The 56,261-nt window shown below is 67.2% G+C and carries 48 protein-coding genes and 1 pseudogene; 23 read left to right on the top strand and 26 right to left on the bottom strand.

What is annotated here, in order from left to right; genetic code table 11:
- Together C1704_RS16485 and htpG are read left to right on the top strand one after the other, a co-directional pair.
- Positions 1-251, top strand: a 251-nt coding sequence (locus C1704_RS16485; RefSeq protein ID WP_146076104.1) for a hypothetical protein, incomplete at its 5' end; no start/stop codon positions are given.
- Between the two features lie 234 nt (positions 252-485).
- Positions 486-2,354, top strand: coding sequence for a molecular chaperone HtpG (gene htpG, locus C1704_RS16480; RefSeq protein WP_104303833.1), 1,869 nt, complete (start codon positions 486-488; stop codon positions 2,352-2,354).
- 4 nt (positions 2,355-2,358) lie between these two features.
- On the opposite strand, the gene C1704_RS16475 is transcribed toward htpG, so the two are convergent.
- The 3 genes from C1704_RS16475 to C1704_RS16465 form a co-directional block, all read right to left on the bottom strand.
- Positions 2,359-3,360 carry a serine/threonine protein kinase gene (locus C1704_RS16475; protein WP_104303832.1) on the bottom strand — a complete coding sequence of 334 codons (1,002 nt, stop codon included), beginning with the start codon at positions 3,358-3,360 and terminating at the stop codon, positions 2,359-2,361.
- 43 nt (positions 3,361-3,403) lie between these two features.
- Entirely contained in the window at positions 3,404-4,168 is a 765-nt protein-coding gene (locus C1704_RS16470; protein ID WP_104303831.1) for a DUF2726 domain-containing protein, read from the bottom strand.
- Positions 4,169-4,302: 134 nt separating this feature from the next.
- Positions 4,303-5,049: a GNAT family N-acetyltransferase gene (locus C1704_RS16465; protein ID WP_104303830.1), complete on the bottom strand. Its 747-nt coding sequence runs from the start codon at positions 5,047-5,049 to the stop codon at positions 4,303-4,305.
- A gap of 281 nt (positions 5,050-5,330) precedes the next feature.
- Here C1704_RS16465 and rplM point away from each other — a divergent pair, with 281 nt between their 5' ends.
- The 6 genes from rplM (at position 5,331) to erpA (ending at position 9,015) form a co-directional block, all read left to right on the top strand.
- Complete coding sequence (gene rplM / locus C1704_RS16460) at positions 5,331-5,759, top strand: 50S ribosomal protein L13 (protein WP_104303829.1); 429 nt, start codon at positions 5,331-5,333, stop codon at positions 5,757-5,759.
- A 9-nt stretch (positions 5,760-5,768) separates the two neighbouring features.
- Positions 5,769-6,161 carry a 30S ribosomal protein S9 gene (gene rpsI / locus C1704_RS16455; protein WP_104303828.1) on the top strand — a complete coding sequence of 131 codons (393 nt, stop codon included), beginning with the start codon at positions 5,769-5,771 and terminating at the stop codon, positions 6,159-6,161.
- 175 nt (positions 6,162-6,336) lie between these two features.
- Positions 6,337-7,389: an N-acetyl-gamma-glutamyl-phosphate reductase gene (gene argC / locus C1704_RS16450; protein ID WP_104303827.1), complete on the top strand. Its 1,053-nt coding sequence runs from the start codon at positions 6,337-6,339 to the stop codon at positions 7,387-7,389.
- Positions 7,390-7,408: 19 nt separating this feature from the next.
- Positions 7,409-8,119, top strand: a complete 711-nt coding sequence (locus C1704_RS16445) for a DUF6776 family protein (RefSeq protein ID WP_104303826.1) — start codon at positions 7,409-7,411, stop codon at positions 8,117-8,119.
- Positions 8,120-8,156: 37 nt separating this feature from the next.
- The gene (locus C1704_RS16440; RefSeq protein ID WP_104303825.1) at positions 8,157-8,597 is read left to right on the top strand and encodes a bactofilin family protein; all 441 of its coding nucleotides are present in this window, start codon (positions 8,157-8,159) and stop codon (positions 8,595-8,597) included.
- A 52-nt stretch (positions 8,598-8,649) separates the two neighbouring features.
- Positions 8,650-9,015, top strand: a complete 366-nt coding sequence (gene erpA, locus C1704_RS16435) for an iron-sulfur cluster insertion protein ErpA (protein WP_104303824.1) — start codon at positions 8,650-8,652, stop codon at positions 9,013-9,015.
- A gap of 61 nt (positions 9,016-9,076) precedes the next feature.
- Here erpA and C1704_RS16430 read toward each other — a convergent pair whose 3' ends face one another.
- A complete protein-coding gene (locus C1704_RS16430; protein ID WP_104303823.1) occupies positions 9,077-10,189 on the bottom strand; it encodes an anhydro-N-acetylmuramic acid kinase in 1,113 nt (370 codons plus the stop codon).
- A 22-nt stretch (positions 10,190-10,211) separates the two neighbouring features.
- On the bottom strand, positions 10,212-11,585 hold the full coding sequence (locus tag C1704_RS16425) for a M23 family metallopeptidase (protein WP_104303822.1): 1,374 nt from the start codon (positions 11,583-11,585) through the stop codon (positions 10,212-10,214).
- A gap of 299 nt (positions 11,586-11,884) precedes the next feature.
- Here C1704_RS16425 and tyrS point away from each other — a divergent pair, with 299 nt between their 5' ends.
- The 3 genes from tyrS to dtd are packed head-to-tail and all read left to right on the top strand — an operon-like array spanning position 11,885 to position 14,420.
- Positions 11,885-13,063: a tyrosine--tRNA ligase gene (gene tyrS / locus C1704_RS16420; RefSeq protein ID WP_104303821.1), complete on the top strand. Its 1,179-nt coding sequence runs from the start codon at positions 11,885-11,887 to the stop codon at positions 13,061-13,063.
- Between the two features lie 20 nt (positions 13,064-13,083).
- Entirely contained in the window at positions 13,084-13,980 is an 897-nt protein-coding gene (locus C1704_RS16415) for a cation diffusion facilitator family transporter (RefSeq protein WP_104303820.1), read from the top strand.
- On the top strand, positions 13,980-14,420 hold the full coding sequence (dtd, locus tag C1704_RS16410; protein WP_104303819.1) for a D-aminoacyl-tRNA deacylase: 441 nt from the start codon (positions 13,980-13,982) through the stop codon (positions 14,418-14,420). The genes C1704_RS16415 and dtd overlap by 1 nt, the downstream gene beginning before the upstream one ends.
- Positions 14,421-14,491: 71 nt before the next feature.
- Here dtd and C1704_RS16405 read toward each other — a convergent pair whose 3' ends face one another.
- The 9 genes from C1704_RS16405 to C1704_RS16365 all read right to left on the bottom strand — a co-directional run bounded on the left by C1704_RS16405 (position 14,492) and on the right by C1704_RS16365 (position 24,336).
- Positions 14,492-15,466, bottom strand: coding sequence for a tripartite tricarboxylate transporter substrate-binding protein (locus C1704_RS16405; protein ID WP_104303818.1), 975 nt, complete (start codon positions 15,464-15,466; stop codon positions 14,492-14,494).
- 140 nt (positions 15,467-15,606) lie between these two features.
- Positions 15,607-16,878 (bottom strand): phenylacetate--CoA ligase family protein, encoded by a 1,272-nt coding sequence (locus C1704_RS16400; protein WP_104303817.1) that lies wholly within the window; start codon positions 16,876-16,878, stop codon positions 15,607-15,609.
- Positions 16,875-17,168, bottom strand: coding sequence for a hypothetical protein (locus tag C1704_RS16395; protein WP_104303816.1), 294 nt, complete (start codon positions 17,166-17,168; stop codon positions 16,875-16,877). The genes C1704_RS16400 and C1704_RS16395 overlap by 4 nt, the downstream gene beginning before the upstream one ends.
- Positions 17,169-17,172: 4 nt before the next feature.
- Positions 17,173-17,979, bottom strand: a complete 807-nt coding sequence (locus C1704_RS16390; RefSeq protein ID WP_104303815.1) for an ABC transporter ATP-binding protein — start codon at positions 17,977-17,979, stop codon at positions 17,173-17,175.
- Positions 17,980-18,075: 96 nt separating this feature from the next.
- A complete protein-coding gene (locus C1704_RS16385) occupies positions 18,076-19,410 on the bottom strand; it encodes an ABC transporter substrate-binding protein (protein ID WP_104303814.1) in 1,335 nt (444 codons plus the stop codon).
- Positions 19,411-19,505: 95 nt separating this feature from the next.
- A complete protein-coding gene (locus tag C1704_RS16380) occupies positions 19,506-20,582 on the bottom strand; it encodes a branched-chain amino acid ABC transporter permease (RefSeq protein WP_104303813.1) in 1,077 nt (358 codons plus the stop codon).
- A gap of 17 nt (positions 20,583-20,599) precedes the next feature.
- Positions 20,600-21,529, bottom strand: a complete 930-nt coding sequence (locus tag C1704_RS16375) for a branched-chain amino acid ABC transporter permease (protein ID WP_104303812.1) — start codon at positions 21,527-21,529, stop codon at positions 20,600-20,602.
- A 9-nt stretch (positions 21,530-21,538) separates the two neighbouring features.
- Positions 21,539-22,324, bottom strand: a complete 786-nt coding sequence (locus C1704_RS16370) for an ABC transporter ATP-binding protein (protein WP_104303837.1) — start codon at positions 22,322-22,324, stop codon at positions 21,539-21,541.
- 77 nt (positions 22,325-22,401) lie between these two features.
- A complete protein-coding gene (locus tag C1704_RS16365) occupies positions 22,402-24,336 on the bottom strand; it encodes an AMP-dependent synthetase/ligase (RefSeq protein WP_104303811.1) in 1,935 nt (644 codons plus the stop codon).
- Between the two features lie 142 nt (positions 24,337-24,478).
- Here C1704_RS16365 and C1704_RS16360 point away from each other — a divergent pair, with 142 nt between their 5' ends.
- Positions 24,479-25,225, top strand: coding sequence for a Crp/Fnr family transcriptional regulator (locus tag C1704_RS16360; RefSeq protein WP_104303836.1), 747 nt, complete (start codon positions 24,479-24,481; stop codon positions 25,223-25,225).
- A gap of 6 nt (positions 25,226-25,231) precedes the next feature.
- On the opposite strand, the gene C1704_RS16355 is transcribed toward C1704_RS16360, so the two are convergent.
- The 3 genes from C1704_RS16355 to C1704_RS16345 all read right to left on the bottom strand — a co-directional run bounded on the left by C1704_RS16355 (position 25,232) and on the right by C1704_RS16345 (position 30,217).
- On the bottom strand, positions 25,232-25,897 hold the full coding sequence (locus C1704_RS16355; RefSeq protein ID WP_104303810.1) for a hypothetical protein: 666 nt from the start codon (positions 25,895-25,897) through the stop codon (positions 25,232-25,234).
- A 50-nt stretch (positions 25,898-25,947) separates the two neighbouring features.
- Positions 25,948-29,241 (bottom strand): fused isobutyryl-CoA mutase/GTPase IcmF, encoded by a 3,294-nt coding sequence (icmF, locus tag C1704_RS16350; RefSeq protein WP_104303809.1) that lies wholly within the window; start codon positions 29,239-29,241, stop codon positions 25,948-25,950.
- 115 nt (positions 29,242-29,356) lie between these two features.
- A complete protein-coding gene (locus C1704_RS16345; protein ID WP_104303808.1) occupies positions 29,357-30,217 on the bottom strand; it encodes a PPK2 family polyphosphate kinase in 861 nt (286 codons plus the stop codon).
- Positions 30,218-30,272: 55 nt separating this feature from the next.
- Here C1704_RS16345 and C1704_RS16340 point away from each other — a divergent pair, with 55 nt between their 5' ends.
- A complete protein-coding gene (locus C1704_RS16340; protein ID WP_104303807.1) occupies positions 30,273-31,055 on the top strand; it encodes a type III pantothenate kinase in 783 nt (260 codons plus the stop codon).
- A gap of 14 nt (positions 31,056-31,069) precedes the next feature.
- Here the strand turns inward: C1704_RS16340 and hslU are convergent, their stop codons facing one another.
- The 5 genes from hslU to C1704_RS16315 all read right to left on the bottom strand — a co-directional run bounded on the left by hslU (position 31,070) and on the right by C1704_RS16315 (position 36,774).
- Positions 31,070-32,401, bottom strand: coding sequence for an ATP-dependent protease ATPase subunit HslU (hslU, locus tag C1704_RS16335; RefSeq protein WP_104303806.1), 1,332 nt, complete (start codon positions 32,399-32,401; stop codon positions 31,070-31,072).
- On the bottom strand, positions 32,398-32,934 hold the full coding sequence (gene hslV / locus C1704_RS16330; protein ID WP_104303805.1) for an ATP-dependent protease subunit HslV: 537 nt from the start codon (positions 32,932-32,934) through the stop codon (positions 32,398-32,400). Before hslV ends, hslU begins: the two co-directional genes overlap by 4 nt.
- Positions 32,935-33,035: 101 nt before the next feature.
- Positions 33,036-34,748 (bottom strand): hypothetical protein, encoded by a 1,713-nt coding sequence (locus C1704_RS16325; RefSeq protein WP_104303804.1) that lies wholly within the window; start codon positions 34,746-34,748, stop codon positions 33,036-33,038.
- Positions 34,749-34,770: 22 nt separating this feature from the next.
- Entirely contained in the window at positions 34,771-35,574 is an 804-nt protein-coding gene (gene dksA, locus C1704_RS16320; RefSeq protein WP_104303803.1) for an RNA polymerase-binding protein DksA, read from the bottom strand.
- Positions 35,575-35,736: 162 nt separating this feature from the next.
- The gene (locus C1704_RS16315) at positions 35,737-36,774 is read right to left on the bottom strand and encodes a CobW family GTP-binding protein (RefSeq protein WP_104303802.1); all 1,038 of its coding nucleotides are present in this window, start codon (positions 36,772-36,774) and stop codon (positions 35,737-35,739) included.
- 141 nt (positions 36,775-36,915) lie between these two features.
- Between C1704_RS16315 and C1704_RS16310 the strand changes: the two genes are divergently transcribed.
- From C1704_RS16310 to C1704_RS16280, 7 genes are all read left to right on the top strand, one after another.
- Positions 36,916-37,791: an HlyC/CorC family transporter gene (locus tag C1704_RS16310; RefSeq protein WP_104303801.1), complete on the top strand. Its 876-nt coding sequence runs from the start codon at positions 36,916-36,918 to the stop codon at positions 37,789-37,791.
- Complete coding sequence (lnt, locus tag C1704_RS16305; RefSeq protein WP_104303800.1) at positions 37,791-39,296, top strand: apolipoprotein N-acyltransferase; 1,506 nt, start codon at positions 37,791-37,793, stop codon at positions 39,294-39,296. Before C1704_RS16310 ends, lnt begins: the two co-directional genes overlap by 1 nt.
- A gap of 71 nt (positions 39,297-39,367) precedes the next feature.
- A complete protein-coding gene (glyQ, locus tag C1704_RS16300; protein WP_104303799.1) occupies positions 39,368-40,285 on the top strand; it encodes a glycine--tRNA ligase subunit alpha in 918 nt (305 codons plus the stop codon).
- 2 nt (positions 40,286-40,287) lie between these two features.
- The gene (gene glyS, locus C1704_RS16295; protein WP_104303798.1) at positions 40,288-42,435 is read left to right on the top strand and encodes a glycine--tRNA ligase subunit beta; all 2,148 of its coding nucleotides are present in this window, start codon (positions 40,288-40,290) and stop codon (positions 42,433-42,435) included.
- A gap of 10 nt (positions 42,436-42,445) precedes the next feature.
- Positions 42,446-43,084, top strand: coding sequence for a D-glycero-beta-D-manno-heptose 1,7-bisphosphate 7-phosphatase (gene gmhB / locus C1704_RS16290; protein WP_104303797.1), 639 nt, complete (start codon positions 42,446-42,448; stop codon positions 43,082-43,084).
- The gene (locus tag C1704_RS16285) at positions 43,084-43,851 is read left to right on the top strand and encodes a lysophospholipid acyltransferase family protein (protein WP_104303835.1); all 768 of its coding nucleotides are present in this window, start codon (positions 43,084-43,086) and stop codon (positions 43,849-43,851) included. Before gmhB ends, C1704_RS16285 begins: the two co-directional genes overlap by 1 nt.
- A gap of 17 nt (positions 43,852-43,868) precedes the next feature.
- Positions 43,869-44,780: a M48 family metallopeptidase gene (locus tag C1704_RS16280; protein WP_104303796.1), complete on the top strand. Its 912-nt coding sequence runs from the start codon at positions 43,869-43,871 to the stop codon at positions 44,778-44,780.
- Positions 44,781-44,783: 3 nt separating this feature from the next.
- Here the strand turns inward: C1704_RS16280 and C1704_RS16275 are convergent, their stop codons facing one another.
- On the bottom strand, positions 44,784-45,689 hold the full coding sequence (locus tag C1704_RS16275; RefSeq protein ID WP_104303795.1) for a DMT family transporter: 906 nt from the start codon (positions 45,687-45,689) through the stop codon (positions 44,784-44,786).
- An 80-nt stretch (positions 45,690-45,769) separates the two neighbouring features.
- Here C1704_RS16275 and C1704_RS16270 point away from each other — a divergent pair, with 80 nt between their 5' ends.
- Positions 45,770-46,690, top strand: a complete 921-nt coding sequence (locus C1704_RS16270) for a LysR family transcriptional regulator (RefSeq protein WP_104303794.1) — start codon at positions 45,770-45,772, stop codon at positions 46,688-46,690.
- Here the strand turns inward: C1704_RS16270 and C1704_RS16265 are convergent.
- Positions 46,642-47,751 (bottom strand): ABC transporter substrate-binding protein, encoded by a 1,110-nt coding sequence (locus C1704_RS16265; protein WP_104303793.1) that lies wholly within the window; start codon positions 47,749-47,751, stop codon positions 46,642-46,644. The genes C1704_RS16270 and C1704_RS16265 overlap by 49 nt on opposite strands.
- Before the next feature lie 46 nt (positions 47,752-47,797).
- Positions 47,798-48,919, bottom strand: coding sequence for an ABC transporter substrate-binding protein (locus tag C1704_RS16260; protein WP_104303792.1), 1,122 nt, complete (start codon positions 48,917-48,919; stop codon positions 47,798-47,800).
- 223 nt (positions 48,920-49,142) lie between these two features.
- Between C1704_RS16260 and uvrA the strand changes: the two genes are divergently transcribed.
- Both uvrA and C1704_RS16250 read left to right on the top strand, forming a co-directional pair.
- Positions 49,143-54,836 (top strand): excinuclease ABC subunit UvrA, encoded by a 5,694-nt coding sequence (gene uvrA / locus C1704_RS16255; protein WP_104303791.1) that lies wholly within the window; start codon positions 49,143-49,145, stop codon positions 54,834-54,836.
- Positions 54,837-54,932: 96 nt separating this feature from the next.
- A pseudogene (locus tag C1704_RS16250) lies at positions 54,933-55,130 on the top strand (DUF4172 domain-containing protein); the annotation flags it as partial.
- A 332-nt stretch (positions 55,131-55,462) separates the two neighbouring features.
- Here the strand turns inward: C1704_RS16250 and C1704_RS16240 are convergent.
- Complete coding sequence (locus C1704_RS16240) at positions 55,463-55,954, bottom strand: hypothetical protein (protein WP_146076102.1); 492 nt, start codon at positions 55,952-55,954, stop codon at positions 55,463-55,465.
- Positions 55,955-56,261 lie beyond the last annotated feature (307 nt).

Here is a 56,261-nt window from a genome sequence, read left to right as displayed (position 1 = left end):
ACGACAGCCGCACACCCTGGGGCCAGATGTTCTGGTTCGACGGCGGCGCCGAGCAGATCGTGGTGAGCCCGGCCGATCTGAAGCGCGAGCACCTGGGCCCGCGCCAGTTCACCGGCTGGGGCTATGACGAGGGCGACATCCAGGTCAAGGCCCACAGCCGCCGGCACTTCCAGGCCGGCGAGGTGATGCCGGATTTCCCCTCCGACTGGGGACAGGTCATCTGGCAGTGGGATGAGCGGCAGGGGGCCTGAACACGGCCACGCGGCTTACTCCTGCCCGGCCACGCGCATTTGCGCCTGTTGACTCACCTCCCTGGAGGGCCGGGCCTTGGCCCCCGCAGGTTCAGCCTGCGGGGGCGTTTTTTTTGGGTGCTTTACGGATTCCAGGGGCTTGAAATCGCCCCGACTGCCCCCAAGATGCCGCCGTTGCCGGGGCGCGGCATACTTCGCGCCCACCTTCCTCTTTCCCAACGCCGTGACGCCGCCATGGACAAGCAAACCCTGTCATTCCAAGCCGAAGTCAAGCAACTGCTCCACCTCGTCACCCATTCGCTGTACTCGAACAAGGAAATCTTCCTGCGCGAGCTGATTTCGAATGCGTCGGACGCCTGCGACAAGCTGCGCTTTGAGGCGCTGCACCACAACGAGCTTTACGAAGACCAGCCCAACCTCGAAGTGCGCGTGAGCTTCGACAAGGACGCGCGCACTCTCACCATCAGCGACAACGGCATCGGCCTGTCGGCTGAGGAAGCCATCGCCAACCTCGGCACCATCGCCAAGAGCGGCACGCGCGAGTTCATGGACCGCCTCTCGGGCGACCAGCAGAAGGACGCCCAGCTCATCGGCCAGTTCGGCGTGGGCTTCTACAGCGGCTACATCGTGGCCGACCGCATCACCGTCGAATCCCGCCGCGCCGGGCTCAAGCCCGAAGAGGGGGTGCGCTGGAGCAGCGAGGGCACGGGCGACTTCGAGGTCGAGACGATCACCCGTGCGCAACGCGGCACCGACGTCATCCTCCACCTGCGCGAGAGCGAGACCGACTTCCTCAGCCGGTGGCGCCTGAAGTCCATCATCGGCAAGTACTCCGATCACATCTCCCTGCCCATCCTGATGCGCAAGGAGGAGTGGGACAAGGACAAGGGGACCTACGTCCTCAAGGACGAATGGGAAACGGTGAACCAGGCGGCGGCCCTGTGGACGCGCGCCAAGAGCGACATCACCGAAGAACAGTATCGCTCGTTCTACCAGCAGATCAGCCACGACACCGAGGCGCCGCTGGCCTATACCCACAACCGCGTCGAGGGCCGCAGCGAGTACACCCAGCTGCTGTACATCCCGGCCAAGGCCCCCTACGACCTGTGGAACCGTGACAAGCGCGGTGGTGTGAAGCTTTACGTCAAGCGCGTCTTCATCATGGACGATGCCGAGGCGCTGATGCCCGTGTACCTGCGCTTCGTCAAGGGCGTGATCGACAGTGCCGACCTGCCGCTCAACGTCTCGCGCGAACTGCTGCAGGAAAGCCGGGACGTGAAGGCCATCCGCGAGGGCTGCACCAAGCGCGTGCTGTCCATGCTGGAAGACCTGGCCGAGAACCAGCCCGACAAATACCTCGCCTTCTGGCGGGAGTTTGGGGCGGTGCTCAAGGAAGGCCTGGGCGAGGACCATGCCAACCGCGAGCGCCTGGCCAAGCTCATCCGCTTCGCCTCCACCCACGCCGACGAAGGTGTCTCCCTGGCCGACTATGTGTCGCGCATGAAGGAAGGCCAGGAGGCCATCTACTACATCACGGCCGACACCCTGGCCGCGGCGAAGAACAGCCCTCAGCTCGAGATCTTCCGCAAGAAAGGGCTGGAGGTGCTGCTGCTCACCGACCGCGTCGACGAGTGGATGCTCAACTACCTCTTCGAGTTCGACGGCAAGCCGCTGCACAGCGTGGCCAAGGGGGCGGTCGACCTCGGCTCGCTGCAGGACGAGGAGGAGAAGAAAAAGGCCGAAGCCGCTGCCGAAGCCTTCAAGCCCATCGTCGAGCGACTGAAGGAAACCCTCAAGGACAAGGCCAAGGATGTGCGCGTCACCACCCGGCTGGTGGACTCCCCCGCCTGCCTCGTGGCCGACGAAGGCGACATGAGCGGCCACCTCGCGCGCCTGCTCAAGCAGGCCGGCCAGAGCGCGCCCAAGGCCCTGTCCATTCTCGAGATCAATACCGACCACGCACTGGTCAAACGACTGGATGGCAGTGCCCACTTCGAGGATCTGGCCCACATCCTCTTCGACCAGGCCCTGCTGGCCGAAGGTGGGCAGCTCGAAGACCCGGCGGCCTACGTGAAGCGCGTGAACGCTTTGCTGGTCGGCTGATCCTTCACACCCCCAGCAGCGGCTCCGCCATGGCCTCCAGCTGCTCGCGCAGCTGGACCACCTGGCCGCCCCACCAGGCCGAGGATCCGAACCAGGGGAAGGCGGCCGGGAAGGCCGGGTCGTTCCAGCGCCGGGCCAGCCAGGCGCTGAAATGGATCTGGCGCAGCGTGCGCAGGGCCTCCACAAGGTGCAGCTCGCGCCGGTCGAAGGCCATGAAGTCCTCGTAGCCGGCCAGCACCTCGCTGAGCTGGTGGGTCATGGCACGGCGGTCGCCCGAAAGCAGCATCCACAGATCCTGCACCGCCGGACCCATGCGCGCATCGTCCAGGTCCACGAAGTGCGGCCCGGCCTCGGTCCACAGGATGTTGCCGACGTGGCAGTCGCCATGCAGGCGCAGCTGGCGAACCGCGCCCGCCATGTCGAAACAGCGTCGCACACCGTCCAGCGCGGCGCGGGCGGCAGCGGCCCATGCCGGGGCCACATCCGGTGGTACCACCTCGTGCTCGAGCAGCCAGGCCAGCGGCTCGTCGCCGAAGCTGGCGACATCGAGCGCGGGCCGATGGGCAAACGGCTGGAGTGCACCCACCGCATGGATGCGGCCGATGAAGCGGCCCAGCCACTCCAGCGTCAGCGGGTCGTCGAGTTCCGGTGAGCGCCCGCCACGCCGCGGACTCACCGAAAACCGATAGCCCTCGAAATGCCCCAGTGTCTGGCCGGCGGCCGCGCCCTTCAGCGCCAGGGGCGCCACCACGGGAATCTCCGCCTGGGCCAGGGCCAGCGCGTAGGCATGTTCCTCGAGTATCTGCGCGTCGCTCCAGCGCTGCGGCCGATAGAACTTCGCCACCACACTGCCGCCGTCCTCCAGATGGCAGAGGAAAACGCGGTTTTCATAGGAGTTGAGCTGCAGCAGCCGGCCGTCGCCGCGCAGGCCGGCATGGTCGAGGGCGTCGAGCACCAGGTCGGGGGTGAGCCGGTCGTAGGGATGGGTGGGGGAAGCGTCGGTCATGCCCCCATGCTAGCGGGCGCTGCAAGCCCCGGGCGGCCCGGGTTCAGCGGCCGGGGCTGATGGAGGGGGTCGGCTCATCCACCACCACCCCACCGATGTCACGGTGGTCGCGGGTGGGTTCTGCGGGGGGCAGGCTGGCGAAACCGCTCTCGATCATGCCGTCGAGTCGGCTGTCCGGCGCGAAGAAGGAGTCCTGGGCGAAGGTCGAATCCTGCCACAGCGCGCTGCGCTGCTCACGACGCTGGCGCACGGTACGCGCCAGCGTGCTGCGGGCATCGTCCAGCGGGGTCGGGGCACTGATCGCGCTGCGGGCAAGGGGCATGGGCTGGGGGCCATCGTGCAGCACCAGGCGCTGCACTTCCAGCAGCGAGGGCAGGTCATCCACCATGAAGCACAAATAGCGCACGCGGCAGGCGTTGAGCACCCCGGTCTTGATGGCCGTGCCACGGCGCGAACCGCCACGGGCCCCCTCGATGTCGATGGCGGCGATCACGCGACCGTTGAGGTTGCTGATGCCAAAGGTGACGTGCAGGTTGCCGATCAGCTTGTACCAGTACCCGGCGCGGTCGGTTTCGCTGGGCTGGGTGAAGCGCGTGAGCGGCAGCTTGACCAGAATGGCATGTTCCGGAAAGGCCTCGCGCAGTTGCCGGTACATGCGGCGCTCGTCCGAACTGAAGACAGGGCGCAGCGTGAGATGCCATTCGCGTGGCAGGGCCTCGGCACGGCTGCGCCGGGTCAGCCACAAGCTGATGGCAGCGCCCAGCAGCACCGACACCACGACGAGCACGATCAAGGTCAGGGATTGCATGGCCTTTGCGGGCGTGGGCCCGCCTGAGGGCGACAGGCGCCATGCCTGTGCACGCCCTGGGGCCACCACAATGGAAGCCATGCTAGCCAGCCCCCCGAGGCTCGGCTATCGCTCAGTCGAGGGGGCCGAGCGGCTCAGCTGCTGCTTGGGCGGTGAGGTGCGATGTTGGCCTTCACTTCAGACAATGCCTGCAGCCAAGCGTCGAAACGCCGGGCATTGAGCTTGAAGCGATAGTCCATTTCGGCCGCCTGTGTTTCCAGCAGCGCCTCGAAATGGGTGGCCAGCGTGTCCGGTGGCAGTTTGAGCCAGGCTTCCGATTCGCTGCCGTCGCGCACCACGGTGGCCCCTGCCTTGCGGGCGATCTTCAGCATGGCCGTGTTTTCGCTCAGGGCGTGGATGTACAGCGTCTCCACCTGACGGTTGCGCGCCTGCATGACCGCCCGATTGAAGAGCCGGGCCCCATAGCCGCGTCCACGGGCCGACTTGGACACCGACACCCCGAACTCCACCATCGCCGGCTGGCCCTTGACCTGCTGCGGGGCCTGGTAGGCCAGATGCGCGATGGCGATGAGCTCGAGCCGGCGATTGAAGATGCCAAACACCTCGTCGCGGTCGAAATCGAGCTTCTGGACATACTGCTCGATCTGGGCATCGCTGGCCGGGTAGCCGAAGCGCAGGTAGCGGTCGCTGGGATCCAGGGCCAGCAGGTGGGCGAGAATACGGGGGCGATGGCGCTTGGCCAGGGCCCGGATGGGAACCCAGTTCGCAAGCCAGGACGGCGCGGAGGGGGTGGCCGGCGCGGGAGACGCCTCAACGCCAGGCCGGTCGTGCCGGTCGAGTCCGTACTTCGGCCGGCTCAGGAAATCGCCGGGATAGCCCATGACATGCCTCTTTGACTAGGGTAAACCCTAGTATGCCTGCAAACCTCGACGTCACCAAGGGCGGGGCTCAGAAACCTGAACGCGTTGTGGATTTGTGTTGAACGAGGGTATACTTGCGAGTTTCCCCGAGTGCAACCCCGGGGAAATGCGCCTGTGCGTAGCCCCTGGCTGAGCGCGGGCCGCGATGCCCCTTGCTGCCTAAGAGGCTGCGCATGCATAAGCAGCACCGACCGTCGCGGGGGCATTGACAGAGGGTTGTATTTCCACTGATCGGAACTTTCATGAAAACCTTCAGCGCCAAGCCCGCTGACGTGAAGCACGATTGGTTTGTGATCGACGCCACCGACAAGGTGCTCGGACGAGTGGCCAGCGAAGTCGCTCTGCGCCTGCGTGGCAAGCACAAGCCCATCTACACGCCCCACGTCGACACGGGCGACTTCATCGTCGTCGTCAATGCCGACAAGATCCGCGTCACCGGCAACAAGGCCGAAGACAAGATCTACTACCGTCATTCCGGCTTCCCCGGCGGCATCTACGCCACGAAGTTCAAGGACATGCAGGCCAAGCACCCCGGCCGCGTCCTGGAGAAGGCGGTCAAGGGCATGCTGCCCAAGGGCCCGCTGGGCTACGCGATGATCAAGAAGCTGAAGGTGTATGGCGGAGCCGAGCATCCGCACACCGCCCAGCAGCCCAAGACGCTGGAAATCTAAGGAGCGGCGATGATCGGCAATTGGAATTACGGCACCGGCCGTCGCAAGTCGTCGGTGGCCCGCGTCTTCATCAAGAAGGGCACCGGCCAGATCCTGGTCAATGGCAAGCCCGTCGACCAGTACTTCGGTCGCCAGACCTCGATCATGATCGTCAAGCAGCCGCTGGTGCTCACGAGCAATGACGGCGCCTTCGACATCAAGGTCAATGTGCACGGCGGCGGTGAATCCGGCCAGGCCGGCGCGGTGCGTCACGGCATCACCCGCGCCCTGATCGACTACGATGCAGCCCTCAAGCCCTCGCTGAGCCAGGCTGGCTTCGTGACCCGCGACGCCCGCGAGGTCGAGCGCAAGAAGGTCGGTCTGCACGGCGCACGCCGTCGCAAGCAGTTCAGCAAGCGCTGAGACTCCCCCCACCCCCTACGGCCTGCGGCCGCCCCCTCAAGGGGGCGCCACTGGCAGACCGGCAAAGCCGGATCTGCGGCGGTCGCTGGCAAGGCGGTTGCAACAAAGGCTACCTTCGGGTGGCCTTTGTGCTTTCCGCTTCTACAATGACTGATTCTTTGCTGGAGAGTGGTACATGATCAAGGTCGGCATCGTCGGGGGAACGGGTTACACGGGCGTCGAGCTGCTGCGCCTGCTGTCGCAGCACCCGCAGGTGAAGATCACGGCCATCACCTCGCGCAAGGAAGCCGGGATGCCGGTGTCCGACATGTACCCCTCGCTGCGCGGCCGGGTGGACCTGGCCTTCACCACGCCCGACGAGGCCCGGCTGAATGAATGCGACGTGGTCTTTTTCGCCACGCCCCATGGTGTGGCCATGGCGCAGGCCCGCGAACTGCTGGCGGATGGCGTGAAGATCATCGACCTGGCCGCCGATTTCCGCCTGAAGGACACGGCCGAGTTCGAGCGCTGGTACGGCATGCCGCACAGCTGCCCGGACCTGCTGGCCGAGGCCGTGTATGGCCTGCCCGAACTGCACCGCGAGGCCATCCGCAAGGCGCGCATCGTGGGCAACCCCGGCTGCTACCCCACCAGTGTCCAGCTGGGCTTCGCGCCGCTGCTCAAAACGCCCGGCCTCGTGGACGCGGCCCACCTGATTGCCAACTGTGCCTCCGGCGTCTCGGGTGCCGGCCGCAAGGCCGAGGTGCATACCCTGCTGGCCGAGGCGTCCGACAACTTCAAGGCCTACGGCGTCAAGGGCCACCGTCACGGCCCCGAGATCAATCAGCAGCTGCGGGTGATCGCCGGGGTGGCACCGGGCTCGGCCGCGGTGCACTGCGTCTTCGTGCCCCACCTGATCCCGGCCATCCGCGGCATCCACTCCACGCTCTACGCCCGCCTCACGCCGTCAGGCCAGCAGGCCGACCTGCAGGCGCTCTTCGAGGCCCACTACCGTGACGAACCCTTCGTGGACGTGATGCCGGCCGGCTCCGCGCCCGAGACCCGCTCGGTGCGGGCGTCGAACTTCGTGCGCATTGCCGTGCACAAGCCGGCCCCCGACCTGGCCATGGTGCTGGTGGTGGAAGACAACCTCACCAAGGGCGCCTCGGGCCAGGCCGTACAGTGCATGAACCTGATGTGCGGCCTCGACGAAACCACGGGCCTGCTGCAGGTGCCGGTGCTGCCCTGAGCGCGGCCGGAGGTCCGCAGTGCGCTGGAAGCTGATCAAGCGTCGCCTGTCGGTCAGCGCCCCGCGCATGACCGTGCGCAGCCACCTGCCCTGGCCGCTGCGCTGGGCCGCCCTGGCGGTGATGCTGGGCTTCTCCGGGGCCATCGCGCTGTGGGCCTTCGAGTTCGGCAAGGACATCGCCGGGCTGGACCGGGTCGAGCGCGGCGAGCTGTCGCGTCTGCGCGCCGAAGTCCAGCAGCTCAGGCAAGAGCGCGACAAGGCTCAGTCGATCGCCAACACGGCCGAGAGCCTGCTGAAGATGGAGCGCGTGGCACAGGAGCGCCTGGCCGAGCAGATCAAGCAACTGGAAGCCGACAATCTGGCCCTGCAGGACGATCTGGGCTTCTTCGAGCGGCTCATGCCCACCACCGGCGAAGGGCCGCTGGCCCTGCGCGGCTTGCAGGCCGAGGTGGCGGCCCCGGGGCAGATGCGTTACCAATTGCTCATCATGCAGAACGGCCGGGCTCAGCCGGAATTCCGCGGACGCTATGAAATCCGGCTTGCAGGCAGCCTCGACGGCAAGGCCTGGAGCCAGGGGCGGGCCGATGGCGGGCGCAGCGTGGTTATCAAACATTACAAACGTGTGCAGGGTGTCATCGACTTTCCCCCCAGTGCCGTGGTACAACAACTCGATGTCCGCGTGATCGATGCCAACGGCACCGTGCGGGCGCAGCAGACGCTCAGGCTCTGAGAAGCTCTGGGCACCGGCCGCCACGTTGGAGAGCACCATGTTCGGAAAGAAGAAGCAGCCCCCCATTCGCACCCTCATCGGCGAGGGCACGCGCATCGAAGGGCGCATCGCCTTCACGGAAGGTTTGCGCATCGACGGCGAGGTGCATGGCGATGTGATCGCCCAGGGTGAGGCGGTCAGTGTGCTGGTGATCAGCGACAAGGCCCGCGTTTGCGGCAAGGTCAAGGCGGGCCACGTGATCATCAATGGCACTGTCGAAGGCCCGGTGGTGGCCGAGGAACTGCTTGAACTCCAACCCAAGGCCCGTATCGTCGGCAATGTGCGCTACGAGTCGCTGGAGATGCACCAGGGCGCCACGATCGACGGAGAATTGCACCCGCTGCGCAGCGAGGCGGCTCCCGACAGCGTCGCGGCCGCGTCCGAGGAAAGCCCCGGTGGCGGTGCGGCGTCTCTGAAGCTGGCCTCCAACAACGGCTGATCCGGCGGATAATGTCAGAAATCTGGGCCGAGGAGGCCCCACAGGAGTCCCTATGAGCGCCGTTCTTGAGTCCACCGCCACCGAAATGCCCGCACCGCTGATCTTCACCGACAGTGCGGCCGACAAGGTCAAGCAGCTGGTGGATGAAGAAGGCAATCCTGATCTGAAGCTGCGCGTGTTTGTGCAAGGCGGCGGCTGCTCGGGTTTCCAGTATGGCTTCACCTTCGATGAGGTGGTGAACGACGACGACACCCAGATGCAGAAGAACGGCGTCACCCTGCTCATCGACGCGATGAGCCTGCAGTACCTGGTGGGTGCCGAGATCGACTACAAGGAAGACCTGCAGGGCGCCCAGTTCGTGATCAAGAACCCGAACGCCACCACCACCTGCGGTTGCGGATCGAGCTTCTCGGTCTGACGCGGCTGGCTCCCGATGTCCTGCGGCGCGCCTTGTGGCGCGCCGTTTGCTTTTGGGGGGCTCAGGCGTGATGCAGGGCGCCCAGGACGCGAGCGCCGGCGGCGCCGGTGACGGCGGGGAGGTTGCCGGCCCGCTGCTGCACCCGCGCCCAGGCCAGCCAGGCGAACGCGGCCGCCTCCACCTGCAGCGGTGGCAGGCCGCGTTGCTCCGAACTCAGCACGTCCATGCCAGGCAGCCGGGCGCGCAGCCTCATCAGCAGGTCATCGTTGAAGGCCCCGCCGCCGCAGACGATCAGCTCCTGCGTGGCTGGCGCATGGCGCAGAAGGTGCTGGGCCGCACAGGCCGCCGTGAATTCGCACAGCGTACTCTGGACGTCCACCGGCGCCAGCTGCGCCAAGCCGTCCAGGCGGGCTTGCAGCCAGCCGGGGTGGAAGAGATCGCGCCCGGTGCTCTTGGGCGGGGGCAGGTCCAGCCAGGGCTCGGACAGGAGCGCGGCCAGCAGGTCCGGCAGCACCCGGCCCTGGGCCGACCAGCGTCCCTGGGCATCGTAGGCCTGGCCCAGGTGTCGTTGGGCCCAGTGGTCCAGCAGCACGTTGGCCGGGCCACAATCGAAGCCACGCACCGATCCCTCGGCAGGCAGAAGGCTGAGGTTGGCGATGCCCCCCAGGTTGAGCACGGCCACGTGGCGGTCCGGTCGCCCGAACCGGGCGTGGTGGAAGGCGGGCACCAGCGGGGCCCCCTGCCCCCCAGCGGCCACGTCGCGGCTGCGCAGGTCGGCCACCACATCCAGGCCGGTGAGTTCGGCCAGCAAGGCCGCGTTGAGCAGCTGGAGGGTGTAGCCCTGACCGTCGAACTCGCCGGGACGGTGGCGCACCGTCTGACCATGGGCACCGATGGCTCGCACGGGACCGGCATCGCCGGGAAGCGTGGACCTGAGAGCGTCCACCACGTCAGCATAGACCCGAGCGATCGCATTGCCTGCGAGCGCGGCCCGATGCAGCTCATTGTCGCCCGGCGTGTTCAGCGCCAGCAGTTCCCGACGCAGGGCGTCGTCGAAAGGGCGACCGGCATGGGCCAGCACGCGCGTGCCGCCGTCCTCGTCGAAGGCAGCGGCCACGCCGTCCACACCGTCCAGCGAGGTGCCGGACATCAGGCCGATGTAGAGCTCTCCCATGCGCCCCGCACCGGGCCCCGGCTCACTCGGCCTGGGCGAACTGGCGTTGAGAGGCCAGCGCGAGCTGGTTCTTGAAGGCCAGTGACTGAGCCTGGAACTGCACGCGCGAGGAGGGTGAGATCGAGAAGGCTTCGGAAGAGCGCGCCACGCGCAGCGGGTCGACGTGCTGGCCGTTCTCGCGGATCTCGAAATGCAGGTGCGGGCCAGTGGCCCAGCCGGTGGCCCCCACGGCCCCGATGTGCTGACCTTGCTCGACGCGCTGGCCCTGGCGCACGTTCATGCGGCTGAGGTGGGCATAGACGGTGACCCGGCCGCCCGTGTGGCGGATGAAGATCACGTTGCCGTAGCCGTTTTGCCAGCCCGCGAAATCCACCACGCCGTCGGCCACAGTACGCACCGGCGTGCCGGTGGGGGCGGCATAGTCCACCCCGAGGTGGCGGCGCCAGGTCTTCAGGATGGGGTGGAAGCGCATCGCGAAGCCCGAGGACACGCGCGAGAACTCCATCGGGGAGGACAGGAAGGCGCGACGCAGGCTCTCGCCCTTGCCGTCGAAATAGGCCGACTTGCGCAGCACCGGGTCATGGAACCAGTAGGCCTCGTGCACGCGTCCGGCATTGGTGAACTGGGCCGCCAGCACGCGCCCGGCTGCCTGGTTCCAGGTGATGGGCTCGCCGTCGGCTTCCAGGCTCTCGAAGACCACGGCGAAGAAGTCGCCGCGGCGCAGGTCGCGCCGGAAGTCGATCTCGTTGGAGAAGATCTCCGCCATCTGGATGGTGACGGTGTCCGGGATCTGGGAGACGGCCGTGGCGGCCCACAGCGAGCTTTCGATGGTGCCGCTGCGCAGGGCCACCTGGGAGTTCAGCTCGGCCTGCTCGACTTTGGCCTTCAGGCCCACCGCGTCGCGCTCCACCGTGAGACGGGTGAAGTGGGTGGAGAACTGTTCGGCCTTCTCGGCCGGGTAGCGGGCGATGAGGCGATGCAGTTCACCCGAGGGGCCGGTCTGGACCTGCACCATCTTGCCGGCACGCCCTTGCAGCAGCCGGCGGGCCACCGGGTCGTTGCGCAGGAAGCTGGCTGCTTCGGCATCGGTGACGTTCAGTCGGGTGAGCAGCGTGTCGACGGTGTCGGTGCTGCGCGTGAGGTCGTTGCGGGTCAGTTGCAGTTCGAACTCACCCAGGGCATCGATCTGGGTCTGCCAGTCGGGCGGCTCGACCTGCTCGGCGATCAGGCGCTTGGGCAGGTCGGCGGCATCCGGGGCGAGCGGCGCCACACCGAAGGCCGTGATGGCCGTGCCGAAGAGGACGGCCAGAACGGCCGCAGCGATGCCACGATGATGGCGGTGCGCCCACAGGGCGGCGCGGCGCGCGGGGCGCTCCCAAGACTCCAACGACTTCACGGATCTTCTGTACAGCTCTGGGACGACACGCCGAGCCGGTGGTGAACCGGCCGGGGCCCCGCCCGTACGTTGAACTTCACCCCTGGGTTCCCCGTGGCCGACGATGCCGGTCCACTAGAATCCAAGGCGCTTGCCAGGGGCTACTGATATGTGCGGCGCAGTATAACAACCGCCCCTTGCGCCAAACCTCTGAAATAACCCGTATGTCCACCTCTTCGGCTCAGTCTTCCGCGTCGGGCGGCCCGCAACTGTCAACAACTTCGCCGAAATATCCGGTGACTGACAATGTGCGCGCAGCCATGAACATTTCGTTACGTGGTTGCGAGGAATTGTTGCCGCAGGAAGACTGGCTGAACAAGCTGGCCAAATCCGAAGCAACTGGCGTGCCACTGCGCATCAAGCTGGGCCTGGACCCCACGGCGCCGGACATCCACATCGGTCACACGGTGGTGCTGAACAAGATGCGCCAGCTCCAGGATCTGGGTCACACGGTGATCTTCCTCATCGGCGACTTCACGTCGATGATCGGGGATCCGTCCGGGCGCAACTCCACCCGTCCTCCGCTGACGGCTGAGCAGATCAAGGCCAATGCTGAGACCTACTACCGTCAGGCGAGCCTGGTGCTGGACCCCGAGAAGACCGAGATCCGCTACAACTCGGAGTGGAGCGATGCGCTGGGGGCGCGCGGCATGATCACGCTGGCGGCCAAGTACACGGTGGCGCGCATGATGGAGCGCAATGACTTCCACGACCGCTTCAAGGCTGGCACGCCGATCTCGGTGCATGAGTTCCTCTACCCGCTGATGCAGGGCTACGATTCCGTGGCTCTCAGGAGCGATCTGGAGCTGGGCGGGACCGACCAGAAGTTCAATCTGCTGATGGGGCGGCACCTGCAGCAGGAGTACGGGCAGGAGCCGCAGTGCATCCTGACCATGCCGCTGCTGGAAGGGCTGGACGGCGTCGAGAAGATGTCCAAGTCCAAGGGCAACTACATCGGCATCACCGAGCCGGCCAACGAGATGTTCGGCAAGCTCATGTCCATCAGCGACACGCTGATGTGGAAATACTTCACCCTGCTGAGCTGGCGCAGTGAGGCGGAGATCGCCACCCTCCGGGCCGAGGTCGCGGCCGGGCGCAATCCGCGCGACGCCAAGGTGATGCTGGCCAAGGAGATCACCGCCCGTTTTCACAGCGCCGCCGCCGCCGATGCGGCCGAGCAGGATTTCGTCAACCGTTCCAAGGGCGGCATCCCGGACGACATCCCTGAGTTGAGCCTGGGGGGCGCGCCGCTGGCCATCGGCACGCTGCTCAAGCAAGCCGGCCTGGCGCCTTCCACGAGCGAGGCCCTGCGACTGATCGAGCAGGGGGGCGTGCGCATCGACGGCGCGGTGGTGTCGGACAAGGGCCTGAAGGTGAACGCGGGCTGCTTCGTCGTGCAGGTGGGCAAGCGCAAGTTCGCGCGGGTGACGCTGGCCTGAGCCCGAACCGGGCCCGTGCGATGAAGGTTGCCCACTACCTGCAGCTGTCCATCGCCGCGGCGGTGGCCACGATCGGCCTGAAGACGGCGGCCTGGTGGGTGACCGGCTCCGTGGGCCTGCTGTCGGACGCGATGGAGTCCTTCGTCAACTTGGCCGCCGCGGTGTTCGCCCTGGCCATGGTCACCGTGGCTCACGCGCCGGCCGATGAGGAGCACCCCTTCGGGCACGGCAAGGCGGAATATTTCTCCAGTGGGTTTGAGGGCCTGCTCATCCTGGGCGCGGCCGCGGCCATCATCTGGGCGGCAGTGCAGCGCCTGCTCGATCCCCAGCCTCTCGAAGCTCTGGGCTGGGGGGTGGCCTTGTCGATGGTGAGTTCCGTGATCAACGGGGGCGTGGCCTGGCTGCTGCTGCGAGCCGCACGCCAGCATGAGTCCATCGCCCTGGAGGCCGATGGCCGCCATCTGATGACCGATGTGTGGACCTCGATAGGCGTGGCCGTTGGTGTGCTGCTGGTGCCGGCGACCGGCTGGCTCTGGCTGGACCCGGTGCTGGCCATCGCGGTGGCACTGAACATCACCCGCGAGGCCTGGAGCCTGCTGCAGCGCTCGATCGATGGCCTGATGGACCGGGCGCTGGGCGAGGCCGATCACACCGCGATCGACGCGGTGCTCGCCGGCCTGGCGAGTGACGAAGTCCGCTTCGACCACCTGCGCACACGCCGGGCGGCGCGGTACAAGTTCTGCGAGTTCCATATGCACGTGCCGGGTCACTGGAGTCTCGCGCAGGCGGCGGCCCGGCGCGTCAGCATCGAGCGTGCACTGATGGAGGCTGTGCCGGGGCTGAAGGTGACGATCGAGTTGCTGCCCCAGTCGGTGGAGCCCGTGGGCCACGACGGGCTGACGCACGGAGCGCCCTGATGCTGGCCCTGGTTCAGCGGGTGCGCGAAGCACGGGTGGAAGTGTCGGGCGAGGTGGTTGGCCAGATCGGCCCCGGCCTGTTGGTGCTGGTGTGCGCGCAGCCCCAGGATGAACGCACCCAGGCGCAGCGCCTGGTGGACAAGCTCCTGAAGCTGCGCATCTTCAGCGACGAGGCGGGCAAGATGAACCGCAGCGTCGTGGACGTGGGCGGTGGCCTGCTGATCGTCTCCCAGTTCACGCTGGCGGCTGATACGTCGGGCGGGAATCGGCCCAGCTTCACCGGGGCGGCGCCCGCCGATCAGGGGCGACGGCTGTACGAGCAGGTGGTGGCGACCGCCCGGGCGCGGCATGCGCCGGTGGCCGCCGGGGTGTTCGGTGCCGACATGCAGGTGCACCTGGTCAATGACGGGCCGGTGACGATCCCGATCCACCTGCCTTGAACTTTGCCGCGTCGCAATGAAAACGGCCCGCGGATGCGGGCCGTCGAGGAGCGATGCAGACGCCGTGAGGATCAGTCGGCGTACTGACCGGCCGCCTTGATGACGGGGCCCCACTTGTTGATCTCGGACTCGACCCACTTCTTGTGCTCGGCCGGGTTCACGCGGTTGTCCGTGGTCACCACGGCGCCCAGGGCTTCCTGGCGCTTGATGAACTCGGGATCCTTCAGGGCTTCCTTCAGGGCCGCGTTCAGCTTGTCGAGCACGGGCTTGGGTGTGCCCTTGGGCGCGTACAGACCATGCCAGATCGACACGTCGAAGCCCTTGAGGCCCGATTCATCCAGCGTGGGCAGGTTGCGCAGCTCGGGCGTGTTCAGGCGCTTCGGGCTGGTGACCGCATAGGCCTTGACCTTGCCGCCGGCGATCTGGGGTGTGGTGTTGGTGGTCTGGTCGCACATCAGATCCACCTGGCCGCCGATCAGGTCGGTCATGGCCGGGCCCGTACCCTTGTACGGCACGGTGGTCATGTCGGCCTTGAGCTGGGACATGAACAGCAGGCCGCACAGGTGCGAGGCGGCGCCCAGGCCAGCGTTGGCCAGGTTGACCTTGCCTTTGTTGTCATTGATCCACTTGACCAGCTCGGCGTAGTTGTTGGGCGGCAGGTTGGGGCGGCCGATCAGGGTCATCGGCACCTCGTTGATCAGGCCAAGGTACTCGAAGTCTTCCAGCGGCTTGAACTTGAGGTTGCGGTACAGGGCCGGGGATGTGGCGATGCCGATGTGCCACAGCAGCAGGGTGTGACCGTCCGGCTTGGCCTGCGCCACATAGGTGCCGCCCAGCGTACCGCCTGCGCCGGCGCGGTTGTCCACGATGATGTTGCCGCCCAGATGCTTGCGCATGGCTTCAGCGAGGTCACGAGCCACTTTGTCGGTCGGGCCGCCGGCAGCGAAGGGCACCACGAAGGTGACGGGGGTGTTGCCGGGGAAGTCCTGGGCGGCAACACTGCCCATGGCGAACGCCGCGGTGGCGGCCAGCAAGAGGCGTTTCATGGCTTGATCTCCTAGGTTGGCGAAAAAAGCGGGAATCGTACAGCGACGCCATCCTAGGCCGGCAGCACGGCCGTGCCATGCCGGAAACTACGTAAGCCGGACTACGGGATTGCCCTGGAACAACCCTGCGCCGCGCGGGGTCAGTCGTAGCGACGGGCGTCTTCGATCACCTTGCCGTCGTTGGGCAGGCTGCCGGGGGCCACGAGCTCGACCTCGCCGCGCAGTTTGGTGATCTCCCGGATCGAGTCGGCCACGCGTTCGGCCAGACCCTGGGCCGGTTGTCCGCATTCGGCACTCAGGCGCATGCGGTCCTGGGCCATCTCGCCTTCCACCACCAGCCGCACCCGCCCCAGTTCCGGATGGCGTCGCGCGATCTCGGCGACCTGGCTCGGATGGACGAACATGCCGCGCACCTTGGTGGTCTGGTCGGCCCGGCCCATCCAGCCCCTGATGCGGGTGTTGGTGCGGCCGGTGGGGCAGCGCCCGGGCATCACGGCCGAGAGGTCGCCTGTGCCGAAGCGGATGAGTGGATAGTCGGGGTTGAGGGTGGTGACCACCACCTCACCGACCTCTCCTTCGGGCACGGGGTCGCCGGTGCCGGGGCGCACGATCTCGACGATCACGCTTTCATCGAGCACGAGGCCTTCGCGGGCCGGGGTTTCGTAGGCGATCAGGCCGAGGTCGGCCGTGGCGTAGCATTGGTAGCCTTCGATGCCGCGGCCGCGCAGGTGGTCGCGCAGTGACGGCGGGAAGGCTTCGCCCGAGACCAGCGCCTTGCGCAGGCTGGGCAGGCTCACCCCGGTCTCCTGCGCCTTGTCGAGGAGGATCTTCAGGAAGCTGGGCGTGCCGATGTAGCCCTGGGGGCGCAACTCGGCCATGGCCTGCAATTGCAGCTCGGTGTTGCCCACGCCGCCGGCGAACACGGTGCAGCCCACGGCGTGGGCGCCGGTTTCCATCATGGAGCCGGCCGGGGTGAGGTGGTAGCTGAAGCTGCAGTGGGCCAGGTCGCCAGGGCGAAAGCCCGCGGCGAAGAGGGCGCGGCCCATGCGCCAGTAGTCTGCGGCCTGTCCTTCGGGTTCGTAGATGGGGCCGGGAGACTGGAACACGCGACGGGCCCCGGCACGAGCCGCGGCACCTCGCCAGCCGATCGCGGAGAAGCCGCCGAACACGTCTTTGTCGCGCTGGGCCTTCTGCCGCTCCAGCAACTCGTGCTTGCGGACCACCGGCAGCCGGGCCAGTGCCGCCCGGCTCGTGATCGCCTGCGCCTCGATGCCTTCCAGGAGCTGCGCAAACGCCGGGGCGTGGGCCTGGGCGTGGGCGATCTGGCGGGGCAGGGCGGCCATCAGGGCCGATTCGCGCTCGGACGGGTCGCGGGTCTCCAGCGCGTCAAAGAACTCGGGCGTGGCGCTCATTCCTCACTCCATCGGGCCAGGCGGCGCTTCACGTCGTCGGTGAAGCTGCGCACCTCGGCGGCGTTCCTCAGTTGGCGCGTGTCCCACTCGGGGCTGCGCGCGGGTTGCTTGGCGACGCGCACCAGCAGGTGGTCACCCTGGGCCAACAGCTGGATCACGGCCTGGCCCTGCAGTTCGAAGCCCTCGCCGCGCTCGACCAGCGGCCTCATCTCGCGCAGGCTGCGCTTGAGTTGCACCAGCGCTGCGTCGGGCTTGAAGGGCGGCGGCGCAAAGAAGTCGTCGGCGCTCATGGGCTCAGGCCAGCCAGCGCTTGCGGCGCTTGTAGCTCTTCACGTCGCGGAAGCTCTTGCGATCGCCGCCGCCCATGCCGAGGTAGAACTCCTTGACGTCCTCGTTCTCGGCCAGGGCCTTGGCTTCGCCGTCCATCACGATACGGCCGTTCTCGAGGATGTAGCCATAGTCGGCATAGCGCAGCGCCATGTTGGTGTTCTGCTCGGCCAGCAGGAAGGTCGTGCCTTCCTTGGTATTGAGGTCCTTCACGATCTCGAACACCTCTTCGACGATCTGCGGCGCCAGGCCCATGGACGGCTCGTCGAGCAGCACCATCTTCGGGTTGGCCATCAGCGCACGACCGATCGCGCACATCTGCTGCTCGCCGCCCGAGGTGTAGGCGGCCTGCGAGGTACGGCGGGTCTTGAGCCGGGGGAAGTAGTTGTAGACCTTCTCCAGCGTGGCATTGATCGCCGCCTTGCCGTCCTTGCGGGTGTAGGCGCCGGTCATCAGGTTCTCCTCGATGGTGAGGTGGCCGAAGCAGTGCCGGCCTTCCATCACCTGGATCACGCCGCGTTCGACCATGTCGGCGGTGGAGAGCTTCTCGATGCGCTCGTCACGCAGTGTGATCGACCCCTTGGTGACTTCGCCGCGCTCGCCGGCGAGCAGGTTGCTCACGGCGCGCAGCGTGGTGGTCTTGCCGGCGCCGTTGCCACCCAGAAGGGCCACGATACGCCCTTCGGGCACCTGCAGCGAGACGCCCTTGAGCACGAGGATCACGTGGTTGTAGATGACCTCGATGCCGTTCACATTGAGTAGCGGTGTCGACATTGCACTGTCCTTGTCAAGCATGCACCGCGGAACCGGCTTGGCCGGTCCGCTGGCGGTGCCCCCTTGAGGGGGCACGCAAAGCGCGTAGGGGGTGGGTCAGCTCTGACAATCCGAAGGCGCGCGGCGCTGGATCTTCTTCTCGGCTGCGTACTTGTCCGCCGAGGCGCGGACCATGGGCCTGATGATCTGGTCATCGGCCTGCAGCCAGTCGGAGGCCCAGACGAACTTGCTGCCGTCCCAGGTGTGCACCCGGGCCCAGGCCGAGCCCATGTGGTCGGCACAGCTGGTGGAGATGGGCCGCAGCACGCCCTTGAAGCCCAGACTGTCCAGCTTGGCCTGCGTGAGGTTGAGGTTCTCATACCCCCAGCGGGCTTGCTCCCCGGTCACCGGCTTGCCCTTGCCGAACTTTTCCTGGGCGGCACGGGCGCCTTCGACTGCCAGCATTGCGCCCACCACGCCGCGCATGTAGAGCACGGTGCCGACTTCTTCGCGCGGGCCGGTGCCCTGGCCCTTGCCGTGCACCTTCTCGAGGATCTCCTTCACGACCGGCGCATCGAACTCGGCGCCGTGCTGCATCATCACGGCGTTGTAACCCTTGGCGGCGGCGCCCACGTCGCGCACATCGGGTTCGGCGCCCGACCACCAGGTGCCGAACATGCGCTCACGCGGATAGCCGGTGGCCACGGCTTCCTTGAGGGCCGTCGAGGTCATCACGCCCCAGGTCTGCATGATCACGAAGTCGGGGCGCTGCTGGCGGATCTGCAGCCAGGTGGCTTTCTGCTCCACGCCGGGTGCCGGCACCGGCAGGAGCTGGACCTCGAAGCCGTGCATCTTGGAGCGCTCCTGGACGATGGGCAGCAGCTCCTTGCCGAAGGGACTGTCGTGGTAGACCACGGCAATCTTCTTGCCCTTGAGCTTGTCCCAGCCGCCTTCTTTCTTGGCGATGTGCTGCAGCACCACGTCGCCAGCCACCCAGTAGTGGCCGATCAGCGGGAAGTTCCACTTGAAGACGCCGCCGTCGGCCGAGTCGCTGCGGCCGTAGCCGGAGGTGATCATCGGGATCTTGTCGTTGGGGATCTTCTCGGTGAGCGCGAAGGTGATGCCCGTGGACAGCGGCTGGAACACGGTGGCGCCGCCATGCCGGCCCTTCAGGCGTTCATAGCATTCCACGCCCCGGTCGGTGGCGTAGGCGGTTTCGCACTCTTCCACCAGCGTCATCACGCCGTTGATGCCTCCACGGGCGTTGACCAGCTTCATGTAGTCGGCGTAGCCGTTGGCGAAGGGCGTGGCGTTCGGCGCAACCGGGCCGGTGCGACCCGTCAGGCTGGGAAAGAACTGCACCTTGTCCTGCGCGAACGCCACCGAGGTGCCCAGGGAGCCCGCACCGGCCAGAGCCAGTGCGACAGCCAAGGTCAGGGAACGGGTCTTCATTGTCTGCCTCCAGAGATGGAACTGCTTCTAAGTGCACTCGTCAGTGCGCGGGTTTCCGAGCGGCCCGTCGGCCATCCGAATCAGGGAATCGGGGGTCAGTGAGGGAAGGGCCACAGGCGCAGCTTCTCCTTGCCAATGGACCACAGCCGGGCGAGGCCGTGGGGTTCAACGATCAGGAAGAACACGATCAGGCTGCCGAAGATCATCAGCTCGGTGTGCGCCACGGCGGCGGTGCTGATGCTCAGCCCCACCAGGCTGCCGAGGGCCGGCAGGGCCTGGTTCAGGAAGATGGGCAGCACCACGATGAAGGCAGCGCCGAAGAAGCTGCCCATGATGGAGCCCAGCCCACCGATGATCACCATGAAGAGCAACTGGAAGGAGCGGTCGATGCCGAAAGCCGCCGGTTCCCACGAACCCAGATGCACGAAGCCCCACAGCGCACCGGCCACGCCCACGATGAAGGAGCTGACGGCAAAGGCGGTGAGCTTGGCATAGATGGGACGGATGCCGATCACGCTGGCCGCCACGTCCATGTCCCGGATGGCCATCCATTCCCGCCCGATGGCGCTGCGCACCAGGTTCTTGGCCAGCAGGGCGAAGACCACCACGAACATGAGGCAGAAGAGGTACTTTTCCACCGGTGTGTCGATGCGCCAGCCGAAGGCCTGCAGCGAGCCCACCGACACCGAACCCGAAGGCGAGTGGTTGGTGAACCAGCTGATGCGCAGGAAGGCCCAGTCGGCGAAGAACTGGGCAGCCAGTGTGGCCACGGCCAGGTACAGGCCCTTGATGCGCAGGGAAGGAATGCCGAAGAGCACGCCCACGGCGGTGGCGCACACGCCACCCATGAGCAGCGAGGCGACGAGCGGCATGCCCTCGACCCGGACCTGGAAGTTGTAGGCGGCATAGGCGCCCACGGCCATGAAGGCGCCCGTACCCAGCGACACCTGCCCGCAGTAGCCCACGAGGATGTTCAGACCCAGCGCGGCGAGCGACAGGATCAGGAAGGGGATGAGGATGGCCCGGAACATGTATTCCGAGGCAAAGGCCGGCACGACGATGGCGGCCACGGCGATGAGCAGCGCGATCGCGAGGCGGTCCTGGCTGATCGGGAAGATCTGCTGGTCGGCCTGGTAGCTGGTCTTGAACTGGCCGTTTTCACGGTAGAGCATCTTGTTCTCCTTCTCGCTCAGACGCGATCGATGATCTTCTCGCCGAACAGACCTTGCGGCCGGAACAGCAGGAAGACGAGGGCCAGGACGTAGGCGAACCAGATCTCGATGCCGCCGCCCAGCATGGGGCCGAGGTAGATCTCCGAGAGTTTTTCACCCACGCCGATGATCAGGCCACCGATGATGGCGCCAGGCACCGAGGTGAGGCCTCCCAGGATCACGACCGGCAAGGCCTTGAGCGCCACGAGCGACAGCGAGAACTGCACGCCCAGCTTGCTGCCCCAGATGATCCCGGCCACCAGCGCCACGAAGCCGGCCACACTCCACACGATGACCCAGATGCGGCTCAGGGGGATGCCGATGGACTGGGCGGCCTGGTGGTCATCGGCCACGGCACGCAGCGCTCGCCCGGTGCCGGTCTTCTGGAAGAAGAGTGTGAGCACGACCACCAGCGCAGCAGCGATGCCGGCGGCGTAGAGGTCTTCCTTGCCGATCAGCACACCGCCCTCGAAGGTGCTCTCGAAGAGGAAGAGCGGGTCCTTGGGAAGCCCTACGTCGATCTTGTAGATCTCCGAGCCGAAGAGGGTCTGGCCCGCACCGTCGAGGAAGTAGGTGATGCCCAGGGTGGCCATCAGCAGCGTGATGCCTTCCTGGTTGACGAGCTTGCCCAGCACCAGTTTCTCGATCAGCCAGGCCACGATCACCATCAGGGCCATGGCCAGCAAGAACGCGCCGACGTTGGCCACCAGGCGGCTTTCGATCCCGGTCCATCCCGGGATCCACTCCGAGAAGCGCGCCATGGCCAGTGCGGCAAAGAGCACCATCGCGCCCTGCGCGAAGTTGAAGACGCCCGAAGCCTTGAAGATGAGCACGAAGCCCAGGGCGATGAGCGAATACAGCATGCCAGCCATCAGGCCGCCAAACAGGGTTTCCAGGAAAAAGCCCATCGTCGATCCTCAGTGACTGGTGCCCAGGTAGGCCTTGATGACCTCGGGATTGCTGCGCACCTCGTCGGGGGTGCCGTCGCCGATCTTCTTGCCGTAGTCGAGCACGACGACCCGGTCGGAGATGTCCATCACCACACCCATGTCGTGCTCGATCAGCACGATGGTGGTGCCGAACTCGTCGTTCACGTCGAGGATGAAGCGGCACATGTCCTGCTTCTCCTCCACGTTCATGCCGGCCATGGGCTCGTCGAGCAGCAGCACCTGGGGTTCCATCGCCAGCGCGCGGCCGAGGTCGACGCGCTTTTGCAGGCCATAGGGCAGGCGGCCCACCGGCGTCTTGCGATAGGCCTGGATCTCGAGGAAGTCGATGATGCGCTCGACGAACTCGCGGTGGGCGATCTCCTCGCGCTCGGCGGGGCCCCAGCGCAATGCCTGCCAGAAGAGGTTGCTCTTCATGCGCAGGTTGCGCCCGGTCATGATGTTGTCGAGCACACTCATGCCCTTGAACAGGGCCAGGTTCTGGAAGGTGCGCGCGACACCCATCTCGGCCACCTGGCGCGAGTTCATGTGCTTGAAGGTCTTGCCGCGGAAAGTGATCGAGCCTTGCTGCGGCTGGTAGACACCGTTGATGCAGTTGAGCATCGAGCTCTTGCCGGCGCCGTTGGGGCCGATGATGGCGCGGATCTCGTGCTCACGGACGTTGAAGCTGATGTCGGTGAGCGCCTTGACGCCGCCGAAGGCGAGCGAGATGTTCTGGACGTCCAGGATGATGTCGCCGATCTTGCGGCTGGACACGGGCGGTGCAGCATCGTTGGCTGCCTGGACATCGCCCGGGACGGGCAGGGGCGCACGCAGTGCGGTGGCGTTGGTCATCAGGCGGCCCTCTTCACGGTGGGGAAGGTCTGGGTGTCGGCGATGCGCAGGTCGGCCGAGACCACGCCGGTGCGGCCGTCCTCGAACTTGACCTGGGTCTCGATGTACTGCGAGGTCTTGCCGCCGTAGAGCGCATCGACGAGAACGCTGTACTTGTCGCCGATGTAGCCACGGCGCACCTTGCGCGTGCGGGTGAGCTCGCCGTCGTCGGCGTCGAGTTCCTTGTGCAGGATCAGGAAGCGGCTGATCTGGCTGCCCGCGAGCTTTTCGTCCTGGGCGAGGTCTGCGTTGACCTTTTCCACGCACTCGCGGATGAGCTCATAGACCTCGGCCTTCTGCGCCAGGTCGGTGTACCCGGCATAGGGCAGGTTGCGCTTCTCGGCCCAGTTGCCCACGGCTTCGAAGTCGATGTTGATGAAGGCGCAGACCTTGTCGCGCCGGTCTCCGAAGGCCACGGCTTCCTTGATGTGGGGGAAGAACTTGAGCTTGTTCTCGATGTACTTGGGCGCGAACATCGAGCCGTCGGCCATGCGGCCCACGTCCTTGGCCCGGTCGATGATCTTCAGGTGCCCGGTGGCGTCCAGGAAGCCGGCGTCGCCACTGCGATACCAGCCGTCAGCGGTCTTGACCTCGGCCGTGGCCTGGGGGTTCTTGTAGTACTCCTTGAGCAGGCCGGGCGAGCGGATCAGCAGTTCGCCGTTGTCGTCGAGCTTGATCTCCACGCCGTCGATGGGCACGCCCACCGTGTCGGGCTTCACCTCATGGTCAGGCTGAAGGCAGACGAACACGGCGGTCTCGGTGGAGCCATAGAGCTGCTTGAGGTTGATGCCGATGGAACGGTAGAAGGTGAAGAGATCCGGTCCGATGGCCTCGCCGGCCGTGTAGGCCACCCGGATGCGACTCATGCCCAGGTTGTTGCGCAGCGGACCGTAGATGAGGATGTTGCCCAGGGCATACTGCAGGCGATCGCCCAGCGAGATCGCCTTGCCGTCCATGCGGGCCGGGCCCACGCGGCGAGCCACGTCCATGAACCGGCGAAAGAGCCAGCGCTTGAAGCGGCCGGCATCTTCCATGCGGATCATCACACTGGTGAGCAGGCCTTCGAAGATGCGCGGCGGCGCGAAGTAGTAGGTCGGGCCGATTTCCTTGAGATCGATCATCACGGTGGAGGCCGATTCGGGGCAATTCACCACGTAACCGCACACCAGCCACTGGGCGTAGCTGAAGCAGTTCTGGCCGATCCAGGCCGGCGGCAGGTAGGCCAGCACTTCTTCGTCGGACGTGAGCTTGTCGAAGGTCGCGCCGGCCTGGGCACGGTCGATCAGCGCGTGGTGGGTGTGCACCACGCCCTTGGGGTTGCCGGTGGTGCCCGAGGTGAAGAACATCGCGGCCACATCCTCGGGCCCGGCCTTGTCCACCTCCGACTGAAAGAATCCTGGATGCGCGGCATCGAACCCGCGGCCGGCGTCGATCAGCTCGTCCAGAGAAGCCAGGCCGCGCTCGCGGTAGTTGCGCAGGCCGCGCGGGTCGTCGTACCAGATATGCGTGAGTTGTGGGCACTGCTCGCGCACTTCGAGCATCTTGTCCACCTGCTCCTGGTCCTCGACGACGGCGAACGCAATCTCTGCGTTGTTGATCGGGTACACAAACTCGGCCGCGACCGCGTCCTGGTACAGCGGCACGGGGATGGCCCCCAGCGACTGGGCGGCCAGCATCGTGGCGTACAGGCGCGGCCGGTTTTCACCCACCACCACCACATGCTGGCCGCGTTGCAGGCCGGCCTGAGAGAGGCCGCAGGCGAGGTGGCGAACCAGCGTGGCCAGGTCGGCCCAGCTCAGGGTCTGCCAGATGCCATATTCCTTCTCGCGCAGGGCGGGGGCACCGGGGCGGCGGGCCGCATGCTCGAGCAAGAGCTTCGGAAAGGTGGTCTGCACCGTGGTCTCCTGGTGGAGCCGGCAGACGTGTGCCGACTCATTGCATGCCAGGGATGCTAGGCGGGGGTTTGACGCCATGTTGTCGTTGTAACGACAATCCTAGGGTCGCCCCCCTGGGGAATAACCCGTGCCTGCCGCCGTGATCAACGACGCTCCGGAGAACCACCTGCCGCCGGCCGGCGCCCTGCTGCGCCGGGCCCGTGCGGCCAGCGAGGCCGAGCTGGCTGATGTGCCCTGGCTGGCCCATCTCGACGACCGCGACCGTCAGCTGGCAGCCTCGCGCATCCAGGTGGTGCAGACCGAGCCGGGCGATCTCGTGTGCCGCATCGGCAAGGCCCCCACCTACTGGTTCGGCGTGATCGACGGCCTGCTCAAGATGAGCAACGACTCGTCGGCTGGCACGCCCATCACCTTCGCCGGCTTGCCGCCGGGCGCCTGGTTCGGCGAAGGCACGCTGCTCAAGCGAGAACCCTACCGCTACAACGTGCAGGCCTTGCGCCGCAGCACGGTGGCGGGGCTGGACATCGAGACCTTCCATTGGCTGCTGGACAACAGCATTGCCTTCAACCGGTTCGTGATGCGCCAGCTCAACGAGCGCCTGGGCCAGTTCATCGCCGCGCGCGAGATCGACCGCATGAACGACCCGGATGCCCGGGTGGCACGCAGCCTGGCGGCGCTCTTCCATCCGGTGCTCTACCCCGGCGTGGGCCACCTGCTGCGCATCACGCAGCAGGAGCTGGGTGCGCTGGTGGGCCTGTCGCGCCAGCGGGTGAACGAGGCCCTGCATGTGCTGCAGGACCTTGGGCTCATCCGCATCGAATACGGTGGCCTGCGTGTGCTCGATCTGCAGGGCCTGCAGCGCCAGGTGGTCCGCGGGCTGCAGGAGTAAGCGCACTCAGCGCATCACGCCGATGTGCCGCAGGAAGAAATCGCGCACGGTCTTGCGGTGGAACTTGCGCCATTGCCAGGCCCCGGCCGCGATCAGCCCGATCGCTCCCAGCTCGAGCAGGTGGTTCAGGTTGACGCCTGCCAGACCCCAGCCGAGCAGGATGTCGATGTGGTGGAAGGTGGCGGCGCGGATCACGATGAAGGTCATCAGGACGGCCACACCCACCGCGCTCAGCCGATAGCCCCTCCAGCTCTGACGCAGCTGTTGCCACAACAGGACCGAGACCCCGGCGGCGGCACCCGCCAGCAGCAGGATGAAGGCGACCTGCACGACACGCCGGTTGTCGTACCAGCCTTGCGACAGCGCCAGATCGCGCCCGAACTGCGTGAACCAGGTCTGCAGGTCGAGCTGCTTGTTCAGCGCGAGCAGGGCCATCAAGGCCGCCAGTGCTGCCCAGTAGTGCCAGGCCAGCCGCGTGCGACGCGCTGCCTGCAGGTTCACCAGGGCCAGGCCGCCCGCCCCGAGGTAGGCCAGCACCGTGAGCCAGCCCATCACGGTGGGGTCGCCGATGCCGGGCGTCCAGCGGCCCGTGGCCGGGTCCACCACGGCCAGCGCCGGGCCGCTGACCAGAGCCAGCAGCCAGCACAGGGATCGCAGGGCAGGCAGAACCATGCCCGCATTCTGGCCGGACCGCCCACGCCGGCAACCCCGCAGCAGGGGGGTCACATGTTGCGTCGGTACTGCCCGCCCACCTCGAAGAGGGCATGGGTGATCTGGCCGAGCGAGCAGCAGCGCACGGCGTCCATCAGCACCTCGAAGACGTTGCGGTTGGCGATCACCGCCTGCTGCAGGCGCTGCAGCATGGCCGGCGCCTCGTGGGCATGACGGGCGTGGAAATCGGCCAGACGTGCGAGCTGCGACTGCTTTTCTGACTCGGTGGAGCGCGCCAGCTCCAGCGACTCGGGGATGGGGTCGCCATGCGGGTTGCGGAAGGTGTTCACGCCGATGATGGGCAGCTCGCCGGTGTGCTTGAGCATCTCGTAGTGCATGCTCTCTTCCTGGATCTTGCCGCGCTGGTAGCCGGTTTCCATCGCACCCAGCACACCGCCGCGCTCGGCGATCTTCTCGAACTCGGCCAGCACGGCCTCTTCCACCAGCTCGGTGAGTTCGTCGATGATGAAGGCGCCCTGGTTGGGGTTCTCGTTCTTCGCCAGGCCCCACTCGCGGTTGATGATGAGCTGGATGGCCATCGCACGGCGCACCGATTCCTCGGTGGGCGTGGTGATCGCCTCGTCGTAGGCGTTGGTGTGCAGGCTGTTGCAGTTGTCGTAGATGGCGATCAGCGCCTGCAGCGTGGTGCGGATGTCGTTGAAGGCGATCTCCTGCGCATGCAGGGATCGGCCGCTGGTCTGAATGTGGTACTTGAGCTTCTGGCTGCGCTCGTTGGCACCGTACTTCTCCTTCATCGCCACGGCCCAGATGCGCCGCGCCACGCGGCCGAGCACGGTGTACTCCGGGTCCATGCCGTTGCTGAAGAAGAAGCTGAGGTTGGGGGCGAAGTCGTCGATGTGCATGCCACGCGCCAGATAGGCTTCCACGAAGGTGAAGCCGTTGGACAGCGTGAAGGCCAGCTGGCTGATCGGATTGGCCCCGGCTTCGGCAATGTGATAGCCGCTGATCGACACCGAATAGAAGTTGCGCACCTTGTGGTGCACGAAGTACTCGGCGATGTCGCCCATCACCTTCAGGCTGAACTCGGTCGAGAAGATGCAGGTGTTCTGGCCCTGGTCTTCCTTCAGGATGTCGGCCTGCACGGTGCCGCGCACGTTCTCGAGCACCCATTCGCGGATCTTCTGGGCCTCGTCATCGGTGGGCTCGCGGCCGTTGTCGGCGCGGAACTTGTCGAGCTGCTGGTCGATGGCGGTGTTCATGAACATCGCCAGGATGGTGGGTGCCGGACCGTTGATGGTCATCGACACCGAGGTGCTCGGGTTGCACAGGTCGAAGCCGTCATACAGCACCTTCATGTCATCCAACGTGGCGATGGACACGCCCGAGTTGCCCACCTTGCCGTAAATGTCCGGGCGCGGGTCGGGGTCGGCGCCGTAGAGCGTCACCGAGTCGAAGGCGGTGGACAGGCGCTTGGCCGGCATGCCTTCGGACAGCAGCTTGAAGCGCCGGTTGGTGCGCGCCGGATCGCCTTCTCCGGCGAACATGCGCGTGGGGTCCTCGCCCTCACGTTTGAAGGCGAAGGTGCCGGCGGTGTAGGGGAAGCTGCCGGGCACGTTCTCCAGCATCAGCCACTTCAGGCGTTCGCCGTCGTCCTCGTAGGTGGGCAGGGCGACCTTGCGGATCTTGTTGCCGCTCAGGGTGGTGTGCACGAGGGTCGTGCGGATCTCTTTGTCGCGGATCTTCACGACATACTCGTCGCCCGCGTAGGCCTGCTGCATCTGCGGCCACTGGGCCAGCAGCTTCTTCGCCGTCGGTTCGAGCTGCGCTTCTCGACGCTCGGCCTGTTCGGTGAGTGCTTCGACGGCCTTGTTCTTCTCAGGGATGGCTTCCTTGAGCATGCGGGCCGAGGCGCGCAGTTGCTGGATCTCGCGGGCCAGGGCCGATTGCTTGCGTGCCCGCGCCTTGTAGCCGCGCACCGTGTCGGCGATCTCGGCCAGGTAGCGGGTGCGTGCGGGCGGCACGATGGGATTCTGGTGGGTGCTGTGGCGCGTGGTCACGGCCGGCAGGCGCCCGGCCTTCACGGGCAGGCCCAGCTCGGCCAGGCGGGGGCACAGCGCCTGGTACAGGGCGGTCACGCCATCGTCATTGAAGCGACTGGCCATGGTGCCGAACACGGGCATGTCCTCGGGGCGTTTTCCGAAGGCTTCCTTGTTGCGCTGCACCTGCTTGGCCACGTCGCGCAGGGCGTCGAGAGCGCCCTTGCGGTCGAACTTGTTGATCGCCACGAATTCGGCGAAATCGAGCATGTCGATCTTCTCGAGCTGGCTGGCCGCGCCGAATTCGGGTGTCATCACGTACATCGGCACATCCACGTGCGGCACGATGGCCGCATCGCCCTGGCCGATGCCCGAGGTCTCGACGATCACGAGGTCGAAGCCGGCCACCTTGCAGGCCGCGACCACGTCGGGCAGGGCCTGGCTGATCTCGCTGCCGGCCTCGCGCGTGGCCAGCGAGCGCATGTACACACGCGCGCCTTGCTGCCAGGGGGCGATCGCATTCATGCGGATGCGGTCGCCCAGCAGGGCGCCGCCGCTCTTGCGGCGTGAGGGGTCGATGCTGATGACGGCGATGCGCAGCGCGTCGTCCTGGTCGAGGCGGAAACGGCGGATGAGCTCGTCGGTCAGACTGGATTTGCCTGCCCCGCCCGTGCCGGTGATGCCCAGGACCGGAATGCGTGCCTGGGCGGCCTCGGCATGCAAGGCGTCGCGCAGGGCCGCAGGGGTGGCGCCTGCCTCGAGCGCCGTGATGAGTTGGGCCAATGCGCGCCAGGCGGTCTCGGTGCCGCCCTGCAGGGCGGCCAGGTCGCGCGGCGCGTGCACCGAGAGGTCCTGGTCGGCGCGCATCAGCATCTCGCCGATCATGCCCTGCAGGCCCATGCGCTGGCCGTCCTCGGGGCTGTAGATGCGCGCCACGCCGTAGTCCTGCAGTTCGCGGATCTCGGCCGGCACGATCACGCCGCCACCGCCGCCGAACACCTGGATGTGTCCCCCGCCGCGCTGGCGCAGCAGGTCCACCATGTACTTGAAGTATTCGACGTGCCCGCCTTGGTAGGAGCTGATCGCGATGCCATGGGCGTCCTCCTGCAAAGCGGCGGTCACCACCTCGTCCACCGAGCGGTTGTGACCCAGGTGGATCACCTCGGCGCCCATGCTCATCAGGATGCGCCGCATGATGTTGATCGAGGCGTCATGCCCGTCAAAGAGCGAGGCGGCGGTGACGAAACGCACCTTGTGGGTCGGACGGTACGCGGCCAGGGCCTGGTATTCGGCGGAAAGGTCGGTCATCTCGGTACTGCCTGTGGGTTCAGGGTTGGATTGACGTTTACGTCAACGTCAATCATGCCATCAAAGCTCCGCGAACCCGCCCGGTCGCGAGCAGACCTATGGTTAACCCTAGGACTCACTCGATGCGGATGCTCTTCGGGTCGAAGTCCGGCAGGGGGTAACGCAGGTCCAGGCTTTGCAGCACGTCGCGGATCAGGGTGGCCACCATGAGGTTGCGATGGGTCTTGGAATCGGCCGGAATCACGGTCCAGGGCGCCCAGGGGGTGGCGGTGGCGGCCAGCGCGGCCTGGTAGGCCTGCTGGTAGGCATCCCATCGGGCGCGGGCCTGGAGGTCGCGCGGGTCGAACTTCCAGTGCTTCTCCACGTCGTCCAGCCGGGCCTGCAGCCGCTCCTTCTGCTCGTCCTTCGAGATGTGCAGCATGCACTTCACGATCACCGTGCCGGTCTCGGTGAGCATCCGTTCGAAGTCGCAGAGATGGCGGTAGCGGCGCTGGGCTTCGTCGTTGTCGATCCAGCCCTCGACGACGGGCACGAGCACGTCTTCGTAGTGGCTGCGGTTGAAGATCACGATCTCGCCGGCGCGCGGCACGCGCTGATGCACGCGCCAGAGGTAGTCATAGGCCAGCTCGGTGCTGTTGGGGGCCTTGAAGGGCACCGTGTGCACGCCCAGCGGGCTCATGCGGCTGAAGACGCTGCGCACGGTGCCGTCCTTGCCGCTGGTGTCCATGCCTTGCAGCACCACCAGCAGCTTGTAGCGCCCGTCGGCGTAGAAGTGTTCCTGCAGCAGGTCGAGTTCCTGCGCAAGTTGCTCGACGCGCTCCTTGTCCCCGTTCTTGGCGCCGTTGCCGAAGGGCTTGTCGCTCGGCGGGAGCCGGTCCAGGTGGACCGGTGCCAGCTTGCCGCGACCATCGGCCTCTCGGAAATGCCAGCCGTCGAAGCGCGTGTCCTTCAAGGCGGGAAAACGGGGCGGGGCCATGGTGTCTCCTGTGTGTGCGCCCATCCGGCGCCTATCGCACCCATAATGCCACCCCATGAGTTTCCTGGCCATCGACATCGGCAACACGCGCCTGAAGTGGGCTGTCTACGACGCCATGCACCCGGGCGCACGCCTGCTGGCGCATGGCGCGGTGTTCATCGAGAACATCGACACCCTGGCCGAGGAGGAGTGGAAGGACCTCCTGCCGCCGCAGGCCATGATCGGCTGCTGCGTGGCCAGCGACGCGGTGCGCCGCCGGGTGGAGGAGCAGATCGAGGAGCTGTGGGACTTCGCGCCCGTGTGGGTCGTGGCCAGCAACCAGGAAGACGATGTCACCAATGGCTATGACCACCCCTCCCGCCTGGGGGCGGATCGATGGGTGGCCATGATCGGTGCGCGCTGGCATCTGCTGCAAAGAGGCGAGCCCCGTCCCGCCCTGGTGGTGATGGTGGGCACGGCCGTGACGGTCGATGCCCTGGATGCAAGCGGCCACTTTCTGGGGGGCTTCATTCTGCCCGGTCACGGCATCATGCTGCGGGCCCTGGAGGGGGGGACGGCTGGTTTGCGTGTGCCCACGGGCGAGGTCTGCGAGTTCCCCACCAACACGAGCGATGCGCTGACCTCGGGCGGGACCTTCGCGATTGCCGGTGCCATCGACCGCATGCACCGCAACATCGAGGCTCGCTGCGGCGAGCCGCCCAGTTGCTGGCTCACCGGTGGCGCCGGCTGGAAGATGGCGCCCCACCTGGACCCGTCGTTCGAGCTGGTGGAGACGCTGATCTTCGATGGCCTCCTGCACATCGCAGAGCGCCGCGCCGAGGCCAAACGCACTCGCTGAGCCGGGCTGCGGTCTCAGAGGATGTAGCGCGAGAGGTCTTCGTTCTTCGACAACTCGGCGAGCTTGCCGTCCACATAGGCCGCGTCGATCGTGACGGTCTGGCCTTCAAGCTTCGTCGCCTCGAAGGACACTTCGTCCAGCAGCTTCTCCAGCACCGTGGACAGGCGACGCGCGCCGATGTTCTCGGTGCGGTCGTTCACCTCGAAGGCGATCTGCGCGATGCGCCGGATGCCTTCGGGCGTGAAGCTCAGTGTCACGCCTTCGGTGGCCAGCAGGGCCTGGTACTGGCGGGTGAGGTTGGCGTGTGTCTGGGTCAGAATGGCCTCGAAGTCTTCCACCGACAGCGGCCCGAGTTCCACGCGGATCGGGAAGCGGCCCTGCAGTTCGGGGATGAGATCGCTGGGTTTGCTCAGGTGGAAGGCGCCCGAGGCGATGAAGAGGATGTGGTCGGTCTTGACCATGCCGTACTTGGTGTTGACGGTGGTGCCCTCCACCAGCGGCAGCAGGTCGCGCTGCACGCCCTGACGCGACACGTCGGCGCCACCCACGTCCGAGCGCGAGGCCACCTTGTCGATTTCGTCGATGAAGACGATGCCGTTCTGCTCGGCATTGGCCAGCGCGCGGGTCTTGATCTCGTCCTCGTTGAGCAGCTTGGCGGCCTCTTCGTCCACGAGCAGCTTCAGGGCTTCGGCGATCTTGAGCTTGCGCGTCTTGCGCTTGCCTGCGCCAAACTGCGAAAACATGCCGCGCAGCTGCTCGGTCATCTCCTCCATCCCGGGCGGGCCCATGATTTCGAGCGCGGGCTTGGGGTCGGCCACGTCGATCTCGATTTCCTTGTCGTCCATCAACCCCTCGCGCAGGCGCTTGCGCATGGTCTGCCGGGCGGTGTTGTCGGGGTTCGATGCGGGGGTCAGTCCGAAGTCGCTGCGCGGCGGCGGCACCAGCACGTCGAGCACCCGCTCCTCGGCGGCATCCTCGGCGCGCGAACGCAGCTTGCGCATCTCGGCCTCGCGGGTCTGCTTCACCGACATGTCCACCAGGTCACGGATGATGGAGTCCACGTCCTTGCCCACGTAGCCCACCTCGGTGAACTTGGTGGCCTCCACCTTGATGAAGGGAGCGTCGGCCAGGCGTGCGAGGCGGCGGGCGATCTCGGTCTTGCCCACGCCGGTGGGGCCGATCATCAGGATGTTCTTGGGTGTGATCTCGGGACGCAGCTTCTCGTCCACCTGCTGTCGGCGCCAGCGGTTGCGCAGGGCGATGGCCACCGAGCGCTTGGCCTGGTGCTGGCCGATGATGTGGCGGTCGAGTTCGGAGACGATCTCCTGGGGCGTCATGGCGCTCATGCCAGCACCTCGATGGTGTGGTGGTGGTTGGTGTAGATGCACAGGTCGCCGGCGATCTCGAGCGACTTCTTCACGATGTCGGGGGCGGCCAGCTCGGTGTGGTCCAGCAGGGCCCGTGCGGCCGCCTGGGCGTAGGCGCCACCCGAGCCGATGGCGATGATGCCGTGCTCAGGTTCCAGCACGTCGCCATTGCCGGTGATGATGAGCGAGGCGTCGCGGTCGGCCACGGCCAGCATGGCCTCCAGGCGGCGCAGCACGCGGTCGGTGCGCCAGTCCTTGGTGAGTTCGATGGCGGCGCGCACGAGGTGGCCCTGGTGCTTTTCCAGCTTGGCCTCGAAGCGCTCGAAGAGGGTGAAGGCGTCGGCCGTGGCGCCGGCAAAGCCGGCCAGGACCTGGTCGCGATAGAGCTTGCGCACCTTGCGGGCCGAGGCCTTGACAACGATGTGGCCGAGCGTGACCTGACCGTCGCCGCCGAGGGCGACCTGGTTGCCGCGGCGCACGCTCACGATGGTGGTGCCGTGAAAGGGTTCCATGACAGTCTCAACTGGGGGCGCGATGCCGGCATTCAAGCACGCGCAGCGCCCGGGATGAAAAAAGGCCCCACGCGGGGCCGGTGCGGGACCGGTGGCGCCGTTCAGATGTTGCGTACCTTCACGCGGGCGTGCTCGGTGATGCCCATCGCGCCAAAGAACAGCGCCACGAGGCGGTGGGTTTCATCGAACACGATCTGTCGGTTCTCGGCCCGGCGGTTGAGCACCCAGTTCAGCAGGTCGCCGGCGGCGATGAAGTCCACGCGGATCAGCCGGGTGCACGACACATTGACGATGGTGGCCTTGCCCAGGCGGGCGTCGAGTCCCTTGAGCGTTTCGGAAATGTCACCCACCAGCTGGCCTGACAGCTCCAGCGACGCCACTTCGACCATGGCGTCGTCGCCCAGCTGGGATTCGACGAAGCTCGTGGACACGTCGCTCACCACCGACAGCGGCGCGGACGAAGCCGACGGTGCGCCTCCGCCGCTGCCGAACTTCACGATGCAGCGTGCGGCCTCCCATGACGGCGGAGAGACCTCGTAGGTCACGCAATAGTCGATGGCCACCTCGTCGAACTGATCGGGTCGGTTGGCCAGGCGCAGCACGTCCAGGCGCAGCAGCCACAAGGCCGGATCGGCATCGCGCACCCCGGTGGGCGCGGCATCTGACAGGATCTGCAGCAGGCGTTCGCCAGCCAGCCAGCGCATCTCCAGGGGGTCGCGTGCCCAGTGACGGAAGAGTTCGCTCAGGTGGGAAGCGGCTTCGACATCCACGCTGCGCACCGGGCCCCAGTCGAGCACCCAGGGCAGGGGCATTTGCAGGCTCTGTGAGCGCAGTTGGGCCACGGCTTCCACATCCAGCACCTCGGGGCAGACCCAGCCGATCTGGCCGTCCAGGCGGGCCGCACCGGTCATGGGCGCTTCCTCTGCGGCTGCGTCGGCCACCATGCGGGGCAGCGAGAACCACTGGGGCGCCGACCAGCCGAACTGCTGGGCGTAGTCGAGCGCCAGACTTTCGAACTTGGGCTGCTGGCCGGTGGCGCGGTAGAGGTCGAACAGCACCATCCAGGTGTCGGCGTGCTGCGAGCGACTCGCGCCCATCTGCACCATGGCGCCAAGCGCCTGTTCACAGGCATCGAAGTCGGCGTTGGCGAAGGCGATCACCGCCTCGTCCAGCTCCGGGTCGTGCACGACCTCGGCCACCTCCACCGAGAAGCCTTCTCCCAGCGCTGCCGGCCGCCCTTGGGGCGGCGCTGGCGCAGGGGGGGCGGCTTTCTGGGCCGGCGCTTCAGCGGGATCGGTCACCACGGCCGGCGGGCCGGCCGGGAAATCCAGCCCACCAGGACCACTCGGGCCGGCCGGCGGTTCGGCGCCCAGCGAACGCGTGGACGGGCCCCCCAGTCCGGCAGGCTGGGTCGGGGCGTTGTAGAACGAGGGCGACCGGCGCGCGCCGATGGACTCGCCCACCATCTGCTGCTCGATCTCGTCGATCTTGGCCTTGACCTCCACCACGTCCGAGCGCACGAAGGCCCCGCGCAGGTCCACTTCGTCCAGATTGGAGCTGGCGTCGAGCAAGCCCACGTTGGCGTCGGTCAGGCCTTCGCGGCGGACCTTGCGCAGCATGTCGAACTCGCGCTTGCGGACGAAATCGTTGCGCCGCTTGCGCTCGATCATCGCCTTCAGCTCGGACTTGGCGTATTCGCTCTCGCGCGACTCCGGGGCGGAGTTGCTCAGGTCGGCCCAATCGGTGGTCGGGTTCGATACGAACCGGACGACCTTGCGCAGGAAACCGGGGGTGTTGTCTTTGGGTTCCGACATGACCTGAAGGAGACTGAGCTGTTCAGTCTCCGAACATCTTCTGCTTCAGCTCGCGCCGTTGCTGAGCTTCCAGAGACAGTGTAGCGGTCGGGCGGGCGATCAGGCGCCCCAGGCCGATGGGTTCGCCGGTTTCGTCACAGAAACCGTAATCGCCGGCGTCGATGCGGGCGAGGGCCTGGGCGATCTTCTTCAGCAGCTTGCGTTCGCGGTCGCGGGTGCGCAGCTCCAGGGCATGCTCTTCCTCGATGGTGGCGCGGTCGGCCGGATCGGGCACGATGGAGGTGTCTTCGCGCAGGTGCTCGGTGGTCTCGCCGGCATTGCTCAGCAGATCTTCCTTGAGCGCGAGGAGTTTGTGGCGGAAGAACTCGAGCTGCTTGTCGCTCATGTACTCCGACTCGGGCATGGCCAGCACCTCGGCATCGGTGAGATCCTTACCAGCCTTGGACTTCCAGGCGTTGGCAAGCTTGGGATCGGCCGCAGGAGCGCTGCGAGGTTGGTCGAGAACGGCAGGGGACTTGTTCATGGTCGCTGGAGGAGACGTGCGCGCCGCCAGGGCGTCGGCGAACGAGGCCTTGGCAGGGCTGGGTCGGGGGGCCGCCGCGGCTGGTGTCGGCGCCGGGGCGGGCGCTGGCACCGCAGGGCGGGCCTTGGAGCTGGTTTTCGCAGGGGCAGCAGGGGGGGCTACGGTGCGGGCGGGTGTCTTGGTGGCCGGGGCTTTCTTGGCTGCGGGCTTGGGGGCCGGGGCCGCCTTGGCGCGAGCCGGGGCGGCGGTCTTCTTCGCCGCCGTCTTGGCTGGGGTGGCTCGCTGTGCCGAAGTCTTGCTCACGTTCCGTCTCCTCGCAGTGGCAGTTATATACCTGCTCTTCTCGAATTCGGGGAAGAAGAGCCTTGGGACCGGGCCAGATGGGCCGTCCACCCCCAAGGGCGCCGCGGATTGTAGCGATCTCGCGTCATCGTGCGTGGGAGTTTTCCCGCCCCAGGGCTGGCTTCAGGCCAGACACTGTTCCAGGCCCTGGCGGAAGATGTCCTGGGGCAGGTCCAGGCCGATGAAGACCATCTTGCTTGTGCGATCTTCGCCCTCAGCCCATTTGGGGCCCAGGTCGCTGCCCATGAGCTGGTGCACGCCCTGGAAGATCACCTTGCGGTCGGTGCCCTGCATGTTCAGCACGCCCTTGTAGCGCAGCATGCGCGGGCCGTAGATCTGCACGATCGCGCCCAGGAAGTCTTCCAGCTTGGCCGGGTGGAAGGGGCGGTCCGAACGGAAGACGAAGGACTTCACGTCGTCGTCATGATGGTGGTGATGCGGGTGGTTGCAGTGCTCACCATGTTCATGATCATGGTCGTGGTGATGATGGTGGTCGTGATCGTCCTCCTTCAGGAAGTCGGGGTCGATCTCGAGCTTGGCATTCAGGTTGAAGCCGCGCAGGTCGAAGACCTCGGCGATGGGCACCTCGCCGAAGTGCACCCGGCGCTGCGGGGCACGCGGGTTCATGTGCTTGATGCGATGGGCCAATGCATCCACCGCGGCGGGCTCGACCAGATCGGTCTTGCTGATGAAGATCTGGTCGGCAAAGCCCACCTGACGACGCGCCTCCTGGCGGGTGTCGAGCTGCTGGTCGGCATGCTTGGCGTCCACCAGCGTCAGGATGGAGTCGAGCAGGAAGCTCTCGGCGATCTCGTCGTCCATGAAGAAGGTCTGGGCCACGGGGCCCGGGTCGGCCAGGCCAGTGGTCTCGATCACGACGCGGTCGAACTGCAGCTCCCCCTTGCGGCGCTTCGCGGCCAGGTCCGTGAGGGTAGAGCGCAGATCCTCGCGGATGGTGCAGCAGATGCAGCCGTTGCTCATCTGGATGATCTGCTCCTTCGTATCGGCCACCAGGATGTCGTTGTCGATGTTCTCCTCGCCGAACTCGTTCTCGATGACGGCGATCTTCTGGCCGTGGGCCTCGCTGAGCACGCGCTTGAGCAGCGTGGTCTTACCGCTGCCCAGGAAGCCGGTGAGGATGGTGGCGGGGATGAGGCTCATGATGGAATCCGTCGCAAAGGGGGCGTGCCGGGAAATGGGGTGGCCTGCCGGTATTTCAAGGCTTGGGCCGAGTGTATCGATCTTGTCAAGCAGGTTTGGGCCTGGGGTATCCTTGAGCGATCTGAACTCCTCGCGCAAGCGATGTCCGACCCTCACCCTCGACGCCCGGCCCGCCCTTTGGGCGACAAGCGCAATTTCTTCGAACGTCTGGTGGAGTTCCTCTCCCCAGGGCCCGATTCCAAGGACGAGCTGTTCGAAACCCTGGCGGATGCCGAAGACCGGGAACTGATCGAGCCGGAATCTCGGCTCATGCTCGAAGGCGTGCTGCGCATGGCCGACATGACGGCCGGCGACGTGATGGTGGCGGCCCCGCGCATGGACCTGCTGGACATCAATGCCGCCTACGAAGACCTGCTGCGCATCGTGATCGACACGGCGCACTCGCGCTTCCCGGTGTTTGAGGGCGAGCGCGAGAACATCATCGGCATCCTGCTCGCCAAGGACCTGCTCAAGCTGCAGCGCGCCCCCGGGCTCAAGCTGCGCACCCTGCTGCGCCCGGCGGTCTTCGTGCCCGAGTCCAAGCGGCTCAATGAACTGCTGCGCGACTTCCGGTCCAATCGAAACCATCTCGCCCTGGTGGTCGATGAGTTCGGCAAGACCGCCGGCCTCATCACCATCGAGGACGTGCTGGAGGAAATCGTCGGCGAGATCGAGGACGAGTTCGACGAAGAGGATGCCCACAACGGCATCTACACCCTGGCCGACGGCAGTCAGCGCGTCGCGGGCGATGCCGACATCGATACCGTCAACGAGGCCTTTGGCACCCTGCTGCCTGAGGATGAGTTCGACACCATCGGCGGCCTGGTGGCCCACGAACTCGGCCATGTGCCCCGGCGTGGCGAAGTGGTGGATATTGGCGGCCTGCGCTTTTCGGTGATGCTCACGCGCTCCGGTGCGGTACGCTGGTTCAAGGTGACGCGCAGCCCCGAGCCGCCCGCGGCCGTGTCCGAGGCCTGATGCCGGCTGCGCTGGACGCGCTCATGGCGCTGTTGGCGGGCTGGGCGCATGCCCAGGCCTTTGCGCCGCGTGAAGGCTGGGCGCTCCAGCTGATGGCCACGGCCGTGCTCGCCTGGCGGGTGATGCGTGCCCCCACGGCGTGGCGGGCGGCGGGACTGGGCTGGCTCTTCGGCTTTGCCTGGCTGGCGGGTTCGGTGTGGTGGCTCTTCATCAGCATGCACCGCTATGGCGGCATGCCGGCCTGGCTCTCGGCGCTGGCTGTTGCGGCACTGTCGGCGGCGCTGGCGCTCTACCTCGCCCTGGCCATGGCGGCCTTCGTGCGCCTGCGCAGCGGCCAGCCGGTGCTGGATGCGATGCTCTGGGCGGCCTGCTGGCTGCTCGCCGAGCTGGCCCGTGGGCTGCTGCTCACCGGCTTTCCCTGGGTGGCGGCGGGCTACGCCCACAGTGATGGGCCGCTGGCAACGCTGGCGCCGTGGGTGGGCGTCTATGGCATGGGCTTCGTGGCCGCCTGGCTGGCCGCCGCGGTGGTGGCGGGGGGCCTGTGGGGGCGGTCTTCGCCTCGCATGCTGGTGGCTGCCTGGGCGCCCCCCCTGGCGCTGGTGCTGGCCGCCGCGGCCGTGCCGTCGGACTTCACGCGGGCCACGGGCCGCTTCAACGTCACCTTGCTGCAGCCCAATGTCGCCCAGGACGAGAAATTCTCGGCCGAGCATCTGCCGGCCACGCTGGAGTGGTTGGAGCGCGAGCTGGTCTCGGCCCGCACCGACCTCGTGATCGCGCCCGAGACCGCCATCCCCCTGCTGCCCGCCCAGCAGCCCGAGGGCTACTGGGAGGCGCTGTCGTCACATTTTTCGCAAGGGTCGACAGCCGCCCTGATCGGCGTGCCCCTGGGCGACTTCACCGAGGGCTACACCAACTCGGTGGCCGGCCTGGCGCCCGGGCAGCCGATGTATCGCTACGACAAGATCCACCTGGTGCCCTTCGGTGAGTTCATTCCCTTCGGCTTCCGCTGGTTCGTGGACCTGATGAACATGCCGCTGGGCGACTTCACCCGCGGTCGCGAGACCCGACCTTTCGAGTTCGACGGGCAGCGCATCCGACCCACCATCTGCTACGAAGACCTGTTTGGCGAGGAACTGGCGGCCAACTTCGTGGGCGAGCGCCAGGCCACGGTGATCGCCAACGTCAGCAACATCGGCTGGTTCGGCCAGACCGAGGCGGTGGACCAGCATCTCCAGATCTCGCGGCTGCGGTCGCTGGAATTCCAGCGACCGCTGGTGCGCGCCACCAACACCGGGGCGACGGCAGTGATCGATCACCGCGGCCAGATCACCGCGGCGCTGGCGCCGCACACCCAGGGCGTGCTGGTGGGCGAGGTGGAGGGGCGCGAGGGGAGCACCCCCTATGCCCGCTGGGTGGCGGCCCTGGCCCTGTGGCCTTTGCTGGCACTGGCCCTGGGCATCATGGGTGCCGCGGCGTGGCGCCGCAGCCGCGGGGCGGGCGCCTAGAATCCAGAGTTTCGCCGCGGGCAGTGCCCTGATGGGCGCCGCTTCCCGACTGCTTCTTCACGATACACACCATGCTGACCTTCCAGCAAATCATCCTGCGCCTGCAGGACTACTGGGCCCGCCAGGGTTGCGCGCTGCTGCAGCCCTACGACATGGAAGTGGGTGCCGGCACCAGCCACACCGCCACCTTCCTGCGCGCCATCGGCCCGGAGCCCTGGAAAGCCGCCTATGTGCAGCCCAGCCGCCGCCCCAAGGACGGCCGCTACGGCGAAAACCCCAACCGCCTGCAGCACTACTACCAATACCAGGTGGTGCTGAAGCCGGCACCCGAGAACATCCTCGAGCTCTACCTGGGCTCGCTCGAAGCCCTGGGCTTCGACCTCAAGAAGAACGACATCCGCTTCGTCGAGGACGATTGGGAGAACCCCACGCTGGGCGCCTGGGGCCTGGGCTGGGAGGTCTGGCTCAACGGCATGGAGGTGACGCAGTTCACCTACTTCCAGCAGGTGGGCGGCATCGACTGCAAGCCCCTGACCGGCGAGATCACCTACGGCCTGGAGCGCCTGGCCATGTACCTGCAAGGCGTGGACAACGTCTACAACCTGACCTGGACCGACGGCCTGAGCTATGGCGACGTGTACCTGCAGAACGAGCAGGAGCAGTCGGCCTACAACTTCGAGCACAGCGATGTGGACTTCCTGCTCACGGCCTTTGGTGCACATGAGAAGCAGGCCCAGCACCTGATGGCCCAGCAGCTGGCGCTGCCGGCCTACGAGCAGGTGCTCAAGGCCGCCCATACCTTCAACCTGCTGGATGCGCGTGGGGCGATCAGCGTGACCGAACGCGCCGCCTATATCGGCCGCATCCGCAACCTGGCGCGTGCGGTGGCGCAGAGCTACCTCGACAGCCGCGCCCGCCTGGGCTTCCCGATGGCTCCGCGTGAATGGGCGAACGACGTGCTGGCCCAGCTCGAAAAGAAGGCCGCCTGATCATGACGATGAAGAAGAACCTGCTGGTCGAGCTCTTCGTGGAAGAGCTGCCCCCGAAGGCGCTGAAGAAACTGGGCGAGGCCTTCGCCACCGCACTGACGGACAGCCTGAAGGCCCAGGGCCTGGTGGATGCGGCCGTGGTGCCCACGCCCTTCGCCTCGCCGCGCCGGCTGGCGGTGCGGGTGGAGGCGGTGGCCGAGCGCGCGGCTGATCGCGCGGTGCAACAGAAACTGATGCCCGTGGCCGTGGGTCTCACGCCGGACGGCCAACCCACGCCCGCCCTGCTGAAGAAGCTGGGCGCGCTGGGCCTGGACGCCAGCGTGGTGGGCCAGCTCAAGCGGGTGAACGACGGGAAGGCCGAGGTGCTCTTCCATGACAGCCTGGCGCCGGGCGCAACGCTGGCCGAAGGCCTGCAGAAGGCCCTGGACGATGCGATCACCAAACTGCCCATCCCCAAGGTGATGACCTACCAGCTGGCCGACGGCTGGAGCAGCGTGCACTTCGTGCGCCCCGCCCACAGCCTCGTGGCCCTGTGGGGCAGCGACGTGGTGCCGGTGCGGGCCCTGGGCCTCATCGCGGGCCGTCAGACGCGCGGCCACCGCTTCGAGGCCACGCGCGACCCGATCGAGGTTCACGAGGCCGACAGCTACCCCGAGCAGCTGCGTCATGACGGCGCCGTGATCGCCAGCTTCGAGGCTCGCCGCGCCGAGATCGTGCGCCAGCTGGGCGAGGCCGCCGCGAAGGTCGGCGGGGGCGTGAAGCCGGTGGACGATGAGGCCCTGCTCGACGAGGTGACGGCGCTGGTCGAGCGCCCCAACGTGCTGGTGGGCCAGTTCGAGACCGAGTTCCTCGAGGTGCCGCAGGAATGCCTCATCCTCACGATGAAGGCCAACCAGAAGTACTTCCCGCTGCTGGACGCCCACGGCAAGCTGACCAACCGCTTCCTGGTGGTGAGCAACATCAGCCCCGAGGACCCGAGCGCCGTGATCGGTGGCAACGAGCGCGTGGTGCGCCCCCGCCTGGCCGATGCCAAGTTCTTCTTCGACCAGGACCGCAAGAAGACGCTGGAATCGCGCGTGCCCGGCCTGGACAAGGTCGTCTACCACGGCAAGCTGGGCAGCCAGGGCGAGCGCACCCAGCGGGTGCAGGCGATCGCGCGGGCCATCGTGCATCAGCTGGGCGAGCACCAGCCCGCCTCGGTGCAGTCGCATGACGAACTGCAGATGCTGGCCCACAAGGTCGACCAGGCCGCGCGCCTGGCCAAGACGGACCTGCTCACCGACATGGTGGGCGAGTTCCCCGAGCTGCAAGGCATCATGGGCGGCTATTACGCCCGCCACGAAGGCTTGCGCGATGGCGTGGCCATTGCCATCGAAGACCACTACAAGCCCCGCTTTGCCGGCGACGCCCTGCCGCGCAACCACACCGGCACCGTGCTGGCCCTGGCCGACAAGCTGGAGACGCTGGTGGGCCTGTTCGGCATCGGCCAGTTGCCCACGGGCGACAAGGATCCGTTCGCGCTGCGCCGGCACGCGCTCGGGGTGATCCGCCTGCTGGTGGAAAAGAACCTTCCGCTGGACCTGCCCGAGCTGATCTCGGCCGCCGTGCCGGTCTTTGGCGAACGCATCGCCGACCCGCGTTCCGCGCTGCTCGATTTCTTCTTCGATCGACTGGCCGTGTCCTTGCGTGAGCAGGGCTACAGCGCCCAGGAAGTGGAGGCCGTGCTGGCGCTGCGCCCCGAGCGTCTGGGCGAGGTGCCGAGGCGCCTGGCGGCGGTGCGCACCTTCGCCGGGCTCCCTGAGGCGCCGGCACTGGCAGCGGCCAACAAACGTGTGAGCAACATCCTGAAGAAGGTGGAGGGTGGGGTGGCCGCGCATGTGGAGGCTCCCATGCTGAAAGAACCGGCGGAGGCGGCACTCTACGAGGCGCTGCGGCGCGTGCAGCCATCCGCCGATGCTGCCTTCGAGCAGGGTGACTACACAGCCTCACTGCAAGCCCTGGCCGCCCTGAAGACGCCGGTCGATGCGTTCTTCGACGGGGTGATGGTCAATGTCGAGGATGCTGCGCTGCGTGCCAACCGGCTCGGGCTGCTGGCCACGCTGCATGCGGCGATGAACCGCGTGGCCGACCTGTCACGCCTGGCCGCCTGAGGAGACCGCCGTGCCCAACCCGCGCCCCGTGGAACGACAGCTCAAGCTCGTGGTGCTCGGTCGCGATGGGGTGTTGAATCGCTACCGTACCGAGCATGTGGCCCAGCCCGAGGAATGGGAGCCCTTGCCCGGCGCGCTGGACGCCGTGGCTCGCCTCAACCATGCTGGCTGGCATGTGGTGGTGGCGACCAACCAACCCGGACTGGGCACGGGGCTGCTGGACATGTCCGGCCTGAATGCGGTGCACCTGCGCATGAACGAACTGCTGGCGCGGCAAGGGGGCCGGGTGGACGCGGTGTTCATCTGCCCCCACACGCCCGAGGATGCCTGCGACTGCCGCAAGCCCGCACCCGGTCTGCTGCTCAAGATCAGTGAGCGCTTCAATGTGCCGCCGGCCGAAATGGTGGTCGCCGGCGATACCCTGCGCGACCTGCAGGCGGCCCAGGCGGCCGGCTGCCAACCTCATCTTTTGCGAACCGGTCGCTGCGAAGGCATGAGCGATGAGGACTTTGCCGCCCTGGCTGCGCAGGTGCCGGGCACGCAGGTACACGACAGTCTCGAATCCCTGGCGCAGTGGTTGATCCTGCACGACCGCGAGACACGGGGCGAGACCACCGGCACAAGTTCCGGCTTTGGAGGTTTGAGTTGATCAAGGTCTTGCGTTCCACCCTGTTCGTGCTGTGGATGATCGTCACGGTCATTCCCTGGGCGCTGGGGGTGCTGGTGATGTCCATCTTCGTGCGCGGCAACCCGCTGTACTGGGCCTGCGTGGGATGGTTGAACCTGGTGATGTGGGGCGCTCGTGTCATCTGTGGTGTGCGTGCGCGCGTGCAGGGCATGGAGAACCTGGGCGACCAGGCCGTGATCCTTGCGTCCAAGCATCAGTCCACCTGGGAGACCTTCGCCTTTCCGTGCCTGATGAGCCATCCGCTGTGCTACGTCTTCAAGCGCGAGCTCCTCTACATCCCTTTCTTCGGCTGGGCGATGGCCCGGCTCGACATGATCCACATCGACCGCAGCAAGCGGGCCGAGGCCTGGAACAAGGTGGCCGAGCAAGGGCGGCGGCTCATGGCGCAGGGTAACTGGGTGATCATGTTCCCCGAAGGCACCCGCACCCCCCGGGGTGACCAGGGGGTGTACAAGTCGGGCGCCACCCGCCTGGCCGTCACCACGGGCGTGCCAGTGGTGCCGATCGCCGTCACCTCGGCGCGTTGCTGGCCGCGCAAGTCCTTCGTGCTGACGCCGGGGGTGATCGACGTGTCCATCGGCAAACCCATCCCCTCGACGGGCCGCGAGCCCGACGAACTCATGCGTGAGGTCGAGGCCTGGATCGAGGCCGAGATGCGCCGGCTCGACCCCGAGGCCTACCCGCAGCAACCATCACCGGCCGCGAACGAAGCGCCGCAGCGGACCTGAGCCTATACTGCCGGCCCATGGCACGTCTGGCTCCCGGCCTCATCGACACCCGGCAGTTGTCGCTGTTCTTCGGCGCGGAGCCGCCGCCTCCGCAGGATCCCGTTGCGGTGATCGTCTCGACTCCCGCATCGGACCCCGCGGCGGCAGACGTGCCGCGCAGCCTTCCCCCGGTGGCCTTCGCCCATCCGCGGGCCACCCACGACCTGCATCTCGACGGCCACCGTGTGGCCTATGCCTTGCGCCGCGCCAAGCGTCGCTCCATCGGCTTTGTGGTGGGCCCCGAAGGCCTGACCGTGAGCGCACCGCGCTGGGTGGGCCTGGGCGAGATCGAGGCCGCGCTGCGCGAAAAAGCGCGTTGGATCCTGCGCAAGCTGGCCGAGCAGAACGAGCGCAACCACCGGCTGCAGCAGGCCCGGGTGGAATGGCGCGATGGCGCCAGCGTGCCCTTCCTGGGCGAGACCGTGATCGTGGTGCTCGACCCGCGCGCCACCGGCGCGGTGCTCGATACCGATGCCGAGGCCTTGCCCGGCGTGCCCCGCCTGGCCCTGCACGTGGGGCTTCCCCAGCACGCGGGCCCCGAGCAGATCCGCGACGCAGTGCAGAGCTGGCTGCAGCGCCAGGCCCGGCGCATCTTCGAAGAGCGTTGCCGGCATTTTGCCGACCGATTGGGCGTGCGTTACACGCGCCTGAGCCTCTCGTCGGCGCAGACGCGCTGGGGCAGCGCCTCGGCCGACGGCTCCATTCGCCTGAACTGGCGCCTCATCCACTTCGCTCTGCCCACCATCGACTACGTGGTGGCACACGAACTCGCGCACCTGCGCGAGATGAACCACAGCCCGCGCTTCTGGGACGTGGTGCGCTCGGTCCTGCCCGACTACGAGCACGCCCGCGGCACCCTCAAGGACACGGTGCTGCCGGTGCTGGACTGAGGTTCAGGGCCGTGAGGCCAGCATCACGCCCGTCACGGCCACGGCGCCGCCCACCAGCATGCTGGTCAGCAGCGGCTCGCCCAGCAACAGCACGCCGAAGCAGGCGCCGAACACCGGCACCAGGTTGTTGAAGACGACGGTGCGCGCCGGGCCCAGGCGCTGCACACCCTGCGAATACCAGACAAAGGCGAGCGCCGTGCCCAGCAGGCCGAGGTAGAGCGCCGAGACGATCACCTGCGGCGAGAACGCGGCCGCCTCGACCCGTGGCAGCTCGAACACGGCCACGATCATCAGCAGCGCCGTACCCCACAGCGAGGCGTAGGTGGTGGCGGCCAGGGCCGTCAGGCCCTTGAGCGCCACACGGCCGATGAGGGTGTAGGCCGCCCAGGCGCACACGCCGCCGAACATCAGCATCTCGCCCAGGCCGATGGACTGGCCCAGCGCGGCGGTCAGGTCGCCGCGCGTGATCACCACCCACACCCCGGCCAGGGCCAGGGCCACGCCCAGCCAGCGCTTGAGGCTGAGCCGTTCGTGCAGCAGCCAGGCGGCCCCGCAGATGGTCACCACCGGGTTGAGCGCGATGATCAGCGAGGTGCGGCTGGCCGGCAGCTGCGCCAGCGCGCCCAGGAAAAAGAGGTTGTAGGCAAAGATGCCGGTGGCGCCCAGGCCGAAGGTCACCAGCATCTGCCGGCGGTCCAGCCGCGGCAGGCCGCCTTCCAGCCAGCGGGCGGCCAGCAGCAGGGCCACGCAGGCCACCAGGTAGCGCAGCACCGACCCGAAGGCCGGCGGCAGGGCCAGCGCGATCACCCGCCCGGCGATGAAGGTGCCGCCCCAGATGGCCGGCACGGCCACGAGGCGGGCGTAGAGCGACCAGGGCGGCGACGAGGCGGCGAGGCTTGGGACTGACATGAGAGGATGGCAGGGAATGTGAGATGAGTCTATGCTTTTGCTATTTCATAGTGAAATGAGCAAATGCTCATGACATCGCCATGACCTTCACCCAGCTCGAAGTGTTCGCCACGCTGGCACAGGCCGGCAGTTTCTCGCGGGCTGCCAGCCTGCTGGGCATCACGCAGTCGGCCGTGAGCCATGCGCTGCGGGCGCTGGAGCGCGAGCTCGGCGTGGCGCTGTTCTCGCGCGAGCGCGCCGTGCCCGAACTCACGCCGGCCGGCGCCCGGCTGCTGGCGCGGGCGCACGAAATCCGCACGCTGCACGAAGCCCTGATCCAGGACGCCAAGGACGCCCGCGGCCTGCGCGAGGGGGTGCTGCGGGTGGGTTCGTTCGGCTCCACGTCCAGCCTGCGCATCCTGCCCGAGCTGCTGGCACGGTTTGCGAAGCAGCATCCGGGCATCGAGGTGTGCATCGACGAGGAGGACGACGACACGGTCGTGCGCTGGCTGATGGAGCGCCGGGTCGAGATCGGCTTCGTGGTGCTGCCCGATGCACGATTCGAGACCGTGCCCCTCGTCGAGGACGAGTTCATGGTGCTGCTGCCGGCGACGCACCCGCTGGCAGCGAAGACACACATCGTGGCAGCCGACCTGAACGACGAGCCCTTCGTGCTGACCGAGGCCGGTTGCGGCGAACTGATCCAGCGGCTGCTGGAAGCGGGCAAGTCCCGCCCGCGCATCCTGTACCGCTTCCCGCAGCTGCTGTCGATCCTGGGCTTCGTGGGGCGAGGTCTTGCGGTGTCGATCGCCGCCCGTCTGGCTCTGCCCGACGAATACCCCGGGGTGGTCTACCGCCCCTTGCGCCCCCGCGCCCCACGCCGCGTGGGCCTGGCCGTGCGCGACATGGCCAAGCTGTCGCCCGCCGCCCGCGCCTTTGTCGAGATGGCCAGGCGCGGAGGGGGTGGACCTGGTCAGCGTCGGAACTTGCCGTCCGGCCCGATGATGGACAGGTCGGCGTAATCGAGGCCGGTGTGGTCGGTGGGCGAGTAGTTGATTTCCATCCCGCCGATATCGAAGTTGCGGATGCTGTTCAAGGCGCTGATGATCTGGCCGCGCGAGGGATTGGGCCCGGCGCGGCGCAGGCCTTCCACCAGCACCTTCGCGGCCGCGAAGCCTTCCATCATCGCGGGCGACACTTCGGTGCCGCCCTTGGCGCGAATCAGGTCCACCGCTTCCTTCACGATGGGGGCCGAGAGCGAACGTTCGTAGGGGAAGACCTGGCTCACGATCACGCCGCGCGCGTGCTCCCCGAGCGACTTGATGAAGCCCGCCGAGGCGTTGTTCGAGAGGGTCACCACCTGGGCGCGCGAGCCGGCAGCCCGCAGCGCTTTGACGCCATCGACCACGGCGGAGCCGGAGCCGATGATCATCACGGCCTGGGCATCGGCCTTCACGATCTTGGGCACGATGGGGGCGAAATCGGGCTTGGCGCGATCGAACTTCTCCAGCACCACCGGCTGCTTGCCCACGCCATCGAAGCCCTTCTGGGCACCGGCCATGGAATCGGCGCCGAAGGAGTCGTCCACCTGCATCACGGCGATGCGCTCCAGGCCGATCAGGCTCAAGTGGCGGATGGCCCGTTCGGCCTCGCGCTGGTAGGTGGCCCGCACGTTGAAGATGTAGGGGTTGACCGGCTCGTGCAGCACCATGGCGCCCGTGGACGGCGCGACCATCGCGATGCGGTGCTCGGCCAGCAGCGGCATGATCGCCTGCGAGTGCGGTGTGCCACGGTTCAGGAAGAGCGCTGCCACCTTCTTCTCCACGATCAGCTCGCGGGCGTTCTCGGCGGCCAGCTTGGGGTCGAACTTGTCGTCCAGCGAGATCAGTTCGATCTTCTGGCCGTTCACCCCGCCGCGGGCATTCACCGCATCGATGTAGAGCAGGGCGCCGTCGGTGGTCTCCTTGACGCCGGCAGCCACGGGGCCGGAGAAACCGGCGGTCTGTCCGATCAGGATCTGGGCCTGGACGCCGAAGGCAGGAATGGCCACGGCCAGTGCCGCGGCCCAAGCTTTGAGTTGCATGGGTCTTCTCTCCTCGTGACGGGTGGGTGTTCTTGTGAAACGGGGTTCAGCGGCGGAACTTGCCGTCCGGCCCGATGATGGACAGGTCGGCGTAATCCAGGCCGGAGCGGTTGTTGGGGCCGTAGGTGATCTCCAGGCCGCCGATGTCGTACTTGCGCAGACTTTCCAGCGCCTGCACCAGGCGCGCGGGCGTGGGGTTGGGGCCCGCGCGGCGCAGGCCCTCCACCAGCACCTTGGCGCCGGCAAAGCCTTCCAGCATGGCCGGGGTCACCTCCGGGAGCCCCTTGGCGCGGGCCAGATCGGCGGCTTCCTTCACGATGGGGGCCGACAGCGAACGCTCATACGGGAAGACCTGCGTCACGATCACGCCGCGGGCGTGTTCGCCCAGCAGCTTGATGAAGCCGCCCGAGGCGTTGTTCGACAGGGTCACGACCTGCGCGCGCGAACCAGCCTCGCGGATGGCCTTGGTGCCGGCGGCCACGGTGCCGGCCGAGGCGATGAAGATCACGGCCTGGGGCTGGTGCTTGGCCACCACGGCGGCCAGGCCTGCCAGATCGGGCTTGGCCCTGTCGAGCTTTTCAAGGAACAGGGGCTGGAGCTTTTCCTTTTCCAGTCCGCGCAGAGCACCCAGCACCGAGTCAGCCCCGAAACTGTCGTCGGTCTGCAAGATGCCGATGCGGGTGATACCGATCGTGGCCAGGTGCTGGATCGCCTTCTCCGCCTCGCGCTGGTAGGTGGCGCGCACGTTGAAGATCAGCGGGTGAACCGGGTCGTGCAACACCATGGCGCCGGTGCTCGGGGCGATCAGCGGCACCTTGAATTCTTCGACCAGCGGAATGAGCGCCTGCGAATGCGGCGTACCGCGGTTCATGAAGAGGGCGATCACGCGGTCTTCGGTGAGGAGTTTGCGACCCACCTCGACGGTGACCTTGGGGTCGAACCTGTCGTCCACTGAGATCAGCTCGATCTTCTGGCCGTTCACGCCCCCGCGTGCGTTCACCGCATCGAAGTAGAGCTTGGCCCCGTCGGTGTTCTCCTTCACGCCGGGGGCCACCGGGCCCGTGAAGCCCGAGGGCTGCCCGATGCGGATCTGGGCCCAGGCGGATGACACGCACAGCGCGGCCATGAGGGCACCTCCCACCAGGCGGGCCAGGAAGGACTGCGACATACAACCGACTCCAGAGAACTGCTGACGAAGCGCGCAGTTTCACATGACCCCCCCTCTGCGCATTGTGGAAAACCACAGCGATTCCGTGCGTGTTACATACCGTTGCGTGCTTTGTGCGAACCGCGGGAGGAATGGGGGGAAGTCCCTTGTCAGCAGGCTTGTCGGAGGGCCTGCCTAGAATGCTCCGCCACCCTTGCCAGACCCCGACCGAAAGACTCCCCACATGACTTCCGGTGTCATCCGCATCCGCGGCGCCCGCCAGCACAACCTCAAGAACCTGGACCTGGATCTGCGCACCGGCGAGCTGACGGTGGTGACCGGCCCCTCGGGCTCGGGCAAGTCCAGCCTGGTCTTCGACACCCTCTACGCCGAAGGCCAGCGCCGCTACGTCGAGACCTTCAGCGCCTACGCCCGCCAGTTCCTCGACCGCATGGACCGCCCGGCGGTTGACCATGTGGAAGGCGTGCCCCCGGCCATCGCCATCGACCAGACCAACCCCGTGCGCACCTCGCGCTCGACGGTGGGCACGATGACCGAGCTGAACGACCACCTCAAGCTCCTTTTCGCCCGCGCTGCGCAGCTTTACGACCGTCAGACCGCCCGGCCCGTGCGCGAGGACAACCCCGAGACGATCCACGCCGACCTGAAGGCGCGCACGCAGGGCAGCGACCCGCGCCTGGTGGTGACCTTCCCGGTGGAGCTGCCGGCGAACACCACACCCGAAGAGATCGAGCAGTGGCTCTCGGCCAGCGGCTACACGCGCGTGCAGGCCGAGCGCGAGGTGGCCACGCCCAGCGGGCCGAGGAAGGTGCTCGACGTGGTGGCCGACCGCTTCCGCCTGGGCGGCGCCGAGAAATCCCGTGTGATCGAGGCCCTGGAAGTGGGGCTCAAGCGCGGTGGCGGGCGGGTCAATGTGTATGCGCTCAAGGACGAGGGCGAGCCCGACGTGTGGCGGTTCTCCTCGGGCCTGCACAGCCCCGACAGTGACCTGCGCTACAACGCACCCTCGCCGGCCATGTTCTCGTTCAACTCGGCCTATGGCGCCTGCGAGGCCTGCCGCGGTTTCGGGCGGGTGATCGGGGTGGACTGGGGCCTGGTCATTCCCGACCACCGCAAGACCCTGCGCTCGGGCGCCATCAAGCCCTTGCAGACGCCCGCCTGGAAGGAGATCCAGGACGACCTGCTCAAGTACGCCGGCGAGGCCGGCATCCCGCGCGACACCGCCTGGAGCCAGCTCAGCGAGGCCCAGCGCGCCTGGGTGCTGGACGGCTCGCCGCACTGGAACGGCAACTGGAACAAGCAGTGGTACGGCATCAAGCGCTTCTTCGAATACCTCGAGAGCAAGGCCTACAAGATGCACATCCGCGTGCTCTTGTCGAAGTACCGCAGCTACACCCCCTGCGACACCTGCGGCGGTGCGCGCCTGAAGCTCGAATCGCTGCTGTGGCGCCTGGGCGGCCAGGCCGAGGCCGACGAGGCCCTGGGCGGGCGCTACGCGCGCTTCCGCCCGGTGGGCGTGGCCTGGTCACAGGACCAGCTCGACGCCTTGCCCGGCCTGTGCCTGCACGACCTGATGCTGCTGCCCATCGACCGACTGCGTGTGTTCTTCGACCGCCTCGCGCCGCCAGCGGAAGCCAGGGCTGACAAGGACCCGCTGCACCTGCTGTACGACGAGATTCGCACGCGGCTGAAATACCTCTGCGACGTCGGCCTGGGCTACCTCACGCTCGACCGCCAGAGCCGCACGCTCAGCGGCGGCGAGGTGCAGCGCATCAACCTCACCACCGCGCTGGGCACCTCGCTCGTGAACACGCTCTTCGTGCTCGACGAACCCAGCATCGGCCTGCACCCGCGCGACATGAGCCGCATCAACGAGGCCATGCTGCGCCTGCGCGATGCCGGCAACACCCTGGTGGTGGTGGAGCACGACCCGGCCGTGATGCTGGCCGCCGACCGCGTGCTCGACATGGGCCCCGGCCCCGGCGAGCGCGGCGGGGCGGTCGTCTTCGACGGCACGCCCGAGGCCCTGCGCCAGGCCGACACGCTCACCGGCGCCTACCTGGGCGCGCGCAAGCGCATCGGCATCGGCATGCGCCGCCTCGTCACCGACGGCACGCCCCGCCTGGTGCTGGAAGGCGCGCGCGAGCACAACCTGCGCGGCGTGACTGTCGAGTTCCCCCTGCAGCGCCTGGTGTGCGTCACCGGCGTGAGCGGCTCGGGCAAGTCCACGCTGATGCAGGACGTGCTCTACCCCGCGCTGGCCCGCCACTTTGGCAAGGCCACCGAAACCCCCGGCGCGCACGACCGCCTGCTGGGCGCCGACTGGCTCACCGATGCGATGTTCGTGGACCAGTCGCCCATCGGCAAGACGGCCCGCTCCAACCCCGCCAGCTACGTGGGCGCTTTCGACGAGATCCGCGCGCTGTTTGCGCAGGCGCCGCTGGCCGCGCAGCGCGGCTACGGCGCCGGCATGTTCAGCTTCAACGCCGGCGACGGCCGCTGCCCCACCTGCGGCGGCTCGGGCTTCGAGCATGTCGAGATGCAGTTCCTGAGCGACGTCTACCTGCGCTGCCCCGACTGCGACGGCCGCCGCTACCGCACCGAGATCCTGGAAGTGCACCTCGACCGGCAAGCCGCCGACGGCAGCTGGCGCGCCCTGAGCGTGGCCGACGTGCTGGAGCTCACCGTGAGCGAAGCCGCCGAACTCTTCCGCAGCGACCGCGAGGTGCTGCGTGTGCTGCAGCCCCTGGTGGACGTGGGCCTGGAATACGTCAAGCTCGGCCAGCCCGTGCCCACGCTCTCGGGCGGCGAGGCGCAGCGCCTCAAGCTCGCCGGCTTCCTGGCCGAGGCGGCCAAGAACGCCACGCCCAGCAAGCAGGCGGTGGCGCGCAAGGGCACGCTCTTCCTCTTCGACGAGCCCACCACCGGGTTGCACTTCGACGACATCGCCAAGCTGATGCGCGCCTTCCGCAAGCTGCTGGACGCCGGCCATTCGCTCTTCGTGATCGAGCACAACCTCGACGTGATCCGCTCGGCCGACTGGATCGTCGACCTGGGCCCCGAAGGTGGCGAGGCCGGCGGCGAGGTCGTGTGCACCGGCACGCCCGACGACGTGAAGGCCCACGCCCAGTCGCACACCGGCCGCGCGCTGCGCGAGTACGAAGCCGCGCTGGGCCTGGGGGAGGCCCTGGCGGAAGAGGGCGCCCCGCTGCAGACCCTGGTGCGCGCGCGCCGCGCCGCCGCGCAGGCCGACGGCCTGGACGCCATCCGCATCGTCAACGCCCGCGAGCACAACCTCAAGGCCCTGAACGTCGACATCCCGCGCGGGAAGTTCAGCGTGGTCACCGGTGTGTCGGGCTCGGGCAAATCCACGCTCGCCTTCGACATCCTCTTCAACGAAGGCCAGCGCCGCTACCTCGAATCGCTCAACGCCTATGCGCGCTCCATCGTGCAGCCGGCGGGCCGGCCCGAGGTGGATGCCGTGTATGGCATCCCGCCCACCGTGGCCATCGAGCAGCGCCTGAGCCGTGGCGGGCGCAAGAGCACGGTGGCCACCACCACCGAGGTCTATCACTTCCTGCGCCTGCTGTACGTGAAGCTGGGCGTGCAGCACTGCGTGCACGACGGCGCCGAGGTGCGCCCGCAAACGCCCGAATCCATTGCCGCCCAGCTCCTGCGCGACCACAAGGGCCAGCACGTGGGCCTGCTGGCGCCGCTGGTGGTGAACCGCAAGGGCCTCTACACCGACCTGGCCAAATGGGCCAAGGCGCGCGGCCACACCCATCTGCGCGTGGACGGCGAATTCGTGCCCGTGGCCCCCTGGCCCAAGCTCGACCGATTCAAGGAACACACCATCGAACTGCCGGTGGGTGACCTCGTGATCCGCGCCGACAACGAAGCCGAGCTGCGCGAGCTGCTGGGCCGCACGCTCGAGCTGGGCAAGGGCGTGATGCACCTGCTGGCCCCGCTGGATGGCCTGAAGGGCGCGATGGCCACGGGCGCGCCCACGGGCCGCATCGGCCAGGTGAAGGTGTTCTCCACCAAGCGCGCCTGCCCGGTGTGCGGCACCAGCTACCCCGAGCTCGACCCGCGCATGTTCTCGTACAACTCCAAGCACGGCTGGTGCACCGACTGCGTGGGCACCGGCGTGCAGCTCACGCGCGAGCAGCGCCATGCGCTGGACGACACGCGGCGTGATGACGACAAGGGCCGCGAGCAGACCTTCGCCGAGCCCGAGGTGGAAGACGTGTCCGACCAGCCCTGCGGCACCTGCGGCGGCGCGCGCCTGAACCCGGTGTCGCTGGCCATCCGCTTCCGCGGCGAGTCGATCGCGCAGATTGCCGCCCGCCCCGTGGGCGAGGCGCGCCGCTGGGTCGAAGCCCTGGCGATGGAAGGCCGCGAGGCCGCCATCGCGCGCGACCTGGTGAGCGAAATCCGCAGCCGGCTCGAATTCCTGGAAGACGTGGGCCTGGGCTACCTCACCCTCGACCGCGCCGCGCCCACGCTGAGCGGCGGCGAGGCTCAGCGCATCCGCCTGGCCGCGCAGCTGGGCTCCAACCTGCAAGGCGTGTGCTACGTGCTCGACGAGCCCACCATCGGCCTGCACCCGCGCGACAACCACATCCTGCTCGACGCCCTGCACAAGCTGGGCGACCAGGGCAACACCCTGGTGGTGGTGGAACACGACGAAGACACCATCCGCCGCGCCGACCACATCATCGACATCGGCCCGGGCGCCGGCAAGCGCGGCGGCCGCCTCATCGCCCAGGGCACCGCCGGCGAACTGGCCGCGCATGCCGACTCCCTCACCGGCCGCTTCCTCTCGCGCCCGCTGGTGCACCCGCTGCAGCCGCGCCGCCCGGTGGAGCGCGGCGCACCCCGGCTGTCCTTGCGCGGCGCCTCGCTGCACAACCTGCGCGGCATCAATGTGGAGGTGCCGCTGCACCGCCTGGTGGCCGTCACGGGCGTGTCGGGCTCGGGCAAGTCCACGCTCGCGCGCGACGTGCTGCTGGCCAACGTGCAGGCCGTGGTGAACAGCCGCGGCAAGGGCCTGCCCGCCTGGAGCGGCTGCACCGGGCTGGAGGGCTGGGAACACGTGGACCGTGTGCTGGAAGTGGACCAGACGCCCATCGGCAAGACGCCGCGCTCCTGCCCGGCCACCTACGTGGGCTTCTGGGACGTGATCCGCAAGCTCTTTGCCGAAACCCTGGAAGCCAAGGCCCGCGGCTATGCGCCCGCGCGGTTCTCCTTCAACACCGGCGACGGCCGCTGCCATGCCTGCGAAGGGCAGGGCATGCGCACCATCGAGATGAGCTTCCTGCCCGATGTGAAGGTGCCCTGCGACGTGTGCCACGGCGCGCGCTTCAACCCCGAAACCCTGGCCGTCACCTGGCGCGGCAAAAGCATCGGTGACGTGCTGGCCATGGAGGTGGACGAGGCGGTGGACTTCTTCGCCTCCATGCCCAACATCGCCCACCCGCTGCAGCTGCTGAAGGACGTGGGCCTGGGCTACCTCACGCTGGGCCAGCCCTCACCCACCCTGAGTGGCGGGGAAGCCCAGCGCATCAAGCTCGTCACCGAACTGAGCAAGGTGCGCGACGACGTCACCCGCCGCGGCCAGAAGCCGCCGCACACCCTCTACGTGCTGGACGAACCCACCGTGGGCCTGCACATGGCCGACGTGGAAAAGCTCATCCGCGTGCTGCACCGCCTGGTGGACGGCGGCCACAGCGTGGTGGTGATCGAGCACGACCTCGACGTCATCGCCGAAGCCGACTGGATCCTCGACCTGGGCCCCGAAGGCGGCGTGGGCGGCGGCCAGGTGGTGGTGGCCGGCACGCCGGAAGCGGTGGTGGCGGCGGGCAGCCACACAGGGCGGGCGCTGGCGCCGGTGTTGGCGCGGGGTGGCAAGGGCTAGGGGCGCTGGCCGTACGTGCGGAGCATGCGAGGTTCAATCGCCGCAGATTCTGCGGTGATCGGCCCCCGCATGGCAGCATGGGGCTTGCGCGCCCCTCAACAGCAGGTGAAGCTGCTCCACCGCCTGCTCGACGGCTTCGACGGCAAGCTCACCAGCAGCAAGTACGCCGGCATCGCCACGTGCTCGCCCGACACCGCGCTGCGCGACATCAACGAACTGCTGGCGCGCGGCGTGCTGCGCAAGTCAGAGGGGGGACGGAGTACGAGTTATGAGTTGGGTGAGCCGCCGGCTTAGTAGGGAGCTTGGCCTGCTACCGGCAGCGCTGTGTTCCTCTCAGGAACAACCCTCCAGACGCGATGACCGCCTCCGCGCTCCGCCAAGCGCGAACATCGGAGCGGCGAGGCGCTTTGAAGTCGATGCCCATGTAGTGCGCCACTCCTCCACATTCTGGACATTTGTGGTGGTGATCTCGGTTCGACTTCGCAGCCTCAGCGTGTTGAGCAACCTGCTGCTCCGCGGGCATGAAGCGGTTGGTCGCCCCGACAAACTGGGGGCGCTTGAAGCATTTTCTGCACGCGAAGCACGCGTACTGGAGGGAAGTGCCGAGGGCTTTCAATGGGCGAGCCTCATGGATCAAGGCGCGCCGCACGCTCGCCCGGGCCACCCTCAGCGAGGTTCCCAAGAGTGGACGCTCCAACATCGGCCGCCTTGCGATACAGAAACACAGCGAGCACGGCAGCGGCGGCGTTCATGCTGAGAAGTGCGGCGGTGCGTGCCTCGCCTATGGGTACCAGCTTCAACAGCAGGGGAAATGCACCGATGCCCGAAAGAAAGAGTAGAGCCGGGGTGACAACCAAGAGTGGGAGTGTCAGCCATTGCCGGCGTAGCGCAGCGATCAGTGCAACTGCAGGCACGACGATGAACGCAATCGAGTACAGATCGCCGACCACCTGCCAAGGATGCAGGCACCACTCATCGATGGGGTCATCGCGGAGGCATTGGAGGCGGTGGTACGGAAACAGATAGCGCCCAGGCAGCAAGAGTGCTGACAGTAGCTCCACCGCAGCCAAAGCCTGCAGAAGGCGCCAAGCCGGATGCACATGCTGCTTCATGCTCATTCTCCCGTTATCAGGCTAGGAGTCGGTGTATTGAACCAACAGAACCTGCACAGGTCAGGCCGCGTGCATTGCTTATCGAGTTGCCTCAACCGCAATATGCGCCGCGAAAGTTGAGACGAATCGGCCGAGGCTTGTGAGCTCCGACAGTTCCGAATATTCACCAGTCTTCGCGGCGGTGCGAGGTGTGGCAAGCACTGCCGCGGAGCTGTAAAGATGCTCCTGGACTAGGGCGTGTTCACACTAATTGCGATGATGGTCGGGGCATTGGACACTTGGGGGCATGGAAATCACGCCCGAGCAATTCGCT

The organism is Caldimonas caldifontis (assembly GCF_002930615.1).
In the GTDB taxonomy this organism is placed as follows: domain Bacteria; phylum Pseudomonadota; class Gammaproteobacteria; order Burkholderiales; family Burkholderiaceae_C; genus Caldimonas; species Caldimonas caldifontis.
Note: the sequence above shows the minus strand (reverse complement) of the source record. Positions and strands in the feature narration are given on the sequence as shown.

Coding starts and splice junctions, on each gene's coding strand:
- C1704_RS16385 (WP_104303814.1), bottom strand. CDS start 19,410: ATGAAGACCCGTTCCCTGACCTTGGCTGTCGCACTGGCTCTGGCCGGT.
- lnt (WP_104303800.1), top strand. CDS start 37,791: ATGCCGGCTGCGCTGGACGCGCTCATGGCGCTGTTGGCGGGCTGGGCG.
- hslU (WP_104303806.1), bottom strand. CDS start 32,401: ATGAGCGCCATGACGCCCCAGGAGATCGTCTCCGAACTCGACCGCCAC.
- uvrA (WP_104303791.1), top strand. CDS start 49,143: ATGACTTCCGGTGTCATCCGCATCCGCGGCGCCCGCCAGCACAACCTC.
- C1704_RS16405 (WP_104303818.1), bottom strand. CDS start 15,466: ATGAAACGCCTCTTGCTGGCCGCCACCGCGGCGTTCGCCATGGGCAGT.
- C1704_RS16440 (WP_104303825.1), top strand. CDS start 8,157: ATGTTCGGAAAGAAGAAGCAGCCCCCCATTCGCACCCTCATCGGCGAG.
- C1704_RS16475 (WP_104303832.1), bottom strand. CDS start 3,360: ATGACCGACGCTTCCCCCACCCATCCCTACGACCGGCTCACCCCCGAC.
- htpG (WP_104303833.1), top strand. CDS start 486: ATGGACAAGCAAACCCTGTCATTCCAAGCCGAAGTCAAGCAACTGCTC.
- C1704_RS16265 (WP_104303793.1), bottom strand. CDS start 47,751: ATGCAACTCAAAGCTTGGGCCGCGGCACTGGCCGTGGCCATTCCTGCC.
- argC (WP_104303827.1), top strand. CDS start 6,337: ATGATCAAGGTCGGCATCGTCGGGGGAACGGGTTACACGGGCGTCGAG.
- glyQ (WP_104303799.1), top strand. CDS start 39,368: ATGCTGACCTTCCAGCAAATCATCCTGCGCCTGCAGGACTACTGGGCC.
- C1704_RS16395 (WP_104303816.1), bottom strand. CDS start 17,168: ATGAGCGCCGACGACTTCTTTGCGCCGCCGCCCTTCAAGCCCGACGCA.
- C1704_RS16380 (WP_104303813.1), bottom strand. CDS start 20,582: ATGCTCTACCGTGAAAACGGCCAGTTCAAGACCAGCTACCAGGCCGAC.
- C1704_RS16275 (WP_104303795.1), bottom strand. CDS start 45,689: ATGTCAGTCCCAAGCCTCGCCGCCTCGTCGCCGCCCTGGTCGCTCTAC.
- C1704_RS16355 (WP_104303810.1), bottom strand. CDS start 25,897: ATGGTTCTGCCTGCCCTGCGATCCCTGTGCTGGCTGCTGGCTCTGGTC.
- C1704_RS16430 (WP_104303823.1), bottom strand. CDS start 10,189: ATGGGAGAGCTCTACATCGGCCTGATGTCCGGCACCTCGCTGGACGGT.
- C1704_RS16310 (WP_104303801.1), top strand. CDS start 36,916: ATGTCCGACCCTCACCCTCGACGCCCGGCCCGCCCTTTGGGCGACAAG.
- C1704_RS16415 (WP_104303820.1), top strand. CDS start 13,084: ATGAAGGTTGCCCACTACCTGCAGCTGTCCATCGCCGCGGCGGTGGCC.
- C1704_RS16400 (WP_104303817.1), bottom strand. CDS start 16,878: ATGAGCGCCACGCCCGAGTTCTTTGACGCGCTGGAGACCCGCGACCCG.
- C1704_RS16375 (WP_104303812.1), bottom strand. CDS start 21,529: ATGGGCTTTTTCCTGGAAACCCTGTTTGGCGGCCTGATGGCTGGCATG.
- dtd (WP_104303819.1), top strand. CDS start 13,980: ATGCTGGCCCTGGTTCAGCGGGTGCGCGAAGCACGGGTGGAAGTGTCG.
- C1704_RS16390 (WP_104303815.1), bottom strand. CDS start 17,979: ATGTCGACACCGCTACTCAATGTGAACGGCATCGAGGTCATCTACAAC.
- C1704_RS16345 (WP_104303808.1), bottom strand. CDS start 30,217: ATGGCCCCGCCCCGTTTTCCCGCCTTGAAGGACACGCGCTTCGACGGC.
- C1704_RS16470 (WP_104303831.1), bottom strand. CDS start 4,168: ATGCAATCCCTGACCTTGATCGTGCTCGTCGTGGTGTCGGTGCTGCTG.
- C1704_RS16260 (WP_104303792.1), bottom strand. CDS start 48,919: ATGTCGCAGTCCTTCCTGGCCCGCCTGGTGGGAGGTGCCCTCATGGCC.
- C1704_RS16240 (WP_146076102.1), bottom strand. CDS start 55,954: ATGAGCATGAAGCAGCATGTGCATCCGGCTTGGCGCCTTCTGCAGGCT.
- rpsI (WP_104303828.1), top strand. CDS start 5,769: ATGATCGGCAATTGGAATTACGGCACCGGCCGTCGCAAGTCGTCGGTG.
- C1704_RS16465 (WP_104303830.1), bottom strand. CDS start 5,049: ATGGGCTATCCCGGCGATTTCCTGAGCCGGCCGAAGTACGGACTCGAC.
- C1704_RS16325 (WP_104303804.1), bottom strand. CDS start 34,748: ATGTCGGAACCCAAAGACAACACCCCCGGTTTCCTGCGCAAGGTCGTC.
- rplM (WP_104303829.1), top strand. CDS start 5,331: ATGAAAACCTTCAGCGCCAAGCCCGCTGACGTGAAGCACGATTGGTTT.
- icmF (WP_104303809.1), bottom strand. CDS start 29,241: ATGACCGACCTTTCCGCCGAATACCAGGCCCTGGCCGCGTACCGTCCG.
- erpA (WP_104303824.1), top strand. CDS start 8,650: ATGAGCGCCGTTCTTGAGTCCACCGCCACCGAAATGCCCGCACCGCTG.
- C1704_RS16270 (WP_104303794.1), top strand. CDS start 45,770: ATGACCTTCACCCAGCTCGAAGTGTTCGCCACGCTGGCACAGGCCGGC.
- hslV (WP_104303805.1), bottom strand. CDS start 32,934: ATGGAACCCTTTCACGGCACCACCATCGTGAGCGTGCGCCGCGGCAAC.
- tyrS (WP_104303821.1), top strand. CDS start 11,885: ATGAACATTTCGTTACGTGGTTGCGAGGAATTGTTGCCGCAGGAAGAC.
- C1704_RS16315 (WP_104303802.1), bottom strand. CDS start 36,774: ATGAGCCTCATCCCCGCCACCATCCTCACCGGCTTCCTGGGCAGCGGT.
- C1704_RS16280 (WP_104303796.1), top strand. CDS start 43,869: ATGGCACGTCTGGCTCCCGGCCTCATCGACACCCGGCAGTTGTCGCTG.
- C1704_RS16340 (WP_104303807.1), top strand. CDS start 30,273: ATGAGTTTCCTGGCCATCGACATCGGCAACACGCGCCTGAAGTGGGCT.
- glyS (WP_104303798.1), top strand. CDS start 40,288: ATGACGATGAAGAAGAACCTGCTGGTCGAGCTCTTCGTGGAAGAGCTG.